Source organism: Vibrio sp. D420a (assembly GCF_030248625.1).
Classification (GTDB): domain Bacteria; phylum Pseudomonadota; class Gammaproteobacteria; order Enterobacterales; family Vibrionaceae; genus Vibrio; species Vibrio fortis_A.
In genome coordinates, this window is the sequence record NZ_JAHGAN010000032.1 from 1 (window position 1) to 57,671 (window position 57,671).

Sequence of the window (57,671 nt, forward strand, 5' to 3'; positions counted from 1 at the left end):
TCTGTTGAGCGCTGTTTGCATTGTTTAGGTAACGTTGCGCAGTCATTGCTGAAACGTTGGTATTTACATTCACTGCCATGGTGATTTCTCCAATTGATTTTCCGGTGTTGCGGTTTCCGACGTCTCGGAAAACCAAGTAGTTCTCTCAAAGTTACTTTTAATAACGGCGCGAATTTGTATAGCTTTAGAAAAAACTTCAAAAAAAACCAAATAATTTAATAAACCCAATAAAAACAAATGGATAAACAAGATCTCTTTATTCTACAAAGATCTAAAGTTCGCGTTTGAAAATTAGAAGAGTTCAACTATTGGGCACTTCAAAGGTGGATTTTGGGCAAATTTAAGAAAAGAGACGTTTAATGATCGTGCAATTTTTAACCAGAGAAATTTTGACAGGGTCAGGATTCAGAAAGAAAATGAGTGGAGTATGTTAAAAATCAGGAAAGCTAAAAGGGGAAAAACAGGAACGCTAGAAAGGAAAAAGCCCCTTTTCCTTTGAGAGAACTGGGGCTAGGTGGTGGCCAGAGCCTGTGTGGAGATCATCGAGAAATGAACACATTCTGACTTACCGTTGCATCCTTACCGTAAAAATGTGAAGCAGGTGAGAGATGAGAGAGCTAAACACTCAATAGTAAGTATGCTTGCCAGTTTTCCTTGCTGTATGGCCCACGTCTGGACACGAACAGCAAGGTCAACCAATAACTATTGCAATAGTGACATTGCAGAGTTAGGCAACTGTTTTGCTTGAGCAAGTATTGAAGTACCTGCTTGTTGCAGAATTTGAGATTTCGTCATTTGCGTTGTCTCTTTCGCAAAATCGGTATCTTTGATGCGGCTGTTAGACGCATCTACGTTTTCTTGTACGTTCGCCAAGTTGTTAATACTGTGGCTTAGACGGTTTTGCTTCGCACCCAGATCAGAACGCTGTGAATCAACGTAAGTCAGAGCTGAATCGATGATGCTGATTGCATTCTGTGAGCCAGCAACCGTCATTAGGTCAATGTCTTGTACCGTCGTTTGACGACCTTCACTCTTAAGACCTAGCTCAGAAGCCAAGCCACCAGAGATAGACATAGAACCTTGTTGTAGATCCGGTTCAGCAACAAACACTTGTAGACGACCGTCATCAGTTACCGACGCATTGATCAAGTCAGACTGACCATTGATGTATGTCGCTAGCTCTTCGATGTCATCACCTGATTTGGTCATCAGCTCAAGCTTCACTTCTTCACCAGACTTGGTTACGAATTCAAGCTTAAGGTCACGAGCATCTGCTGGTACTTCCCAGTTCTTGTCTTTGCCGTTCTCTGAGTCAAACGTCGTACCACCCATGCGGAAGTCATCAGCACGGATGCTGGTCAACGCCATGATCATCGCTTCACCAGAGTTAGAACCGATCTGGAAAGACGCCTCACCGAACGAACCGTTTAGTAGTCGACGACCACCAAATGAAGTTGTTTCAGCAATACGGTTAAGCTCATCTTGAAGAGCCATAGACTCTTCATTCAGTGCTGTACGTTCAGCAGCCGTGTTAGTACCGTTTGAAGATTGGATTGCCAAGTCACGCATACGTTGTAGAACGTTAGTAGACTCATTCATTGCACCTTCAGCCGTTTGAGCAATCGAGATACCGTCATTAGCATTTCGCATTGCCACATCAAGACCACGCGACTGTGCCGTTAGGCGGTTAGAGATCTGCAGACCTGCCGCATCATCTTTTGCGCTGTTGATCTTATGGCCTGATGACAAACGCTCCATTGAAGTTGCGAGGTCATTAGACGCTTTATTCAAATAACGCTGCGCTGTCATTGCGGAAACGTTAGTACTTACATTAACTGCCATTTTGCTCTCCTTATGAGTTCGCAAGCTTTCTGCGAAGCGGCCAGCTTTACTCTCATATGGATAAGCACTGACCGTATATTACTTGCTAAACCCTAAGTTAGGGTTTAAGACCTGTATAAATCATTTCTGACTTACATAGATACAAGTTGTGTGCCAATTTTTAAATTGACGAAAAATAAATTTATTTCATTCAAAAACAATCACTTAAAAATAACCTAATCGTCTACTTAACCTATAGATTATTGTTATGTAATCTCTCTAACCTGTGTGTTGCCGCTTTTTGCCGCTTACATTGCTTACATTTCAAAACGAGTAAGAAAGCGGCAATTTTTAGAACCCTCTCGCACTTACGGCATTGCACATAAGGCATAAAGCAGGGCTCAATTCATACGAACAAACGTTAGATGTAATTAAACAGGGTCAAATCTTTCGTTTTACCAAAGGCTTGCTGAGAAGCCTGCAGTGCACGAGAGTTCTCATTGAACTCAATAATTGCCTTTGAATAGTCCAAATCTTCAAAGTTACTTTTGGCTTTCGCCAGTGACAACTTGAAGTCCTCATGTTGCTGCTCTTGAATATCCAGTGTATTCAAACGCGCACCAACATCTGTGCGAGCCTTAGTTAAATGGATAAAAGCAGCGTGAAACTCTTCTGTTGCCTGATGCAGCTGTGCAGTCGCAGATGAGTCAGAAACCGACGACTCTGCTAATGCTGCAGCATCACGAAAGGTATCAAATATCGAAAAGCTCTCTCTTGGCTCAAGCACAATCGAATCACCCTTAGTGATTTGACCGCGCAACTCAATGTGTAGGCCTTCGTATTTAATCCCTTCGGTTGGATCAAAATCTTTTGCCGCAACAACACTGCCATCTTTCTCTAGTTGATAAGCGTACTTGCCGTTCTGCATATCAACGAAAGTGACTTTGTAGGTCGCAGGATCCTGGAACTCACTATTTGTCGCACGCTCTAGAAGCAGTTCAGATGCTGACTGCAACTCATACGTCGGTTTGTAGTCACCAAATGGGTTGTCGATCTCCATGAACAGCTTGCTGCCCGGATCGTTCATTGGCATTTCAAAACTACTGGCCACGCGCATCTTGCGTTGATAGTCATCACCGCCGTAAATCACGTTACCTTCATTGTCACGAAAGAAAGGCTGATTCTTAAGCTTAGTTCCAGCAAAGGTGTAGTTACCCGACTCATCTTGCGAGTTCGCCATGTATAAAAAGTTGTTGGCAATCTCTTGCAGCTCACGCTGTTTTGCCAAGCGGTCTTCTGGAGACAACGCACCGTTGATCATCTCCATCACTGTACGTTTCGCTTCATCAGCAAAGCCTTCAGAGTTAGAGATCAGCACTTCGTGGTGCTCCAAGCGGTTTCTCACCAAAGTAATGGCATCTACATACTGCTTAAGCTGTTCAGACTGTTGCCCGATATTCTGCAAGTAGTGAGTCGCAAGTGGATCATCACTAGGTGACTGCAATTTTTTACCCGACGCCAATTGTGCTTGGTTATGATGCACCTTGTTCTCTTGACGACGCAGGTCATTCTGAACCGATTGGTAATTATGGAAACTGGAGATACGAGTTAACATGGTTCCCTCCTATTACCTTAGGGCCAAGATGGTATCGAAGGTTTCATTTGCCGCCTGCATAATGCGCGACGATGCCATGTAGGCTTGTTGAAACTTCATCATGTTTGCCGCTTCTTCATCTAGATTCACTCCAGATATAGAAGCAATTCGTTCTTGTGCTGACTGCTTTTCTAACGTCGCAATCTCACTAAGACGATTAGCGGTCGACGCCTTCAAACCTGTATTGGTATTCAGGTTGTGATAGGTATCAAGCAGAGTCGACTCACCTTCATCCAACGACTTGTTAGTCTGAATGTCCTGCATTTTCCGCAGGTTGCCGTTATCACCTTCTGAGGGAACAAGGTTAGCGGTAAACTTATCGTTGGCGATGGCACCAGGTGTCAGTTCAAAAGTCGTCCCCATTACGGTCACTGGACCAGATGGTGGATACGGCTGTGGCTGCATCAATACATTGCCTTTGGTGTCCGTCACCGCAAATTGTTCACCACGTGGCGAGACAATCACCTCAAATTCACGTAGTTGTCCTGCGGCAAGGATCTTAAATTCCGCATCACCTTGGGCAAAAGTTGTCGAGGCTTCATAGCTCTGTGCGGCAATATCTTTAGGATCATTGCTTTCAATTTGCATCTGTGCAGCAAAACTGCGCGTTGGTCGCAGTAGAACCTTTTCACCTAATTCAGGTGGATTGCGGATCTCAACACGCATACCATCTAGGTAGAAAGCACTGCCACTCGAGTCAGTGGTAACTTTAACGGTTTCACCGCTCGGCTTGGTGACCACATAATCACTGCCGTCGTACTTTAATCCGTACTCACCACCTTTAAGCGCATTGGTGTTATCAATGAACACCGCCACATCGGCTTGCGAATTGCCGCTCGTCACTACGCGCGATTTCGCCACCAGCTCTGAGTTCACATCAGTAAATAAATTGCGACCAACATTACCGTTAAGGTCTAGACCTTGGCTTTGTAGTTCGTTGACATGATAAGAGAGCGCTGTAGCCATACGGCCTAACTCGTCCATCACCTCTGGAATGTGTTCGTCACGCATATCCAGCATCGAACCAATTTTGCCGTCGATATCTGCGCTAGTAATCGGCTTTATCGCCTTGCCTTCAACAATCGCCAAGCGTCGTTGATGGGCATCAGGCAGACCATCAACCAACTTCAACTGGCTCGCCTCACTACCTGAAACTAAGGTATGACCGTTACCAATATGCACGTTGAAACCTTCTGCATTTGAGCGTGGTGTTACCGTTACTTTGGTGTATCCAGATAGCTCATTGATCAGCTTTTCATGCTGGTCGCGCAGGTCATTATGTGGACCTGGAGTACGCATCATCAGACGCTGAACATCACGAATTTCGATTGCAAGTTGGTTAACACGTTCGATACCCATGTCCAATTTTTTGTTGGCAACATCCGACTGCTGACGAATCGTTTCATGGAATTCATTAAGGGTCTGAGAAATGATCCCCGCCTTCTCGAGTACTACTTTACGAGCACCTATATCATTCGGTGTATCAGACAGGGTTTTGATCGAGTCGAACCACTCGTTCATATTCTCTGGAATTTTTTTAGAGGCTGTAGACGACAACATACCCGAGAGCATGTCGATGTTACTTTGGGTGTCATTCTTATTAGCGGCATTAGTTGTCGACAGGTTTAACTCATTAACGGCAAACTGATCCCAAGAGCGGCGAACATTTTCCACATGCACGCCCATGCCATAGGTTTGGCCACCGTATTGGCGCGGATCATTAACACCTTGAATCACAGATTGTCGGCTATAACCCTCTGTATTCGCGTTAGAAATGTTATGACCTGTGGTGTTTAACTGTCTTTGAGCGGTAAGCACACTTTGTGTACCTACATTCAACAGATCTGACGCCATAATGCCCCCAAAAAACCTAATAAAATCAGCAAAAACTGATTAACCTTACGTCTAAAAAGCAATTTACGTGCCAAGCTAATTATCAAGAGCTAAAAGAAGGGAATCGATGATAGAGAGGTGAGTCATAGATAGGAAAATAGAAACACATAAAAGAAGAGCCCGCCAATTGGCGAGCTCTTTGTGAATCTAGTTCATCTGGTCGATCTTAGCTTTAACTCTCAACACTTTGTCGGCGTAGTTAGGGTCAGTTGCGTATCCTGCGCTATGAATGCCTTTGATAAAGTTTTCTGAGCTGCCTTGATGCTGAAGTGCTGTTTGGTAACGTGGGTTCTCATTTAGGAATTTCACGTAGTCGTTAAAGCTCTCTTCAAAGTTAGCGTATGAACGGAATGAAGCTTGCTCTTTCACCGCTGTTTTTCCGTGGAACTCTAGGGTTTGAGTCGCTACCTTATCGCCTTTCCAGCTTCTGTCAGCCTTGATGTTAAATAGGTTGTTACTGTTACCCAAAGAGTTTTTCACCATCTTAGAGCCCCAACCTGTTTCTAGAGCGGCTTGAGCAAGAAGCAGTGAAGAGTCGACACCCAGAGCACGCGCTGCTTTTTCAGCATACGGACTCATTGAAGTGACGAAAGATTCTGGCGAGTCGAACGAAACAGGTTGTGCCGCCACTTTTGCCACACTCTCTGGACGTTCTGTTCTATCAACTTTCTTAGAGTACTTAGGACGCTCAAGCTCTGGGTCAAACCCTTCTTGGCGCACTTTCGATTCCTGTTGGTCTGTACCTTGTCCTGCACTAAGCTGAGCGACAATCATATCCGCCAAACCTAGCGAACCCGATGCACTTAACTCACTCGACATCTGGTCATCAAGCATCTGACGATAAAATTGTTCATTCTGGCTGTTGAGCATGTCTGACTTGAAACTAGAGTTGGCATCACGCATCGACTTAAACAGCATAGAGGTAAAAATAGATTCAAACTGTTTTGCTGCTGCTTTAAGTGCTTCTTGCTCACTGCCCTCTTCACCATTGACCGCTTGCTGACGAAGTCGATCAAGACTGCCGATGTCGTGAATAAAACCGATGTCGTTGTTGTTCTTAATCATGACCCACTCCTTAGATAATGATCAACTGACCTTCAATCGCACCCGCTTGTTTCAGTGCTTGAAGGATTGCCATTAAATCAGAAGGAGCCGCACCCACTTCGTTGACCGCTCTTACAAGGTCGTCCAGAGTCAGGCCAGGTTCAAACTTAAACATCTTGCCGTCACCTTCCGTGACTTCGATGTCTGAGTCTGGAACAACAACGGTTTGTCCGCCAGAGAATCCATTTGGCTGACTAACGTTTAAATTCTCTTTAATCGCTACCGTCATACCACCGTGAGTTACAGCCGCAGAGCGCAGGCGCACGTGCTTACCAACAACAATGGTACCTGTACGAGAGTTAACGATGATCTTTGCTGAACCTTCTGCTGGGTCGAACTCAACATTTTCAATCGCAGATAGGAAAGCAACACGTTGGCTAATCTCACGCGGTGCACGAACTCGCACTGAAGTCGCGTCTACAGCGGATGCCATCTGTGGCCCAAGGAAGTTGTTTACCGCATCAGCCATGCGCTGTGCAGTAGTGAAATCAGATTCAATTAGGTTAAAGGTAATGTAGTCGCCACGACCAAACGGAGTTGGGATTTCTTGTTCAACTGTCGCACCACTTGAAATGATACCGACGTTCGGGTTGTTACCGACAATCTTAGAACCATCGTTACCTTGAGCACTGAAACCGCTCACGACTAGGTTACCTTGTGCGACGGCATACACTTGCCCATCAAGACCTTTCAGGAAAGTTTGCAGTAGCGTACCTCCACGTAGGCTTTTTGCTGAGCCGATAGAAGAAACAGTAACGTCAACGGTTTGACCTTGCTTAGAGAAAGCAGGAAGCTCGGCAGTAACGATTACCGCTGCCACATTTTTCGTTTTTGGCTTAGTGCCGGGTGGCAATTGGATGCCAAAGTTTTGCAGCATCGCGTTAAATGTTTGATCTGTAAAGGGTGTTGTTTCGCCAGTACCCGGCAAACCCGTTACCAAACCATAGCCAACCAACTGGTTACTACGAACACCTGCAACTTTTGCCACGTCTTTGATACGAGCGGCATGAGCAGTGGTGGCAAGAAATAACATGCCGAAAAGTACAAGTGCTAGCTTTTTCATGGGAGTAACCTGTCTCTATTGCTCTGATTTATATTAAGTTTCTTCTAAATCCAATGCCGCTCGTTAATGGTCAAACAATCGGCACTGTGATTATCGCTATAGAGCTACATTAAAAAATCGTGCCAAGAATCCAGGCTCTTGCATATCTTGTTGTACGCCAGTACCAGAATATTGAATTCGAGCATTGGAAACACGGTTCGAAGCGATGGTGTTATCAAAGCCAATATCGTCCGGGCGGATAGTGCCGCTTAGGCGGATGTATTCATCACCAGTGTTCAGCGTCATCCATTTCTCACCACGCACCACTAGGTTACCGTTAGCCAACACTTCAATCACTTCCACCGTAATGTAGCCGCTGATGCTGTTACTTTGGTTAGCCGATGCATCACCAGCAAAGGTGTTGGTGTTGCTTAAATCGTAAGAGAAGTTGTATTTATCAATAGTCAGCTCTTGTCCACCTACAGCCAATGGCTCCATTGAAGAGTCATTCGACTTAGACATGTCTGCGTTGGCTTTTTTGGTCGCACGCGTGTTCTCATCAAGTGCCACTGTAATGATATCGCCGATACCGCGTGGCTTAGAGTCATCGTACATGCTGCCGATATGGTTCACGTTAAATAGAGAACCGGTCGCTGCTGCGTAATGTTCTGGTTTTTGCTTAGGGTGAATTGGAGCCCAAGCAGGATCGCCCGCGACTGGGTCGGTGCGACCACGTAGTGTATCCACGATACCAGAGCTCTCATCACTCGACTTATCACCCTCTACCGCATCGACCACGGTCGTGGCATTTTCTTGTTCTGGCGTTTCGATAGGATCCAACATGGTACAACCGGTCATCGAAGCTAACAGGGCTAAACAAAAAATACGTTTCATGGTGATACTCTCTTAGTCAGCAGTAGGGACAATTACACGTTACTTAATCTAACGATTAAAGTTGTTGGTTAACAAAGCTCATCATCTTGTCTACTGACGAGATAACTTTTGAGTTCATTTCGTATACACGCTGAGCTTCAATCATGTTTACCAGCTCTTCGGTTACGTTTACGTTAGAGGTTTCCAACATTGATTGACGAATGTTACCTAGGCCGTCAAAACCCGGTACCCCCTCTTGTGGGTCACCACTTGCGCCCGTTGGTAGGTAAAGGTTTTGACCAACTGGCTCAAGACCACCAGGGTTTACAAAGTCAGTGATCGTAATCTGACCAACGACAACGTTGTTCTGCTCACCACGAATACGTACTGAAACTTCACCATCGTTACCGACAGTAATCGAAATTGCATCTTCAGGAATAACAATTTCAGGTTGTAGCGGGTAACCCTGACCCGAAGTTACGATTGCGCCGTCACCATTCAATGTAAACTGACCATTACGGCTATAACCTGTCTCACCATCTGGCATTTCAACTTGGAAGAAACCATCACCTTCAATCATCATGTCTAGGCTGTTGGTTGTCGTTTGTGCGTTACCGTGAGTGTGCACTTTTTGCGTTGCTACCACTTTGGAACCCGCACCCAACATCAAGCCACTTGGCAATTCAGTGTTTTGAGACGATTGACCACCCGGTTGATTAATATTTTGATAGAACAAATCTTCAAATACAGCACGGCTCTTTTTGAAGCCAACCGTTGATGCGTTGGCAAGGTTGTTCGAAATTGTTGAGATATTGGTTTGTTGGGCGTCTAAACCAGTTTTACTTACCCATAATGCTGGATGCATAGTAATTTCCTTTAAATTCTATTAGCTCATACGAAGCAGTGAATCAGACGACTTGTCCATCTCTTCTGCTGTGCTCATCATCTTGACTTGCATTTCAAATTGACGCTGTAGGTCAATCAAGCTTGTCATCTCACCGACGGCATTCACGTTACTGCCTTCGATGGCACCAGTCAGCAGCGTAACGGCTGCATCAGCTTCGTATGCCTGATCTGGGTTTTTCGAACGGAAAAGACCATTCGTATCTTTAAATAGAGTTTGATTATCTGGGCGAACCAATTTAATACGATCAACAACGGCAAGTTCTTCAGCTGGAGCGCCTTGAGGAATCACCGAAATCGTACCGTCTGTACCAATTTCTACTTTGCTTAATGGAATTGGTAGGGTAATAGGTGCGTCGTTTTCACCAAGAACGAGATGACCACTGCCGTTAGTCAGTAGACCGTTTTGGTCGATCTTGAGATTACCGTTACGGGTTAGACCTTCACGACCTGAATTATCCATCACTGAAATCCAGCCATCACCTTGAATGGTTACGTCTAAATCACGGCCGGTCGTCACAACGCTGCCTTGTTCAAAATTATGACCAGGGCGCTCTGTCATGCTGAAGACACGTGTTGGCATACCTTCACCGTACGCTTGCATTGAACGAGCTTGTGCTAGGTCAGCACGAAAGCCTGTTGTACTTACGTTAGCGAGGTTGTTGGCACGTAGCTGCAAAGCTTGCATATTTTGCTTTGCGCCACTCATGGCTAAAAACAGTGCGCGATCCATAATTTTGCTCCAAAAAATCATTATCTAGAGCCAATAAAGCAATCACTGTGCCAACTATGAAATGATGTTTATAATCAATGTTTTAAGTCGATAAAAAGGAATTACAGAGATCAAAGTGATCCTTTCTGCCAGGGGGTGGCAAGAACAAACGTTACCGCGCGGCAATTGAGGCGGCAAATAGATAGGCAAGCAACAATACCCAATTCAAACGGATTGAATTGGGTATTCGCAGATGATTCAGACCAAGAAGGTATTAACGAATCTGAAGAATATTTTGCTGTAGTTGGTTGTGAACTTCTAGAGAACGCGAGTTCGCTTGGAAGTTACGTTGAGCAGAAATCAGATCCACTAGCTCTTGAGTCATATCGATGTTCGATTGCTCTAGTGAACCGTTGTTGATGCCACCAAATGAACCCTTGTTCGATTCACCCCAGATTTTATCACCTGAGTAGTTAGTAGAATCCCACTGAGTGCCACCCTTTTTATCTAGGCCTTGCTCGTTAGGAACACGCACTAGACCAACACGACCTAGCATTACGTTTTCGCCGTTTGAGTATGTACCTAGAACACTACCGTACTCATCGAAGTCGACCTTAGTTAGGAAGCCTGTTGTCGCGCCGTCTTCATCGAATTTCGTCAATTCAAACGGTGCCGCAAACTGCGTCGAAGAGTCTAGACCAAAGTTCAGTGTTTGAGTAACGTCCGCGCCGTTTAGGTTCATCGGTACAGCACCCGCACCTAACGCTTCCGACACAATTGGTTGACCGTTGTTTAGGCTCGCAAGAGTACCGTCGTTGTTAAAGCGCATAGTGTGACCAACATGGCCTGTCGCGTTTGTCGCATCACCACCAGCAATGTTCAATGGCTTCTCGCCTTCACTATCAGTCATAGTGTAGTAAGTCTGCCATGTGTTCGGCTGGGTTTGGTCTTTTAAGTAGTAAGTGGTTAGCTTGTAAGACTGACCCATAGAGTCGTAGACCGTTGAAGAGGTCGCACGGTTGTAGGTATCTGCATCATTGAAGTTAAATGCAGCTGGGTCTTTAAGATCACCGTTTGCAGGCAGGTTTACACCTACTTCAATGTTTTCAGTCTGTTTTGGCTTACCAAATTCAGCTGGAATAGACAGTGGCTTCGGTGCGTAAGAAAGAACTTCACCCGAGTTTGGATCAACATCGTAACCTAGAAGAAACTCATCGTTAGAAGTAACCATGTAGTTATCTTTGTTTAGGTGAAATGCGCCATTTCGTGTTAGTTCGTTAATCTCAGGTACCATGCGGTCTTTTGCCACAGCGAAGAAGCCTGTGCCACTTACACGTAAATCCATTGGGTTGTTCGTATAAATACTTGAACCTTCATGGAACTGCTGCGCCACTTTATTTGCTTGAGCACCGCCACCTGGAGTGGTTTTGCCGTTCGTAAATAGAGAGCTTGAGTAAACATCACCAAACTCCGCACGCGACTCTTTAAAGCCAAATGTGTTTGCGTTCGCAATGTTGTTACTTGTTGTGTTCAGATCTAATTGAGCTGCGGATAGACCGCTTAAAGCTACATATGACATTCCAATATTCTCCTAATCTATCTAGCTAGCATATTCACTCTATCTAGAGCTACGCTTTGCCAACTTCTAGTACTTCAGCAAGTCGTACTGGCGATGTGAAACCAGCCAGATTGAGTAGTACGTTGCCATCACCTTTGCCAAGAAGCACACTGTTCACATTCGCATATGTTGATACTTGGAACTCTGCGCTCTCGCCATCCAGTAAACCAGCCGCTTTCACGTTGTATTTACCAGCAGGCAATGGGTTGCCGTCTTCGTCTTTTCCGTCCCATTCAACACGTGTGTCACCTGCAGGCTTAGAGCCGACATCAAAGGTACGGACCAATTGGCCCACTTCGTTCTCAACACGGATCATTAAGTTATCCATAGCTTGAGGAAGTTTTACCATTGCCGCCATGCCGCCATCGCCGGGTTTCACACCTGCCGCGCCAGGAACTAACACATCACGCCCTACTAAAGATGAGGCCTGAAGTGCTTGGTTAGATGTCATTGATGAATTCAAGCTTTCAAACTGAGTATTCATCTTGCCAATGCCATCTACGGTCGCAAATGAAGCCATTTGCGCAATCATCTGGTCATTGCTGACCGGCTTAAAAGGGTCTTGCTGAGCAAGCTGCTTGGTCAATAACGATAAGAAGTCTTCTTGTTTAAGATCTTGCTTACCTGTTGTTTCATCAGGCTTTTTGCTGTCTTGAAGATTTTTAAGCTGATCAACATAGGACAAGCCGCTTTGACCAACATTATTGATTCCGGCCATATGCTACCTCCTTATCCTTATTGACCCATCTGCAGCGTACGCAGCAGCATTTGTTTACTCGAGTCAGCAACCTGTACGTTTGTTTGGTACGCACGTGAAGCTGAAATCATGTTTGCCATCTCTTCCATAACATTAACGTTTGGCTTGTAGATGTAGCCTTCGTCGTTTGCTAATGGGTGATCTGGGTTGTACTCCGCGCTAAGCGGCTTATCGCTTTCTACGATACCTAATACTTTCACCGGCACGGTATGACCGCTATTGCGTGCCTTACTCAACTCAGCGCCGAACACAGCATGACGTGCCTTGTAAGTCTCATCAGCTGAGCTACTTACACTGTCCGCGTTAGCTAGGTTACTTGAGGTCGTGTTTAGACGAACAGATTCAGCACTCATCGCAGAACCAGTCACATTGAATACATTAAATAAGCTCATCTAATTATTCCCCTTTAATCGCTTTAGTTAAGTTCTTGAATTTACTTCCTAAGAAGTCTAGAGAGGCTTGATGCCTGATTTGGTTTTGCATGAACAAGTTTCGTTCTAAATCCAAATCCACCGTGTTGCCATCTCCTGTATCAGGTTGAGTAGGAATACGATACTTAGTTTCCCCATTCACCGTCGTTGAGGCAGAAATATGCCGACCGTCCGTGCGGCTAAGACCAATGCTTGCCCCAGAACTTGCCGCCTGCAGTGATTTTTTAAAGTCTAATCCTTTTGCTTTATAGCCAGGCGTGTTTGCTTGCGCGATATTGGTGGAAAGCACCTCAGCGTTGCGCTCACGTACACCAACTGTGTGCTGGTGAATGCCTAATGCGTTGTCAAAAGAAATAGCCATGTAAACCTCAACTCAAGAACTGACTGTTATGAAATAACCAAAGCAATATGTATACCAACTTTTAAAGCCAATAGAACAATGAATGCTTTTTATCGGTCACTCGCTGTTAAACTTGCAATATACAAGCCAAGAATAGAGTAAATTGGAATGTCACTCTGATCTAAAGATATACCGAGCGAGACAAAAAAGAAAACCCAGCACGATGGCTGGGTTTGATAAGAAAAACTGGAATGTCTTTACTGTTGTTACGACTTGAGCTTATAGATGATGCCGGGGTTACAGCGAACCATCTCAAAACGGTCTGTCAGACCAGTCAAAGACTCAGACGCACCCAACAGTAAGTAGCCACCAGGGTTAAGGCTGTTAGCCATCTGGTTTAACACTTTAGACTTCATGTCTGGCGAGAAATAAATCAGTACGTTACGACAGAAGATAATGTCGAATTTACCTAACAGCGCGTAGCTGTCCATTAGGTTTTGCGGACGGAAGTTAACCATACGCTTCACATTATCTTTTACCTTCATACGACCATCGCCCGCGTCTTCAAAGAAGGTACGGCGACGTTCAGGCGACAGACCACGGCCTAACGCAAGATTGTCATAGATACCAGCACGACACATATCGAGCATGCTCGCAGAGATGTCTGTTGCTGTGATCGAAACATTTGGCAGCATACCCGGCTTACGTGCTTGAGTCTCAAGCACTGTCATTGCCATTGAGTACGGTTCTTGACCAGAAGAGCTTGCCGCAGACCAAATCTTAATTGGACGCTTATTTGCCGCTATTTCCGGAAGGAGTTTATCCGCAAGCACGGCAAACGGGTAAGTATCTCGGAACCAAAGTGTCTCGTTGGTCGTCATGGCATCTACAGCCGCCACGCGCAACTCGCGGTTTCTACCCGTTACTACATCTCTCAATAGATCTGACAGAGACGCCAGTTTAAACTTTGCAACTAAAGGACTAAGGCGACTGCGTACAAGATATTGCTTGCTATCACCGAGTACAATGCCACATTGAGATTCTAAAAAGCGGCTAAAATCACGATACTCTTGATCACTAATTGTTATAGCAGTCATTAATGTCTCTTTTCTATTTAGTTAATGCGGACTTCACCGCTGAACCAAGCTCATCTGGGTTAAATTTCGCGATGAATGAGTTTGCACCCACACGCTCAACCATGGCCTGGTTAAATACGCCACTCAACGAAGAGTGTAAAATTACATACAAGTCTTTTAGTTCTGCATGGCGGCGAATTTCTGCAGTCAGTGTATAGCCGTCCATCTCTGGCATCTCGATATCCGAAATAACGAGAGAGATCTGGTCGTAAATACTGCCTTCAGCCGACATCTGCATCAGCTTCTCGTACGCTTCTTTACCATCTTTAACGGCAATAACTTCGAAGCCGATAGACTCGATTGCGCGCTGTACCTGCTTACGAGCAACGGTAGAGTCATCCGCAATGAGAATGCGTCGAACAAGTGGTTTCTCTTGCTCAACTTCTGCAATCTCTTCAGCAATTTTGCTGTCCATTGTTTCATCAACAGGAGAGATCTCTGCAAGAATTTTCTCGACATCGAGAATTTCAACCAGTTCATTATCGATGTTCGTTACCGCAGTCAGGTAGTTCGCTTTACCTGCGCCATCAGGTGGCGGCAAGATAGATTCCCAGTGCATGTTGATAATACGCTCAACAGAGCTCACCAAGAAACCTTGAATAGTACGGTTAAACTCAGAAATTACAACAAAACACTTTTCTACGTCTGTTGTTGGGCGACCGCCAATAGCTAAGCTTAAGTCAATAACTGAGATGGTTTGACCACGAATGTGCGCAACACCCTTAACCAGCGGGTTTAAGTTTGGCATTGAAGTCAGCTTAGGACACTGTAGTACTTCTTTAACCTTAAATACGTTAATACCATAGCGCTGACGCCCCATTAGGCGAAAGGTTAGTAATTCTAATCGGTTTTGACCGACGAGTTGCGTACGCTGATTCACTGAATCCAGAATACCCGTCATGAGCGCATCTCCATATCAAACTTTTTTGATTAAAAAGTGTTAATCTACTACAGGCTACGAACCATCAGAGAAACAGAATGACGTATCATAACTCAAATCTGCAACCATTTTCCATAACAACATGTAGAGCTTTTTTTAAAATTGTCGCTAAGTTTATCGGCATTATATCAATATTGTTTAGTTTTTTTGCACAAGGTGCGACATCAGAACAAATTGAGGCGATTCAAACCGCAGCTGAGCAACATATTCTCGACACGGTTGAGCAGCCAATGGGCGGTGAACTCTTGGTTCAATCTGCCAATGTAGACTCAAGGATCAAGGCTACAGATTGCCCTATTCCCTTAGAAACCAGTGCTTCTACCGCCACCAATACTCGCAGTAGCATTACCGTTCTTGTGCAATGTATTCCTGATGAATGGCGAGTATACGTTCCGGTTCGACTCTCTATATCTGCACCACTAGTCACTGCAACAAGAACCATCGCGCGAGGCGAGATAATCGGTCAATATGATGTCACAACCGCCATGATTTCACTTAACAAATTTCGCCGACAAGGTTACACCCTACCTGAACAAGTCATCGGAGCTAAAGTAAAAAAGAACCTGCGCCCTGGTGATGTTATTGAGAGAGGTGATATTTGCGTCGTTTGTCGTAATGAGAAGGTTATCATACAAGCTGTCAAAGGTGGCATGACCATTACCACAAAAGGCACTGCATTAACGGATGGTTCAATGGGAGACCAAGTAAGAGTGAAAAATGATAAATCACAACGTATAATTGAAGGGATTGTTACCGATATGTCGGAAGTAACCGTTCATTTCTAATAAATGAGTTGCAAGTCCTCTCTAATAAGTTAGAGGAAACCCGTTTCGACATGAGAGATTTGTTTCTTTGTTAACACGTTATCCTGCCAAAGTGGTACTCTGTTAGCGATTTCAACAATCGAGTTAAAAATCTCTAAAGTAATCGAACCAGCGGTCGATAGTGACAGTACAGGTTCCCATATTCGTAGATAAAGGCTCAACTATGGCAGGCATTGATAACATTCGTTCAGGCCAAACCCTAACGACAACTAACCGCTCTACAGCGCGTACTGATACTAGCAGTTCGCAAGCGTCGAGCTCTGAAGTATCGGCAAAACCCGCAAGTAAAGATGCGGTGTCACTAAGCCAACAAAGCAAAGCAATTGGTCAAATGCACCAAGACATGGCTGCACAACCAAGCTTTGACCAAGTAAAAGTCGCAGCGATTAAAGAAGCGATCGCGAACGGCTCATACACTGTTGACCCAGAAAAACTGGCGGACAACATGATCAAATTCGAAAACGAGCTTAAAGGCCTATAAGTTCGTTTTTCGTTCAACTGACTATAAGCTCGATTAGGTTTTTGTATGGCGGCACTCGCAGATTTAGTTAATTTTCAACTTCAAAGCGCCCAAGCTCTCTCTGAACTGCTTAGTTCGGAAAAGAGTGCCATTACCAGTAGAAAGTCGAGCGAGATTGAACGTATTGCTAAAGAAAAAGTCGTGCTGGTTGAGCAACTGAGAAGTACAGACCAGAGAATAGCAGCGCACACTAACGTGGCCGAGTTGAACGAAAAGCCAGAGCTTATCGAACTCGTCGCCAAAATTCGCTCTATCATTCACGATTGCCAACAAGCAAACCTTGTTAATGGTGAAGCACTTAACCGCGCACACTTGAGCTTCAACAAACTCAGCAACATGATGCAACAAAGCCATGGAAAAATAGGCATGACATACAATGCCGGTGGGCAAACGCATACCATATCTACGTTAGGAACCAACGTAAAAGCGTAGCTCTATTCTTCCCTTTGAGTAACAAGCTCCGGTCTCAGCAATCAAAAATAGCGTAAACCATCGAAAATAAAAAAGCGGCAAGTATCCAATACTTGCCGCTTTTTGCATCAAACCTAGTCATTGTGTCTGCCACTTGCCATCTGGAAAGCCAGCAGCAGAATACAGTATCAACCGAGTGATATTAGAAAAGTGTTTGTTGTCTCTTTTCTGGTACGGCTTGAACTTCACCGTAGTCACGCAGTTTGTCCATTTTCTTAATATCAAGTTGCAGTTCAGTCACGTAACTGTCACCCACAGGGTAGCTACGTACCACTTCTGCACCTCGAATAACGCCATCAACCGCACCGGAAGTCAGCTCAGTACCTAGACGTTGGTCTTCAAGCTCAGCACGGCCACTAACACGCATACCATATACTTGCTCGGCTAGTTCTCGGTACGCATCAATCTTTGAAGCTCGCATTGCTCGAATACGTTTCTCTTCGTCGTTACGCCCTTTTTGTTCGCTAATACTTGCGTAGCCAACCGCCACCAAGAAGTCGTCTGGTCGCATGGTTTGCAGTGGCTGACAGCCAACAAGTAACAATGCTGCGATTAAAAATATCACCTTCTTCATGACAGGCTCCTATGGACGAAGAATAACCGTATATGGTTGCTTAATAGTTGGGTCTGAACGAATGATCACGCCATCTTGAGTGCGGATGCTGTTCAATGTGTCTAGGTCACGACCAATGCGGTCTGCAGGTAAGAAGCCCTGCGCCGTTGCAACAACGATACGCGTTTGCATACCTACGACACGAGCATTAACTAACACACCACCCTCTTGGCGTAGCATAGTACCAGTCAATACATACTGAACATCCTGCTCTTGTGCCAGATCTTTCCAGTCTCGGCTCAACGCGAAGTCACCTTGTTGAGTCACCTGAATCGAACCGGTTGTCTTAAAGTCTACCACTTTAAAGCCTCGACGCTGAAACTGATGGATAAAGCCTTCAGAGACTGAGTTGCCTAGCCAGTTGGTCGAATCCATATGTTGCAGGTCAACAAACGAGGTGACGGCGATAGGCGTACGCGCCGACACGCTGGTGTTAGACATAATCAAGTCTTCAGTCATACTCTCGACGAAGAAGTCCATAGTATGACGTGGGCTATCCATTAACATAAACTGACTACCAGCGTACTCAGACTTACCGTTATAAATAGGCGAATAAGCACATGATGTAATTAGCATTACACTGATTACTACAAGCCATTTTTTCATTGTGTTATCTCCAGATGTTTTAGTACCAGACTGTGCAACCTATTCTCACCACTCTTTCCTTTAATGGATTACAATGTTGGAACAGTCTTTGCTTTTGATTAATCGTTCACATTAATAAAAGCGGCACTCAAATCAGCAATTCGCTTCTGATAATTTGTTAAGCAATATTTATACCCAACTGGTAACGAATAGATGAAAAAAATATTTTCCACACTATTTTCAATAGTTTCACTGCTCACTATGACCTTCAATGCTCATGCATCATGGTTTGAAGTTACCGGTACAGCGGCGATCGTTGCGTCTGAAGATGCGGCAAGAGTTCATGCACTTGAAGATGCCATTTACAAAGCAATGCAGTTCTCAGGGGGAGATATTGGCAGTATCGCGAACCTAACACCTTATCTGCAAGCAGGACAAAAAGAGTATCAATTCACTAACCATGAAGTGAGATACATCCTTGTCGATAAAGAGAGAAAGCGCAGCGGCAACATCATGATCACTGCTCGCATCGATATTTATCCTTCGGCAAATGGTTGCCATGAAAGCCAGTACAAGAAGACGTTTTTAGTCGGCAACGTTGACCTTGCCTCTCCACAACAGGCGGTAATGGGGCGTGTCTACAACATTGGTGATGACTTCAGCCATGTGATAAACCGTCAGCTGTCTCAAGAGTCGCGCAGTTTTGTTTCTGTTGGTACCACTGATTACGAGATAGACCGACGCCAGCCAGAAACACTGAAAATGATCGCGCAAGACCATGGAGCGCAATACGTGATTGGCGGCACCATTACCGATTTAACGGCAACTATCGAGTCTAAACTCCTGCAAGACGATATAATTAACCGTCAATTCGCTTTAGAGATGCAAGTGTATGACGGCAAAACTGGCCATCAAGTTTACAACCGCAGTTACCGCGAGGTAGCAAAATGGCCATTTCCGAAAACCAGTGAAGTGGATACCAAGAGTGCGCGTTTTTGGGCATCAACCTATGGCAGCATGATGTTGCGAGTAAGCCGAAATATCATGCTCGACTTGGAGTCGGAAGTGTCTTGTAAAATCACCCTACCAGAAGTGGCTGCGGTCTTTGGTAATACAGTGACGATGGATCTAGGTCGTTTACACGGCGTTCAACAGGGCGACAAGCTACAGCTGTGGCACACAGGCTCATTTATCGATCAAAATGGTTTGCCGCGTAACAAGGTATCTAAGAGTGACATCACCCTTACCGTGACTCGAGTTTATGAGAACGAAGCAGAGTTGACCATTGAGCAGCCTAACTTAGCAGGCAGCATTCAAATTGGCGATGTAATGCAGAAGATCATGTAAGCCATTAAGATATATAGCAAAGCCCTGAAGTAAAATTCAGGGCTTTATTTTTTCCGCTCAATTGGTTTCTGTTTTTCTGATATTTGGCGTAATCTTACTAATAACATAACCATCAATTAGTAAGCTATGAGTGAGAATAACCTGATTGGAGCCACCGGTTACCGCTTCATTTCAAAAGGCAAAACTGCATATAAGATCCATATTCACACACCTGACGATACGGTTCTGCATCGGTCGGTGGGGTTCGTGCGTCTTGGAGAAGAGAAAGCGCTCAAAAAAACCATAAAGCTACGCGATGAACTTGGCAAACAGCTATGGGGAAAATTCTGGGGCAAGGTGCTCAAAGACCCATACCTAATGACGCGGCTACCACACAGCCTAGAGCCTAAAATTGTCTTCAAGCCTAATCCCACTCAGAGCGATCCTGAACATCGCGACGAATGCTATATCGCCAAGTGGCGAGTGTTTGCCGAGAACGGTGAATATAAGTATCGAACTAAGGTCTGCTCAATCAGAAAACATGGCAGACTTGCCGCATACAGCCAAACCAAGCGTGCTCTATTAGAGGCACATAAAGATGTGATTGACCTGCTTGTGTTTATGGGACGCCTAAACAGTATTGATCTCAAATAGTCACGCCTCTCTTTAGATAGCTATGCGTCTACGAAGCCGTTGTATTCTCTACCCGCAATAAAAAACAGCGACCGAAGTCGCTGTTTTTTCATATCGATGTTAAGTAACTAAGACTCTTGGCACAATTCCGCCAAAGCAGACAAGCGTCGCTGAGACTCTTTCACATACGGATTCGACTCATCCCACGCGTAACCAGCCAAAATAGAACAGACCATCTGCTTAATCTTTGGATTAGGTTTCTCATAGAAAATTACATCCTGCAGCGAACCCGAATACCAACCTTCTACATAGGTACGGAATGTATCCACCCCTTTCATCAGAGGCTGCGCATACTCTTTATCCCAATCCACTTCTTCGCCGTTCACATGTCTTGCGACGCAATCTACTGCGTACTCGGCAGACTTCATTGCAATAGTCACACCTGAAGAGAACACTGGGTCGAGGAACTCGCCAGCATTACCCAGCAGAGCGTATCTGTCCGTCGCTAGGTGCTTCACATTTGCTGAATAGCCGCCAATCTCGCCAGCAGGATTAGAGTACTCCGCTTGGCTTAGAACATTGGCCAAACCCGGCTCTTCACTGGCTACCTGCTTGAGTAAGGCAATCTTATCTTCAGGGTAGTTTTCAAAGAAACTTGGTTCACCCACTACACCAAATGAAGAGACACCATTACTGAATGGAATTAGCCAATACCAAACGTCAGGGTTGGTTGGATGGACAGAAATAAGGATCTTGTTTCTATCGTACTCTAATCCATGTTCCGCCAAATCAATATTATCTTTGATATGGGTAAACACTGCCTTACGAGGAGGTAAACTAGATGGCTCTTCTAGGTTTAACATCTTAGGCAGCACACGACCAAAGCCACTGCCGTCTAATACATAATCAGCCTCGATTTGGTACGCGTCTTCCCCTTCAGGTTGAACATCCAAAATGGCGTGCTGGTCAGTAAAACGAATATCGATAAGCTCGTGCTGGTAATCGATAGCCACACCCTGATTTTGTGCCTCATCGGCAAGTACTTTATCAAAAGTGCCTCGCTGAACTTGAAACGTAGTACCAGGCCCCTTGGAGAACTTGTCTTGGAAATCGAAAGCGGTATATACCCCACGCTTTCGAAACGCAGCCCCATCTTTGTATTGGAACTGAGCAGATTTCACAACATCAGTCATTCCTGCTTGTTCAACGACTTCCATGCAAGCTGGCAATAGACTTTCACCAATGGAAAAGCGAGGGAAAACGCTCTTCTCAATCACACGAACCTCCACCCCTTTTTTATGGAGCAGAGCCGCGGCAATCGAGCCCGAAGGCCCTGCACCGATAACCACAACTTGAGTCTTTATTTTTCTCATTACTGTCATCACCAAAATTAAGCGTTGAGCGTTAAGCGCCTTTAAGTTCAAGGAGTGTATGTCCTAGCCCGATATCATCGGTACGAGTCACCACTTCAAATCCTGCTTCAGCAACGATCTCTAAGAAATCTTCGCTGCGATAGAAACGGCTATTGCCGTTGGCTAAACAGGTAAAATACAGCGATGTTGCATTCAAGCTATAAGAGGCTGCATCGTATTTTTGCGCATCCCAGAATAGTTCCAGAATATAAACGGTCGCCTGCTCTGACATATGTGAACGTACACGCTTAAGAATGCTTAAGATCTCCATCGGAGAGAAACAATCTAAGAACTGACTCATCCACCATACATCTGCGCCAGTCGGCAAGGCTTGCTGTTTATCCAGCATATTCGCGGGATAAGGTGTGATGCGATCTTCAAAGCCTTGTTCTTTGGCATTAGCCATTGCCATCTCTAATTGCTGCGGCAAATCAACTATCGTGATTTCAACATCCGAGTCATGCCCACAACACTGCAGTGCCCACTTCCCCGTGTTACCACCAATATCCACCAGCGATTTAGGCTGCTTTTCGAAGACTTTTTCCAGCAAAATCGGAAACGAGCGATCGGAATAGAAATGATCAAACTTAAACCAGCTCTCTTTCGCCTGTTGAGGCAATTGAGATAAACCTTGATAGATAGTCTCCCACTCGCCTAATTCTTTCAGCCCCGCAGGCGTGCCCTTTTGAATGGCTTCGGTTAGGTGCATCATTGCGGCGTAACAAACATCCGCCGTAAAATCCATATTCGCTTCAGTCATGCCGTCATGCAGCAGATAAAAACCAAGATTTGCCAATCGATAATTTGGCTTTTCCCACAACACAATGTGCGCACTTAATGCCATATCGAGTAGTACTTTAACACCGTATTCGGATACGCCAGTTTTAGCTGAAATATCGCTAGCGTCTAAACCTTGTTCACCCGCCTCATCGAGGGCTTTTAATATCCCTAAGTCACGCAATGTGCGTGCAGTGTGGAACACTATCGGCGCAAAAGAGAGCTTTTGAGCCTCTGTTTTAGCCTGAAGTGCATTGAATGGATCTAAATTATAATTGGACACAAAAAACCTAACTTATTTGTTCTAAAACTATTCAGCCGCCATTTGCGCTAGCTTTCGTTTAATATCAACGTTCAGGTTGTTTACCCAACGGTTGTAGTTGCGATGAATCTCGCCGTCGTCATATTTTAGGTTCTCTGACTCTACATACAGAATCGAGTAGAACTTATCGCTGTAAGGAATTTCAACCACCGCGTGGTGAGAGCGAACATATAGCTCTGCACGAATAAGACCAGGCTTCACTTCAGAAACTAGCCAGCCACGATCAATCGCCGACTCATAAATCGCTGATTTTACCTGTTTACTTTGAAGATTATGTGCAACTGGAGTATCCTCAACGTTCATAACTGGCTGTACACGACCACAACCTGCGAGAACCAAAACGAATAACATCGAAGCTGCAATTTTGAATAATTTCATTGTATTTCCTTACCTATATTTGTCTTTATCTCGCATAGTATTTAATTAGACCCAATTCAAATCAATACTCTATGTCAAATCAATCTCATTTAATGTCGTTCAATATTGAAAAGTGGTGTGCGAATTCGCCGGGGCTCATGACTCAATCGGATTGGCAGACATGGAGTACGACAACGCAGTGGCCTGAAGACATAGCCACTAACTTCAAAGCAATCCCTCCGATGATGCGCCGCCGCATGAGTCTGCAAAGTAAGCTTGCGGTGCAAACCGCATTAACATTGCTTGAAGACAACGAGATCCACTTCTTAGTCTTTGCCAGCCGTCATGGTGAACTACACCGAACCGCAACATTGATTCAATCCATTCTCGAAGGTGAAGATGCCTCTCCAATGGCCTTTTCCCAATCAGTGCACAACACAGCAGCTGGGTTGACGACGATTGCCGCTAAGGCCCCGATTCCTCTAAGTTCAATCGCTTCTGGCGTCGACACATTTCATAGTGCATTGATTGAAGCCTATCTCTATTTAAGCCAGTACCCTGAGCATAAAGTCATGGTCATCGATTTCGACCAGCCCCTGCCTGAGCTTTACAAAGAGTATGAAACCCAAGTGTATTCAGATTACGCGCTAGGGTTGGTGCTAAGCCAAGGGAGTGCGTATTCTCTCAACAGAGAAACCTCAAATATTGAGTCACAGGAAACTCCTCTTCCTCAAGGTTTGCTATTCCTCCAGCACTACCTAAACAATCAATCAAGCTGGCAAATCTCTGGCAAACGTCAAACTTGGTCGTGGGTTAAGCATTGTGAATAAGCTGAATCAATATTGGCGAGTATTCGCCACGGGACTGTGCTTTTCGATTTTTGGCCTAGGTGGTTTAGTTCTGAGTTTTATCATCCTGCCTCTGTTTGCTATCACCACACCCAATACCATTCAACGTGAGCTCAAAGCGCAACGTTTAATCCGTTTTACGTTTAATGCATTCTGCCGAATCATGAAATTCACCGGTGCCATTGATTACCGCATTGATGGTATCGAGACTCTACAGAAAGATCGCAACTGCATCATTGTTGCCAATCACCCAAGTCTCATTGATTACGTTCTTATTGCATCTCAACTGCCTCAGTGCGATTGCCTAGTTAAGGCCGCGATTTGGGAAAACCCGTTTATGAAGCGTATTGTAAAAGCTGCGGGATATATCCCTAATCAAGCGCCCGATGATTTACTTGAACGTTGCGAAGAGCGATTTTCTCGTGGCAACGTGTTACTGGTTTTTCCTGAGGGAACACGAACAACTCCCGGCATCACACCATCTTTACAGCGCGGTGCAGCGCAAATTGCTACTCGAACTGAGACCGATTTACGTGTCATTCACATCACGGTAACTCCTTCATTTCTCACTAAAGAGAAGAAGTGGTACCAAGTTCCTTCGACGAAACCCTTTTTTCATGTCTCAGTCAAAGGTAAAATAGAAGTGACACCCTTTATTGAGAGCTCAAATAATTTAACTTCTGCGGCAAGGCGCTTAAATCGGCACCTTGCGGAAAACATTTTTCCAGAGCAAGAATAATAAGCCTCTCAACACACTTTTGATTTGGGTAAATGTGATTCTATTCGTTCGCATTTACTCGCATTTAATATAGACAAGTAGGCCAAAGTGGAAACATTACATAACGAACTAAAACAGCTGATCATTGATGCTCTGAACCTTGAAGATATGAGCATTGATGAAATTGAAACTGAAGCTCCACTGTTTGGTGATGGTTTGGGTCTAGACTCGATTGACGCGCTTGAGCTTGGCCTAGCAATTAAGAAGAAATACAACATCGTGATTGACGCTGATGATTCAAACACACGTCAGCACTTCGCTTCTGTTGCTAATCTAGCAAACTACATCACATCTCAAACGAACAACTAGAAAGATTTCCTTATGACACAAGCAAACCAACAAGAAGTATTTAATCAGGTTAAAGATGCGCTTATCGAGCTATTCGAGCTAGATGCTGAAGAAATCACACCAGAAGCACACCTTTATCAAGATCTTGACCTTGATAGCATTGATGCTGTGGATCTGGTTGTTCACTTGCAAAATGTAACAGGCAAAAAGATCAAACCTGAAGAGTTCAAAACAGTACGCACCGTGAATGACGTGGTTGAATCTGTCGTTGAACTTCTCAAGGACGCATAGTGCGCCCCCTGCTGACCTTACTGTCGGCACTGATCATCTTCTCCTACCCAATAGCCATTTACTTTGGGCTCAATAAATTTGGCCTACAAGCGGTAGGAGGCGTATTGGCCACCGTGTTTCTGGTAAGAATCATGACCGGTGGTCAAGCTAAGATCAAAGAACTTAAACACCTTGCTTGGGTGAGTGGTGGCGCCGGTTTAACGTTACTGCTGCTAGGCATGGTCTTTAAACAGCACGGTTGGCTGACCTACTATCCGGTTATCGTCAATCTGTGTATGTTCACTGTGTTTGCCCTGAGCCTCACTCAACCTCAAACGATTATTGAGCGCCTTGCTCGATTACAAGAGCCTGAACTACCACAAAGCGGCATCGACTACACAAGAAAGGTGACCAAGGTGTGGTGTGCCTTCTTTGTGCTCAATGGTGCCATCGCACTCTATACTTGTTTCCAATCTCTTGAGTTGTGGACACTTTACAACGGCCTAATCAGTTACCTACTAGCTGGTGCTTTGTTTGCCGTCGAGTGGATAGTCCGACAACGCGTACGCCAAAGCTAAAATTATGAACCAAAGTCCCCGCTATACTTCTCTCGCTCAGCTGTTCCAAGCGGACAGATCTCTAGATTCCGTTATCTGCTTTGATGATAAGTCACAGATCAGCTGGCAAGAGTTTCACAATGATGTAGCGAAACTTTGTTATCTGTTATCCAATTCACCTGCACAACGTACCGCTATTTGTACTCAAGATAGCTACCTATTCACTGTCGCATTTATGGCTTGTGCTTTATCCAGCAAACAGATTGTGCTGCCGGGTAATTATCAGCCGGAAGCGCTATATGAGCTCAGTAGTGAATATGACCTGCTATTGGTTGATGAAAGTATTCAAGTGGTGAACAACACCAACGTACTGCTCCTATCTAACCAACTCTTTGATACTCAAACGAACGATACCATCAATGAGTCTATCGATCTTGGTGCTGTAAAACTGGTTCTATTCACTTCAGGCTCAAGCGGCACGCCGAAAGCGATACACAAAACACTGGAGCAACTTGATATTGAGATTGCAGAGCTCAGTAAAAACTGGCAATCGATGCTGACAGGCAGCCGTGTTCATAGCACGGTCTCGCACCAGCACATCTATGGTTTGTTGTTTCGTATATTGTGGCCACTCTGTTCATCCGTACCTTTTTCGCGCTTCAATTTAGAGTATCCAGAGCAAATTGTTTCGCATGCCGACTCACAAATGGTATTGGTCAGCAGCCCTGCGCTTTTGAAACGTCTTTCAGAAGAGCAAAGTGCGAAGCCTCTCGTGGGCGTTTTCTCGTCTGGTGGTCCACTTCCATTAGAAGCAGCCCAGCAAGCTCGCACTCTATTTGGTGAATTGCCCATCGAAGTTTTTGGAAGCACAGAAACAGGCGGAATCGCCTACCGCCAACAAGTTAATGCTCAAACCCCTTGGCAACTCTTTTCATGCATTAAAGCTGAGTTGAACCAAGAAAATTGCATCAAATTGCTGTCGCCTTATATTGACCGAGACAACTGGTACCAAACGGCTGATGAGTGTGAAATGGTGTCTAGCAACCAATTCATTCTTAAAGGACGTACCGACCGAATCATTAAAATTGAAGAAAAACGTATCTCTCTGGTCGAAGTAGAGAAGCGCCTTGAGCAGCTTTCGTGGATTAATGAGTGCGCCGTTATCCCATTTGAAGAGCCAAATCGTTTGATTCTCGCCTCTGTCATCGTACTTTCCGATGAGGGAAAACAAATGCTTAATAGTGTCGGCAAAGGCAAGTTTTGGTTACTATTACGCAATGAGCTTAGAAAGTGGCTTGAACCCATTGCGGTACCAAGGCGTTTTAGAGTAGTTGAAGAGATCCCGCTCAATAGCCAAGGAAAGCGACTCACTCCGCAGATAGAACAAATCATAAACGCGTAATAGCTCGCCTTTAGCGACGTCATTAAAACAATAAAGTAAAGCCAGTGTTATGGACAAAAGAAAGCCAACCATCTTACAGATTGAGACCCAAACAACGGAGTCGACACTCACCTTTAAAGTGGACGCCGATTTAACCGACTTTAAAGGCCACTTTAAGGGCTTTCCTATCCTGCCCGGCGTCACTCAGATTGATTGGGCACTCGCCTATGCGATCCAGGAGCTGGCTGTTCCATCTCAATTTAAAGGCATGGAAGTGATCAAGTTCCAAGAGCCGATTTTACCCGATGCGATAGTTACATTGGCGCTAAAGTGGGACTCAGACAAACAGAAACTGGCGTTTAGCTACACGTCTGATAACGGCGACTGCACTCACTCATCTGGCAAAATGAAGCTAGGAGAAAAAGGTGAATAGCGTGGCGAGCATTGAAACCCAAACAAGCTACCAAGCCTGTTTTTTGATTCCCTGCTATAACCATGGCTCGACAGTGGCAGCGGTTATTGAATCCCTTAAAAACTATACACTACCCATTATTTTGGTCGATGACGGGAGCAATGCCGAAACCAAGCAGCACCTAAAACCATTGGCTGAGCTTGATGACGTAACTTTGGTGACTCTAATCGAAAACCAAGGCAAAGGCGGCGCAGTCAAAGCGGGAATTGAACGAGCTCAACAGCTGGGTTTCAGCCATGCCATTCAGATTGATGCTGACGGTCAACACGATCTAGAGGCTCTACCTAAACTTCTTGAAAAATCGCAAGCATCGCCAACCCACCTTATTTCTGGGCAGCCTGTCTATGATGACAGTGTGCCTAAATCACGTCTTTACGGACGTTACGCGACGCATATTTGGGTCTGGATTGAAACTCTCTCTTTCTCAATCAAAGACAGTATGTGCGGTTTTCGAGCATACCCAATAGCGATTACCCAAGCGGTACTCAATAAATACGATGTTGGCTCACGCATGGACTTCGATATCGAGGTTCTGGTGCGTCTCTATTGGGAAGGCTGTGATATTGATTTCATCGATACTCGCGTGATCTATCCAGAGGGTGGTATCTCGCACTTTGATGCCTTGTGGGACAACGTAAAAATTAGCTGGATGCACACGCGACTGTTTTTCGGCATGCTGCCACGCGCACCAAAACTGATTGCCCGACACTTCAACAAGCCCGCTTCAACACCAGCAGATACGAACAATCAGCCACACTGGTCACGTACACAAGAGCGCGGCACCGTACTCGGCATAAAACTACTGTTGATGATCTACACCCTGCTTGGACGCGGAGTGTTTAACCTGATTCTCAAAGGCGTGATGCGTTACTACCACCTAACCGGGAAACGCGCCCGCGAAGCATCTGAGCATTATCTACATACATTGAAAATCTATGCTGAGCAGCACAATATTGATCTGCCAAGTAACCTAACCAGCTACCATCATTTGCTTTCGTTTGGTCACACCATGCTGGATAAGCTTGCCGCTTGGAAGGGAGACTTCTCAGTTGAGAATCTAACAATTCACGGCCAAGACCAGTTTGAAAATATGGTCAACAATGAGCAAGGTGTTGTTATCCTAGGCTCTCACCTTGGTAATATCGAACTCTGTCGCGCACTCGGTCGCAGACACTCAAACATTAAGATCAACGCACTGGTCTTTACTGAGCACGCCGAGCGCTTTAATTCGGTAATGAAAGCGGTAAACCCAAACTCAGACTTAAACCTTATCCAAGTCAGCTCAATGGGACCTGATACCGCCATCTTGCTTCAACAGAAGCTTGAGCAAGGCGAGTGGATCGTGATTGTTGGCGATCGTACCTCCACCAGCAAAGAGAGTCGCTCAGTATGGGCGGAGTTTTTGGGACAAGAAGCGCCATTCCCACAAGGGCCATTTATGCTCGCTTCTGTTCTTAAAGCCCCCGTATTTCTACTCTTTGGGCTAAGAGACGATAGCAGTAAAAAACCGCACTTTAACGTCTACTTTGAACATTTTAGCGACAAAATAGTCTTACCAAGAAAGACACGTGAACAGACATTGCAAGAAGTGGTGCAGCAATACGCTGACCGACTTCAGCACTACACACTGAAGGTACCCCTTCAGTGGTATAACTTTTTTAATTTTTGGACATTGAGCAATCAGCACCATGACGAAAAAGAATCAAAATAGCATCACATTTGGTGCAGAACGCCTAACGATCGAAGACGTTGTTGCGATCTCTCAAGGTGCTTCAGCTAGCATGAACACCGACCCAGCCTTCACCTCTAAGATTGACCGAGGCGTGGCATTTCTTGAGCGCCTTCTTAAAGAAGAAGGGGTAATTTACGGTGTAACAACTGGCTATGGTGATTCGTGTACCGTTGCTATCCCACCTAACTTGGTGGATGAGCTGCCTCTACACCTGACTCGCTTCCACGGCTGTGGCTTAGGTGAAACGCTGACTCATGATCAGGCTCGTGCGGTATTGGCGACTCGCCTTTGTTCACTTTCTCAAGGTGTTTCTGGAGTTAGCCACGATCTGCTCAACCAAATCGTAACTTTGATCAACAATGACATTGCACCGCGCATTCCTCAGGAAGGCTCTGTAGGCGCAAGCGGCGACTTAACACCACTCTCCTACCTCGCGGCTGCGCTCATTGGCGAACGCGATGTGTTGTACAAGGGTGAAGTGCGACCAACGAGCGATGTATACAACGAACTAGGCATTACACCGATTAAGCTGAAGCCAAAAGAGGGCTTAGCGCTGATGAACGGGACATCGGTAATGACAGCGCTTGCATGTATCGCCTACAAGCGTGCTGAATACCTATCTCAGCTATCGACCAAAATCACCGCCATGGTATCAGTAGGTATGCACGGTAATGACTTCCACTTCGACGAAGCGCTGTTTGCTGTGAAGCCTCATCCAGGCCAGCAACAGGTTGCCGCTTGGTTACGTGATGACTTGCAAGCTGATCGTCCGCCGCGCAATAGCGACCGTCTGCAAGACCGTTATTCACTGCGCTGCGCACCGCACGTTATTGGTGTAGTGGAAGATTCACTGCCGTGGTTGCGTCAAATGATTGAGAACGAACTCAACAGCGCTAACGACAATCCAATCATTGATGGCGATAACGAGCGTGTATTGCATGGCGGTCACTTCTACGGTGGTCACATCGCAATGGCTATGGATACATTAAAAACTGCAATCGCTAACCTTGCTGATCTGCTTGACCGTCAAATGGCGCAGTTGATGGATTACAAATTCAACAATGGCCTGCCGTTTAACCTAACTGGTGCTCAAGGTGAGCGTAAGCCAATCAACCACGGCTTTAAAGCAGTTCAGATTGGTATCTCAGCTTGGACGGCAGAAGCACTAAAACACACTATGCCAGCAAGCGTGTTCTCTCGCTCAACTGAGTGTCATAACCAAGACAAAGTCAGCATGGGCACGATCGCCGCTCGTGATTGCTTGCGAGTACTAGAGCTGACTGAGCAAGTTACTGCAGCTTCACTCTTAGCTGCAACACAAGCGCTAGAGCTACGTAAGCGAGCCAATGAGCTCGACGAACACCACATGAGTGACAACTTGAAGCAGATCCGTGACCAAGTGATGCAAGAGTTTGAGTTTGTTGTTGAAGATCGCCCACTAGAAAGCGATCTGCGCTTGTTCATCCAGCGTATCCAACAGCAGCACTGGACACTGTACTAAGCCGCCTAACTGTATTGACAAAAGAGCCAACTATGTCTGACATCCTTCATCCACTTTCAGCTGAGGTTACCATTGTGACCTCATTTCAAGACGCCGACCCAATGGGCGTTATCTATCATGGCAATTACTTCCGGTTTTTTGAGGAAGCAAGGCGCATCATGATGAACAAGCTAAAGTATAACTACCATGAGATGAAGGACTCAGGTTACATGTGGCCGATCATTGATACTCGTGTGAAGTATGTTAAGGCGATCCCATTCAACCATGAGATTACAGTGACTGCACGCCTCACTGAATGGGAAAACCGACTGCGTGTCGACTACGAGATTCATGATGCAAAGACAGGCCAAAGAATGACTCGTGCTCACACTATGCAAGTTGCTGTCGCAATTGAGACAGAAGAGATGTGTTTTGCATCTCCGAGTACTCTCACCGACAAGGTAGAACACTGGCATCAATACGGTTGCTTGAGTGAAGACCACTCCTTTACCGCCACTAAAGAGAAATCTTGCCATGAATCTGCTTAGCTTTCGTTCGTTGACTTCATTAACAACCTATACCCGAGCGTTGTTGTGCTGTTTTTTGAGCTTGTTCGTTGCTGCTAATGTATGGGCTGAATCAGAAAAAGTTGAAGTAAAGACACTTGCTGATTTACAGACAACATTGAGTCACCAATCCATCATTCGTGGCGACTTCACTCAAACTCGCACGATGGAGATGTTCGATCAGCCGCTGTTATCACAGGGTTCCTTTCTGCTTGATAAAGCAAACGGTCTATTGTGGAACCAAGCCACACCATTCCCTGTGCATTTGGTTCTGACTGACAATAAGCTTAGCCAACGCTTTGGTGAGCAACCTGCGCAGGTGATCACCGATAAAGAGAACCCGATGGCATTTTACTTCAGCCACATATTTCTTTCGGTGTTTCATGGCGATACTCAAAAACTGACAGAGCAATTTGCGTTGGATTTTTCACCAAGCGACGCAAATACAAGTTGGACTCTCTCATTAACGCCAAAGCATGCACCAATGAATGCCGTTTTTGAGCGCATTATTTTGCAAGGGAAGAGCGACATTGAACGCATCGAACTCAAGGAGATTCGAGGCGATAGCACGCTAATCGAATTCTCTAACTTCAACCACCAACCACAAAGACTCACGGATGACGAAGCACAGCAGTTCCAACTCTAAATTTGCCTTAACCTGGCTTATCCTCGTCATTTTTTTTAGCGGATTGTTAATCAAACAATTCGCTTTTTCTTCTGCAGTACCGATTGAAACCAATATTCTGAAGTTACTTCCAAAGAATCAGCAAGATCCTTTGGCAGAGCAGGCTTTCCAGCAACTTTCAAACTCAATGAGCGAGCAGGTGCTGTTTTTAGTCTCTTCCGAATCGGCCAAGCAAGCGATCGCTGCTGCTGCAAGTTTTGAAAGTGGTTTAAATCATGACATGTTTGCCAACGAGTCCCCGCTGTTTTCTAAAGTTCAGGGGAAAGTCAGTGCCAATACGCAAAGCCAATGGAGTGATTTCTATTTTCAGCATAGAGCCCAGCTCCTCACAGAACAGCAGAAGCAGACCTTAGAGCACGCGCCAGAGAACCAAGTTCAATACGTGATCCAATCTCTGTACAACCCGTTTTCAGGAGTGACCGCAACAGAGTTATCACTGGACCCATTTTTGCTGTTCCGTGATTACATCGGTGAAGTCGGCAAGACCACCAGTAACTTTACCCTTCAAGAGCACTACCTAACAACGCAGTCCGCAGGGCAAACTCATGTATTGATAACCGCCACTTTGGCTGAGTCTCCATATAGCCTGAGTACGCAAGAGAAACTGCCACTAATAGAGTCGATTGAGCAAAATATCGAGAAAGAGTTCGGTGTTGAAATTTCGCATACTGGCGTAGTGTTTTATGCCGACTATGGGACCAAGAGTGCAAAATCTGAAATCAATACCATTGGTCTTGGCTCCTTAGCCGGGATCATAATTCTGATTTGGGTGACATTCCGCAGCGCCCTTCCCCTAGCCTTGTCATTAATCTCTATCGGCACTGGATTGTTGGTTGCGCTGGCTAGTACGGTCGCTATTTTTGGCCAAGTGCATTTATTCAGTTTGGTTTTTGGCGCGAGCTTAATCGGTGTCTCTATTGATTACTCTTTCCACTACCTTACCGACCGGCTAGTTGCAGGGTCTCGCTGGCAGAGTGATAAGGGGTTACAACATATTTTAATGGCGATAAGTCTTGGCTTAGTGACTAGCTTAATCGGCTACTTAGGATTACTGATTGCCCCGTTCCCCGGTCTACAACAATTGGCGATGTTCTCGTCTATTGGCCTATTTGCTGCCTACGCGACTGTGGTTTGTTGGTATCCGCTGTTAGCTAAACGACCAAGCAAAGACCGACCGCTACCTTTGGCTTTTCTACTGAATTCATGGCTTCAGCTTTGGAACAAACCAGCCCTGCGCTACGCATTGCCAACACTCATTGCCGCGGCCAGCATCGTCGCATTGACCCAGATTCAATACGATGATGACATTCGTCAGTTGCAGGCAATGCCCGAGACACTAAAGGCGCAAGAGCAAACCATCACATCAGTATCGGGGATTGGCAGCAGTCAATCGATGCTATTGGTGACCGCTGGTAACAATCAAGCGCTGCTTAAATCACTGCAGCGCCTTGGAGGTAAGCTGGATCAACTGGTCAGCAATGGGACTCTTTCTGGTTATCGAAGTATCCACCAGCTCCTGCCGACGACTCATGAACAGAAGCTCAACTATCAACTGGTCAGTGAGTTGTATCGAAATCAAAGCCAATCTCTGCAAAGCGGATTGGGCTGGGCAAGCTTTCCTGAACTCCCTGCGTATCAAGAGATCACGGTGACCAACTTCTTACGTTCACCAGTGTCAGAACCCATGCGTTCATTGTGGCTTGAGCCAATCAATGGTCAACAAGCCGCAATCGTGCTGCTCCAAGACATTCATGACGCGCAGCGTTTTGACGCGTGGTTAAACAGTAAAGAAACTCAGCTTTTAGGCATTAAGTACCTCAACAAAGCAGATGAAATCTCTTCACTATTTTCTGAGTATCGAGTCAAAGTACTGGAGCTATTGCTGGTAGCACTGGCTGGTATTGGGCTAGTTCTAGGTTGGCGCTATGGTCCTAAAAGAGCCATCATCATGCTGCTACCATCTATCATTGCCGGATCTGCAGGGCTTGGCGTTACTGCTGCTGTCGGCTCAAGCATCAATCTCTTCAATCTACTCGGCCTAATTCTGATCTTAGGTATAGGTATCGATTACACCCTATTCTTTGCAGAGCAGAAGAGATCGCTTGGCACCCTACTCGCGATATCGCTCTCTGGGATTACCACTCTCCTCTCTTTTGGATTGTTATCCCTAAGCCAGACTCACGCTATTCATAGTTTTGGTGTCACGGTGCTCACGGGCATATTTGTGGCTTGGTTACTGTCTCCAATGGCGATAGGAACTGAAGGTAATCTAGCGAAAAGAAGGGCAAAATAATGGTTCTACCGCATCTTAAAACGTGGCGATATACGATGAAGATCTGTGCAGCCTTTGCACTGGCTATCACTTTAAGTGCTTGTTCTCTTGGCCCACAGAATACTCGCCAAGCCATGGTCACCATTGACGAAAGCACACAAGTTGCGCTCCCTAAGCCCATACAGCTCGGCTATGAATTGACGGCGAGCCAACTGATTGCGGCGAGCTGGGGTGAAACACAACAACAGCTACCGGTACAACTGCAAGTTAATCAAAACAAGGTAGTACTCGCAGGGTTCTCCTCTTGGGGCACCCGAATTTTATCTCTTCAGTATCAAGATGATACAATCGAGACGCAGGTATTAACCGGGCTAGATGACACCCTGCCAGCACCAGAACAAGTACTGTTCAATCTCATGCTAACGCTATGGCCAATCGAGGCATGGCAAAATTCGATGAGCGACATAGGTTGGCACATTGTTGAAACAGCCAACCAGCGTGTCGTCTACGATGAGAACAACACACCGTTCATCGAAATCCGCTACTTTGCGACAGATGAACAACAGAAAGTAGAGGGAGACATTGTGTTTGAACATCTCACACAGGGTTATCGCATCAATATCCAAACCCTAAGCTCAAACCTAACCACTCCAGCAACGAAGAACGAAACACTATGACGATTTACATTCATGCTTGTGGTTTTCACTCCGCTTTGGGAGCCAACCACGACGAGATTCATCAGCGCTTACAAAGCGGTGCAGGCTCTAATATGGTGGAAGCACTCGACGTGTTAAATGATGGGCAGCCAACTATCGTCGGGCGAGTTGAAGGTGAGCTTCCAAGCATCCGCGCACCTTTTGAGGCTTACAACTCGCGTAACAATCGTCTTGCCTTATCTGCGTTATCGCAAATAGAGTCAGAGATCGAGCAAGCTAAAGCCAAATATGGCCATGAGCGAATTGCCGTTGTCATAGGGACAAGTACATCCGGCATTTCAGATGGCGAACTCGCTTTCACTGAGAGGTTAGAAAATGAACAATTTCCTCAGTCATTCCACTATTCCAAGCAAGAGCTCGGCAATATCAGCGAGTTCGTAAGCCACTATTACGACCTGCAAGGTCCAAACTACGCTATCTCTACCGCCTGCTCTTCAAGTGGTCGCGTATTCTTGAGTGCCAAACGACTGCTCAACTCAGGCATAGTCGATGCTGTCATTGCTGGTGGTGTTGACACCCTATGCAGACTAACCTTAAACGGCTTTCATGGCTTAGAAGCCTTATCTACAGAGCATTGTCAGCCGTTCAGTGCTCAGCGTAAAGGTATCAATATAGGTGAGGCAGCGGCCTTCATGTTACTGAGCAAAGAGACACCGAAACAGCCATCCATCGCGCTGCTCGGTTGCGGCGATAGCTCCGACGCTCACCATATTTCAGCACCACACCCGGAGGGTAATGGTGCAGAGCAAGCAATGCTAAAAGCACTCAGTGATGCCGAGCTAAAGCCAGAACAGATTGGCTATGTCAATGCCCATGGCACAGCAACGCCACTCAATGACTCAATGGAAAGTAAAGCTATCTCACGTGTCTTTCCAAACAAGGTACCAGTTAGTTCAACCAAGCCACTGACAGGTCACACCCTAGGGGCGGCCAGTGCGGTCGAGGCAGCCATCGCATGGCATATCCTTAATTTCGATTTATCGCTTCCCTTACAAAAATGTCAGGATAAAGCTGAAGATATCGATATTGATTTGGTAGACTGTTGCCAAAAGCTCAAATCAAAAAACATCTTAAGCAACTCGTTTGCCTTTGGTGGAAACAACATTAGCCTGATTTTTGGTGTAGTAAATGACTAATATACCTTCGGTAGACCAACTTCTTCCCCATGATGATCCGATGATTCTTATCGACAGAGCGATCAAGATTGAAGAACAAGCGATTCACTGCCAGGTGGATATTGGTGAACACCATCTATTCTACGATTCAGAATCTCAAACTATGCCTGCTTATGTGGGCATTGAGTTTATGGCTCAGTCTGTCGCTGCATGGTCTGGGTATCATGCATTGAATCAAGGCGAGCAGCCTCCCATCGGTTTTCTTTTAGGTTCGCGTCGATACAAATCGCTTTGCGACCATTTTACTAAGGGTCAAACCTTAGACATCTATGCAGAACAATTGATGGAAGATAGTGGCATGGCGGTGTTCACAGCAAGAGTGGAGCACCAAGGTGAGTTGGTGGCTCAATGCCAACTTAATGTTTACGTGCCAACAGAACAAAAATTACAAGAAATGAAAACGAGGAGCCAGTCATGACTCGCCAAGTATTAGTCACCGGTGCCAGCAAAGGTATTGGTAAAGCGATCGCTATTCAACTTGCCAAAGATGGCTTTAACATTGCCGTTCACTATATGGGTGACAAACAGGGTGCTCAAGAGACTCTAGACCAAATTGAATCAGAAGGAGGCTCAGGCCGTCTGATTCAGTTTGATATCAGTAACCGTGAACAGTGCCGAGAGACACTTGAAACAGATATTGCGGAGCACGGTGCTTACTACGGCGTGGTAAACAATGCGGGAATTACTCGTGACACGGCTTTTCCAGCTATGACAGAAGAAGAGTGGGATGGCGTTATCCATACCAACCTAGATAGCTTCTACAACGTACTTCACCCTTGTGTGATGCCGATGGTTCAAAAGCGCAAAGGTGGTCGAATTGTCACTCTAGCATCTGTATCGGGCATCATGGGTAACCGCGGTCAAACTAACTACAGTGCAGCGAAAGCGGGTGTTATTGGTGCAACCAAATCGCTAGCGCTAGAACTGGCAAAACGCAAAATTACCGTTAACTGTGTCGCACCGGGTCTGATTGATACAGGTATGGTTGATGAACATGTGAAAGAGCACGCGCTACCACAAGTTCCACTACGCCGCATGGGCGAGCCGGAAGAAGTCGCAGGTTTAGTGAGCTACCTAATGTCTGATATTGCCGCTTATGTCACTCGTCAGGTGATCTCGGTAAATGGAGGTTTAGTATGACCCGCCGTGTAGTAGTAACGGGGATGTCAGGTGTTACAGCCTTTGGCAACAACTGGCAAGAAATTGAACCAAAACTAAAAGCGTGCGAGAACGCGACTCAATACATGCCAAGCTTTGAGCAGTATGATGGTCTCAATACCAAACTCGCTGCCCCGATTGACGATTTCCAACTGCCTAAGCACTACAAGCGCAAGCAAGTTCGTGGCATGGGTCGTGTATCCCGCCTAGCAACGGTAGCGACCGAGAACGCTCTTGAGCAAGCAGGCTTAATTGGCCATGACGTATTAACCAACGGTGAAACTGGCATTGCTTACGGCTCTTCAACTGGCAGTACTGATGCGGTTGGTGCTTTTGGTGTCATGCTCAACGAGAAATCGACACGAGCAATTACAGCAACCACATACGTACAGATGATGCCACACACTGCTGCGGTGAACGTGGGTCTGTTCTTTGGTCTACGAGGCCGCGTGATTCCTACCAGCAGCGCATGTACGTCCGGAAGCCAAGCCATCGGTTACGCTTATGAAGCGATCAAACATGGCTACCAAACTGTGATGGTCGCTGGTGGTGGTGAAGAGCTTTGCCCAACAGAATCTGCGGTGTTCGATACCCTTTTTGCAACCAGTTTGAAAAACGACACACCAAAGAAATCACCAAGTCCATACGACAGTGAGCGCGATGGCCTGGTAATTGGTGAAGGTGCAGGTACTCTGATCCTTGAAGAGTACGAGCATGCGGTAGCACGTGGCGCTAAGATTTATGCTGAAATCATCGGCTTTGCGAGCAACTGTGATGCCGCCCACGTGACCCAGCCTCAAATGGAAACCATGCAGATCTGTATGGAAAAAGCCCTCAAAGATGCAGATCTTGCTGCAGACAAAATTGATTATGTTTCAGCACACGGCACCGCGACAGAGAAAGGTGACATTGCCGAGAGTAACGCGACCGCGAACATCTTTGGTGAAGTGCCTATCAGTTCGCTCAAGAGTTACTTTGGTCATACGCTAGGCGCGTGTGGCGCAATTGAAGCATGGCTCAGCTTAGAGATGATGCACAGTGGTTGGTTCAGTCCAACGCTTAACCTTGAAAATGTAGATGAACAGTGCGGTAAGCTTGATTACATCACGGGGCAAGGTCGCGAGTTAGATGTTGATTACCTGATGAGCAACAACTTTGCCTTCGGTGGTATCAACACCTCTATCATCTTTAAGAAAATCTAGGTTCGATAATGAAGAATGCATTAATCCTATTCGCTGTAGCGCTACTGGCTGGTTGTAGCGCACCTAAATACTCTGGCAACGCCCTACCAGAAGCAAATAACATTGAAAACATCACCATTGTAGAAGATACCAAGACGCGCACGGTATTTCTTGATTCCATGCTCGACTGGTGTTTGAACAATCAAGTGAAATGTAAGGTTGTCGCAGACGGCTCTGAACACAAACCAGAAGAAGTCACACTAGACTATGTCTCTCGCTGGAGCTGGGACTTTAGAACCTTCGTTGCAGACGCAAAGATCTCAGCTTACCAAGGCCAAGAGCGCGTGGGTAACGTTGAGTTTAAAGCACCAAATAGTGCCAACTTATCTAAGTTCGGCGACGATATGGAACGCATAAAAGCGATGATGGACATCTTATTTGATAAGAAGACGGCTCAAGAAGCGACTCAAATGATTGCCGATGAGAAGCTTTAATTTTAAAAGTTTCAGTTAAATAAAAAGGGTCAGTAACTAAGTTACTGACCCTTTTTTGAATCTAACAATTGCTCAATTAAGCGTTAGCTTCACGCTCTGCGATAAACTCAAGAGCCATCTTGATGCGAGCGATAACGCGCTCTTTACCAACAAGTTCCATCACTGCATCAACAGAAGGAGACTGACCGCCACCTGTTACTGCTACGCGAAGTGGCATACCGATTTTACCCATGCCGATCTCTAGCTCTTCACATACTGCAGCAATCACACCGTCTTTGATGTTTGCTGTTGTGAACTCTTCAAGCGCTTCAACTTTAGCAAGAGCAAGCTCTAGTGGGCCTTTAGCAACACCACGTAGGTGCTTCTTAGCCGCGCCAGCTTCAAACTCAGAGAAATCTTCGTAGAAGTAACGAGACTGCTCAGCAAGTTCGATAAGCGTGTTACAACGCTCGCCCACTAGCTTGATCACTTCAGTAATAGCTGGGCCGTTTGTTGTATCGATCTTCTGTGCGTCTAGGTGCCATTGTAGGTACTTTGCAACGTACTCAGGCTCAGAAGTCTTGATGTAGTGGTTGTTCAACCAAAGTAGCTTTTCAGTGTTGAATGCTGACGCAGACTTGCTGATTGCATCTAGGCTGAATAGGTTAATCATCTCTTCTTGAGAGAAGATCTCTTGGTCACCGTGAGACCAACCTAAACGTACTAGGTAGTTGTTTAGTGCGTTTGGCAGGTAACCTTCATCGCGGTATTGCATTACTGATACAGCGCCGTGACGCTTAGACAGTTTCGCGCCGTCATCACCTAGGATCATTGCACAGTGAGCGAACGTTGGAACTGGCGCGCCTAGTGCTTCATAGATGTTGATTTGACGAGGTGTGTTGTTGATGTGGTCTTCACCACGAACAACGTGTGTGATACCCATGTCCCAGTCATCCACTACTACTACGAAATTGTAAGTAGGAGCGCCGTCTGTACGACGAATGATTAGGTCATCAAGTTGGCTGTTAGCGATTTCGATGCGACCACGGATTTGGTCATCAAATACTACGCTGCCCTCTTTCGGGTTGCGGAAACGGATAACGCAAGCATCACCTTCTTTTGCTGCTGCGTTCGCTGCAACAACTTTAGGGTGGTTTGCATCGTAGCGAGCCATCTCTTTGTTTGCTTCTTGCTCTGCACGAATTTCATCAAGCAGCTCTTTAGACGCGTAACATTTGTATGCTTTGTCTTCAGCAAGCAGCTTATCAACCATTTCGTTGTAACGATCAAAACGCTTAGATTGGAAGTAAGGGCCTTCGTCCCACTCCATACCCATCCATTGCATGCCCTCTAGAATTGCATCTACCGCTTCTTGAGAGTTACGCTCCAAGTCTGTGTCTTCGATACGTAGAACGAATTCACCGCCTTGGTTTTTAGCGAATAGCCAAGAGTAAAGTGCAGTACGTGCACCACCAACGTGAAGATAGCCAGTTGGGCTAGGAGCAAAACGAGTTTTAACCGTCATTTAAATACCTTGATTGTGTAGGTGATCAGTTCAGTGTCTGGTGGATAGAGCGCTACTCACCAGTCCTAAAATTTGGGCGCTATTTTATCACTCCCATCCAATTCTACAATCGGTAGTGAGCGATAAATACTCGGTTCTTAATAGAAACCTTGCCTCCAAGTTGAGTCATTATAGCAACAGACGCCCACTTCCACGTTTCAGTTAGCTCTTCTCAACAACATTTTAAGAAATAATGTTGACCTTACCCTTACGGTAAGGTTTATGTTTAGCCATAGATGAGAATTGGAGTATCACTATGAACCATTACATGACCCCACTGAGCGGCTTAAACTGCATGGGTTGCGCGAAAAAAGTGCGTAATCTACTCGGTGACGTTGAAAATACCAACATCAACGACCTGTCTCCTACTTATATTGATGTGGTTACACCTTTAAGCTACCGCGAGATTTCAGAGCAAATCGGTACGCTAGGTTACTCAATTGGTCATCAGTGGCACCTATCTCTGTCTGGCTTGAGCTGTGGCAAATGCGTCAACAAGCTCACAATAGCTCTGCAAGAACGCCCGCAGATTAGCTCATTCAATGTTTCTAAAACAGAACTGACACTCACCACCCTGCTTTCTGAGGATGAGGTTATCGAGTGTGTAGAGTCAGTTGGTTATCAAGCAAGCCCATATTCAGAAGATGCGGAAAGCGTTGAAGATAGAAAAGAAGCCAACTCAGAGAATATTCCGGTTCTGGATGCAACAGAGCAAGCACACTCTTATCATCTAGTTTTGCAGGGGATGACCTGCGCTAGCTGCGTCTCTTCAGTCGAAAAAGCGCTTAAGTCCGTCGCTCATATCGAACGAGTCCAAGTAAACCTCGCCGAGCAAACCGCGCTCGTCTTTAGTTCGAGCAGCCGTGATCAGATAGAACAACCTCTTCTGCAAGCCGTAAAAGATGCAGGCTATCAAGCGGACTTTGTAGAAGATGCGCAAACTCAGCAAGAACAGCAGCAGCGTCAGCATGCAAAACTGCAGCGATCGTTTCTGATCAACTCGATCTCAGCACTAGCTCTGGGTGTGCCTATGATGGCATGGGGTGTATTCGGCGGTAGCATGATGATCAAAAGCACCAATGACCAGATCGGTTGGGGCTTGATGGGTTTCATCTGCTTGGTACTGCTTGCGACCTCGGGTCGACAGTTCTTTATCAATGCGTGGCAATCTTTGCAGCATAAACGAGCAACAATGGACACCTTGGTCGCGCTTGGCACTGGTGCTGCATGGTTGTATTCAATGTTGGTCGTCATCGCACCGAGCTGGTTCCCTCAAGCATCGCGCCATGTCTATTTTGAAGCGAGCGCAATGATCATCGGTCTTATCTCTTTAGGTCACTATATTGAGGCCAAAGCTAAGGCTCGCACAACTCAATCGTTGCAGGCGCTGATCAACCTGCAGCCTCAACAAGCGACCGTGATTATTGATGGCAAAGAGCAGCCTATTGCCGTAGAAGCTATTGAAGTCGGTATGCAGATCCGCGTTAAACCCGGTGAAAAAATGCCGATTGATGGTGTAGTTATCTCAGGCGAATCTTATGTCGATGAGTCGATGCTTACTGGCGAACCTCTACCGAACATTAAGAAAGTTGCCGATAAGGTATCAGCGGGCACCATTAATGGTGATGGCACCCTTGTAATAGAAACGACGGGTACGGGTTCGAGCACCATGCTTGCTCGTATTATTCAGATGGTTCGCCAAGCACAGAGCACCAAACCAGCGATTGCCAAACTGGCCGACTCTATTTCCGCGGTATTTGTACCTGTTGTTGTCGCTATTGCCGCCATTGCAGCCGGTATTTGGTTTATTTTCGGTCCTGAGCCAAGCGCAAGCTATATGTTGGTTGTCTCAACCACAGTTCTTATCATTGCTTGCCCATGTGCGCTTGGGTTAGCGACGCCTCTGTCAGTTACCGTAGGCGTAGGTAAAGCCGCTGAGCTTGGCATACTGATTAAAGATGCCGATGTACTGCAATCTGCAAGCAAGGTCGATGCGGTAGTTTTCGATAAAACCGGCACATTGACTGAAGGTAAACCTCAAGTACAACAAGTGTTTAGTTACGACATCAGTGCAGCAGACCTAATGACTCTCGCCTACTCCCTAGAAGTTGCTTCTGAGCACCCACTTGCTAAAGCGATCTGTCAGCACGCGCAGTCTTTAAATCTTAATATCCAGCCAACGTCAGAGTTTGAAAACCTACGCGGCCAAGGCATAAAAGCCAAGATTGATGACCAATTGGTACAAGTAGGATCGCTAAGCTTTATGAAGAACCTCGGTATTCAACTTGATATCGCTATGAGTGCCATTGAAGCGTGCAACAAAGCAGCGTGGACCCCTATTTTTGTCTCGCAAAACAATCAACTCAAAGGCATTATCGGCGTGTCTGACACGTTGAAAAGCGACAGCAAATTAGCGATTCAACAATTACAAAATCGTGGCGTTCATACTGTGCTGCTCACTGGTGACAACCAATCGGTCGCTCAAGCGATTGGCGCTCAATTAGGAATTGATGATGTCATCTCCGACGTATTACCAGACCAAAAAGCGGAACATATCGTGAAGCTGCAACAGCGCTATAATCAAGTTGCTATGGTTGGCGATGGTATCAATGACGCCCCTGCACTTGCTCAAGCCGATGTTGGTATCGCAATGGGCAGCGGCAGTGACGTAGCCATCGAAAGTGCTCAAATGACACTGCTTAATTCGTCACCGGTTTCAGTCAGCAACGCTATTGAGTTGTCGCAAGCCACAGTGAAGAACATGAAACAAAACCTATTTGGGGCATTTGTTTACAACTCGCTAGGCATTCCAATTGCTGCGGGTGCGCTTTATCCATTTTTCGGGTTCTTATTGAGCCCAGTGGTAGCGGGAGCTGCGATGGCTCTCTCTTCCATAACCGTTGTAAGTAACGCAAACCGCTTACGACTATTTAAAACCACAGATAATAAAAACCAATAAGATTATCTTCATGAGGTACACCATGATTCGTAAAGTTCTGACTATCACAGCGCTTACTTTTATGTCTGGCCAAGTATTGGCTGCCAACGTGCTTAACCACAAGTCTCCATACTGTGGCTGCTGTACAGATTGGACCGTTCACATGCAAGAAGCTGGATTTACGGTGACAGAAAAGCTCCATGACAACATGAACGCTGTTAAACAAAAACTAGGCGTAACACCAGAGCTCGCCTCTTGTCATACAGCAGAGATCGATGGCTATGTATTTGAAGGGCATATCCCAGCAGATGACATCAAAGCTTTCTTAGAAAACCCACCACGCAACGCAGTTGGTCTTGCCGTTCCGGGCATGCCAATGGGTTCGCCGGGTATGGAATATGGCGATCAGAAAGATGAGTATTCGGTATACGCTTTCAACGAGAAAGGTCAGGTATTTGAGTACCGTCATTACAAAGGAAACTAACCTTTCCTTGCGCTAAGGCAGATCAAGCGAGAAGTCTCAGCACCTAAAACGAAAAATAGAGCCTAGTAACTGCAAACCCAAGACTTGGTATGCAAACTAGGCTCTTTGCTTTGGACAGTAAAGCAAATTTTTATAGCATCAACCGGGCTGTTGATACCAGATTTCCCTTCTACTTTCGGCTATGCAGAAGAGACGGCAAGACCATCACCTTGCCGCTCAAGCTCAATTAGAAGCCGTAAGAAGCACCGAATACGAATGCGTTGTTCGTTTTAGAGTCGCCATTTGCGAAATCTACACCGTTCGCTTGGCTACGGAACTCAAAGTAAGGCTGAACACCTTGACGAGTCCAAGTTGCACGTAGCTCGTGATCCATCGCTTCCGACTCAATCATGTAAACGTTGTTGTAGCTAACTGATAAGTCTTCGTTCACTGTATAACCGATACGGTTATCCATGCGGTAGTCTGTTTTGTCATCGTTAGAAGTCGCATCAATGTGAGCACGTGTACGGTTGCTAATCGAGATACCGTTATCGAAGTTGTAGCCGATCTTTACAAGTGGACGGTATTGAATGCTATCACCTGCAGAGTAAAGATGTTGGTAACCCGCAGCTACCCATAGGTTGTCAGTGATGTTGAATGACTGCTCACCACCTACAGTAATGAATGCGTTAGCTTGGCCTGTAGTCGCTGTAGTACCGCTCTCTTCAGCAGTTAGACCTTCAAGCTCACCCAGTTGGATACCATCAAACTCAGTGTAAACTGTTAAGCCACCCAGAGAATTGTCAAACGTATGACCAGCTTCTAGCGTAGAAGTCATTTTTGAACCGTGAATGCGACCGTCATCATGTAGCTGAACATTACCTGTCACGTAAGAAGAACCAGCAAAAGCGCTAGAAGCGAAAGCAAGAGATAGAGCACTTAGAGCGATAATTTTTTTCATAGTAAACTGCCTTAGTTTGATTTTTTCAGCGGCATATCTTCGGTACATCATTCACCTTCACCGCTTGAGTAATGGGTTGCCTCCCTGGCATGAAATCTATGTTGCTCGAATTAATTTGCGTTTCAAAATAAAAGAATCACCCCAGTGATCTTCCTCACCGTCAAAAAACAATAAGTTATTTTTAACTTTAATTTCAATTAGTTATAAAAAGTAAAAATAGATAAAAACCATGCACACAATGTAAAAACCGTTTTAGATCACATAAATACGAAATCTTCAGGCGGTTTTGAATCGCTCTATCACACTGATTTGAGACTTTTTTATAGCAGACTTATTTTTTATCGAAAATAATGAGATCTCCATCACCATGATTATGGATCAGACCAAAAACATAATGTTCAAGGAATAATCGAACCTCACAGCCCAGCTTTAAGCTTCCGGTTCAACCAGCAACAAAAAAAGCTCCCTATAAGAAGGGAGCTTTGTTATTAAACTGAATTATGTGGTTACTTTACCGTGGTCACTCGACTTGCTCGCTCACCACTTTCCGAGATAGAGCGGATGTAAACTTCACCTTCAACACTTGGTCTCTGGTTATCGTCGTACGTTAGCCAGGTTTCACCGTCTGCAGAGTATTGCAGTTCTACACCTGGAAACTGAACGTTCATCGCCAGTTTACCTGACTCGATTTTTGCACCCGGAACTGGTAGGCGGTAATCAATGCCCGCTTTTTCTAACTTAGCCAGTTCACGTTGGCCAAGTACGTTCGCAAAGCGGTTGTAGTCTTGGTTTAGCGCAGCTTTGTCTACTAGGTTAGAGCTTTGCGAGTATTCAACACCCACTTTGTAGTCGTTTTCCCAATCAGCACGGTGCCATGCACGCTCAGCGGCTGCTAGTACGCGTGGGAATACCATGTACTCATATTGCTCATCGTTACGTACTGTCTCAGACCAAAGCTGTGCTGATAGGCCATAGAATGGTTTCGCTTCGATTTCACCTTTACCAGTAAAGCCGTTACCGTCTCGGTCTACAGAGGTCTCTGCGTTCTGAGGCATGTTCTCTGGCGCAAAACCGAACATCTTACGCGTATCTGTTGCACGCGTTGCCCAGTAATAACCACGCTCTTTTGCATCGACTTCGTATGGCATGTCCATGTAGACGTAATCTGGGTTCGAAACGATCACGTCATAACCTTTCTTAGACCACTCGTATACAGATGATGTACCGCCCCAATATAGAACGTCCCAGAAGTTCACGCGGGTGTTTTCGGTAGCAAACGCCTTTTCACCTTCGCTGTATTTCAAGCCATCTTGCCAAGCTTGGAAATTTGGAATGCCCTTCTCCGCAACAATCTTCGACACTTCTTCAGCGAAGTGGCTTGGTAAGTGACCAAAGTCGCTCACTGTACCGTCCGCAATCAGAGTCTGACATTGCGGAGACTGTGCGAATGGCTTGTCCTGTTTAGACAAATCGATGTTACCCTTCCAACTCACTTTATCTTCTGCGTTGATATCTTGCAGACCTGCACCAAGCTTAATGTTCTTGGCTTCATCACCACCGAAGTGCCATGTGGTTAACGGTGTGCCAGCTTCTTGGTGCATTGCTGCAACTTCTGAAATCACCTTATCAACAAAACGAGTTGACGATTCCATACATGGGTTGATGAAGCTTTGCTTATTGTAAAACTGAACCGTCGTTACATTCGATGTGTCTTGAGGGTCCATCAAACGGTATTCGTTCGCTTCTGCTTCTTTACCTTCTTCCATCAAGCGGTCGTAACGCGCTTCCATTGATACCACTGCTGCACGAGCGTGTGCTGGCATATCGATTTCAGGAATCACTTCAATGTTACGAGCTTTCGCGTACTTCAAGATATCCACGTAGTCTGCTTTGCTGAAGAAGCCAGAGCCAAAGTTATCCGTGGTTGAACCAGAACCAAGCTGAGGCAGTAAACAGCTTTTCTCTTCAATATCGAAACAACGGTTAGCGCCCACTTCTGTCAGCTCAGGCAGACCCGGGATTTCCAAACGCCAGCCTTCATCATCGGTTAGGTGAAGGTGTAGTTTGTTCATCTTGTACGCCGCCATTTGATCTAGCGTAGCAAGAATTGCGTCTTTAGAGTGGAAGTTACGAGCCACATCCACCATCACACCACGGTAATCAAAGCGCGGTGCATCTTGAATAGAAAGCAGTGGTAAAGATTCAACGTTCTGGCTGTCTATTAGGCCAAAAATAGACTGAACCGCGTAGAAAGCACCCGTTTTGTCGAATGCTGTAATCGCAATTCCCTCTTTCGAGATGCTCAAGTCATAAGCACCAGACTTCGCTAAATCACCCTTAAATTGAGTAGGAACAACAGCAACACTTACAGGAAGGTCGCCACTCACATCTAGGTTTACCACATCTGCACGAGCTTCTAATGCCGCAAATTGTTCAGCATCAAAAGCGTCTTTTGGTAGAGCAATGCCACCAGCAATGTCGACCTTACCTTCTACAACCTTTACAGACATCGGTGTAGGCAATAGCGTCGTTGAAACATCTTGAGCGACAAGATCTGCGTTCTTTTCAAAGCGCGTCACCGCAGTCGCCATTACATTGTTGTCATCGGGAGTACGTTTTAGGTTATTGCCTTCAAGGCCAGTCACGAAAGACGCAACATCTTCAGTGTTAAGAGAAGCGATCATTTTTGGTTCGGCGTTTGGCGCGGTTACAAAAGCACCTGGCATAAAGTCAGTTTCAAATAGCTGCCAGTATTCGCCAACCAGTGGAAGGACAACTTCTTCACCCGCTGCAAAGCCATCAAACTGATCTGTAGGTTCTAGTTTATGTAGGTCACCCGTTACACGAGTAATTTTGAACTGCTCATTATCAACATCTAGGATTAAACGAATGCTGTGGAAGTAGATAGCCCAGTCTTTAGAGTCAACCGCTTCACCTTGGTTAACCAGCGTCATGTTTACCTTATTACAAGATGCCCATTCAGCGCCTAAATCTTGACATGCAAGGCCTTCATTCGCGCCATGATTTGTCAGCACCTCATATTGAACATCAAGATTGTCTGCCAACGTATTTACGACTTGTTGCTCTGTCGATTGTGTAGCAGCACACCCTGATAGACCGGCCAAAACTGCGACTGATAGTAAGTTTCTCTTCAACATCGTATTCACCCATAAGTTAAAATTGAGTGGAAGCAAATAAGTGCGCCTCCAAAAGATGAATTCACTATATGACGTTATTTTTCGCCGTGAATTAAATCAGAGCAAGAAAGTGATCGACTTCAAACACGGGCAAAGGATAAAAAATATAAAAACTTTAAAATCATAAACTTACAAAAATCGAACAATCCGTCATTTTTGTTTTGACGTAAATATTGGGAGTCACTTCACAGATTCTAGGTCAAAATTGATAGATTACTCACCGCATTTCACTGTGGTATTTTTAAAGTCAAATCAATGAGCGAATTTTTTATCGCTATAACGTGATTAATCTCTAATAAAATTACGTTAAAAACCAACGTCAAAATGGATTTTAACGAGCGACTACAATGAATTAAGGAGCCAATGTGCGCCAAATACTCAGCTTTATTGTTCTATTCTGTACAGCGTGCTCAACAGCCATGGCTGAGCCTCTGTTTTGGCAGGCGAAAAAAGGTCAACTTGAATTCATCATCTTTGGCTCTGTGCATGCTGGAGATAAATCTATGTATCCACTTCCTGAGTCAATCAATGATGCGCTTAAGCGTAGTGATGGGCTTATCTTGGAGGCTGACCTCAAACAATCCGGAGGCTTAAAGTACCCTTCAACGACAATAACAACCGCTGACGTGCTCGATCACAGTCAAGAGGCACAGTTTAAACAGATCGCCAAGTCCCTCAACTTGCCTCATCAACAGTTATTACTCTCACCACCTTGGGCTTCAGCGCTAACAGTGCAAATGAAGCAGTTTGAACAGTTAGGTTATCTACCGCAGTTTGGTGTCGACGCTCATATTGCAGCTCTTGCAGAGAAGCTTGATAAACCACTCATTACCCTAGAGTCGCTGCAATTTCAGATTGATTTGATTACTCAAGGTAAAGAAGGCGGCAAAGACCTATTACTAAGCTCTATTGAGGAATTCGATGAAACAGGCAAAGCAACCCGCTGCTTAATCGATAGCTGGAAAGCTGGAGACAAGAAAAACCTAGAGCACATTGCCGAACTGGCCGCTATGTCACCGGAGTTAACCGCAGCGTTTCTTACCGATCGCAATCATGACTGGGCTGATAAGTTGAGCAGTAGCAATTGGAAGCTAAAACAAGAGGCAACGTATTTAGTTGTGGTTGGTGCAATGCACCTCATCGGTGAACAGAGCCTTATTGATTTATTAAAGACACGCGGTTTTGACATTGTTCAATTGTCGAAGAGCGAACAAGCGCCATGCAGTGTGGAATAAGGGCTCCCGTAATCATTCACTTAGTGATGACCTTTTCATTATAAAAACATTACCTGATTGACCTAATCCTCACAATGAATAGCGCCGTCGTGGTGCTATTATATTGCGCTCGATTTAGACAAGGCATAACGTCAATGAAATCCATTTTCCTAAAAACTACATTGAGTCTTTTTATTTTTCTACCGGCCATCGTCTCCGCCAAAGAGACTTGTCATATTGAACAGTTTCAACCTGTAGACATTCAACCGGAGATCAGTGGTGGTGTATTAGATAAAGAGAGTGGCCAGTTTCTTATCACTCAAAAACCACCGATGCGCTGCGCCACTGTGACCTTCTCTACATCAACAACGCGAAATCGCATTGCCGATCAAATGAGCAACCATTTTGAAGCCACCTACTTCGACAACCAAATGAGTAACTCTCACTCTATTACGTTCGACGAAGATGCGGTTAAAGCGGGTTATATTCGTGTTGGTCCGAATAACCCAGTCGATGCTTATGTCTGCTTTGAGACATCAGAAACGCCGATTAAAGACATCACATGCGATGTAAAATAGTGCGCATGATTAGAAAAGAATTATGTGAAGGGTTGGCCTGCTAGGTCAGCCCTTTTCTTTATGCAATGGAAGGAGATTCCCTACTCGCTCCTTCGTCACTCTAGGGAATGACGTATAACTAGAAAGTTATAAGATTTCAAATGCAAAAAAGCCGTAGCCCCTATCTATTATAAAGAGGGCTACGGCTTTCTTTCATGTAATCAGTGAAGAGCTTATTTTGAACATCAGGCGAACCCACTTGGGCTCTAATCCTATTTCCTACATCCCGAAACGGCGAAAGCCTGCTCATTGAGCAGGCTTTCTTTAATGTGGTCGGTGAAGAGGGATTCGAACCCCCGACCCTCTGGTCCCAAACCAGATGCGCTACCAAGCTGCGCTATTCACCGAGACATCTAACTGGCTCATTGCCTGTCGATGGAGCGTATAATACGGAATCTGAGTTTATCCGCAAGCGCTTTTTTCATTATTTCCTTCAATATTATACCGTTCGAACAAAAGACAACCAAGCACGATGAGAATGTGACCAAATACACACACTCGCCAACAAAGATTTAACTTATGCAACAGGATTGATCCAGATCAGTAAACCGATAGGTTCAGTTAATAGAATTATACGTGTCACATAACTTTGAGGTATACACATGGACTTTTGGCTAGATCTCCTATTTGGTAATGCAGTGGGACTATCTTCAATGATAGTAATCTTCGGGGCTCTTGGTCTCATGATGTTTTATGGAGGCTTCTTCATTTACAAGGTTATGACCGACAAATCTCCTCACTAGAGTCGCCAAGCCTTAATCACCAACCTGTTTAAGTTGGGACTTAAAGATGCTTTGCACCGGAGCTGACTAATATTGTCTGCTCCGGTTTTTTCGTTTTTGAACCACCCCATAACTTAGGTATACTTTCTTTATCCCTCTCCAACTTGAGATAACCACTATGTCTCATGATGACGACCTAGATCTATTCCAACAAATGATGGGCGACGTTAAGCGTATTGACCAAGATACCGCGGAGCATCAAAAAGTTCACCGAGTCACCGAATCTCACCTTGCTAAGCGCGAAGCGGCAATGTGGCTCTCTGACGATGAAAAAGATTACCTATCTTTAGACTACTCTCCGATGTTGAAACCTGAAGATATCGTGGAGTACAAAAAAGATGGTGTGCAAGATGGCGTATACAAAAAGCTGCGCTTAGGAAAGTACCCAATTCAAGCCAAACTAGACCTGCACCGAAAAACGCTTAAAGATGCACGTAACGAGATCCTCTCTTTCTTGCGTCAATGTCTACGTATGGATATTCGTACTGTGATTATTGTTCATGGTAAGGGTGAACGCTCTAACCCACCAGCAATGATGAAAAGCTACGTCGCAAACTGGCTTTCGCAGATTAATGACGTGCAATGTGTTCACTCTGCGCAGCAGTTCCATGGCGGCACGGGCGCGGTGTATGTGATGCTAAGAAAAAGTGACGATAAAAAGTTAGAAAACCGAGAAAGACATCAAAAGCGCATGAGTTAGCTCAGAAAATTTAATTCGTGCTCAAGCTCACACTAGATGCTAAAATTATGCGCAGTTAAAGATACATACTCAGAAAGCAACTACTCGGTAGTTGCTTTTTGTTTACCTATATTCCGTTGTGAAACGCTAAGAGAAAATCATGTCACAAGAATCCCAAGCGAAACGTCTCAATAAATACATCAGTGAAACTGGCTTTTGCTCACGCCGTGAAGCCGACAAGCTGATTGATGCCGGCCGTGTCACCATCAATGGTAAAACACCAGAAATGGGCACAAAAGTCCTACCCGGAGATGACGTAGAGATTGATGGCAAACCTGTTCGCTCGAAAGAGAAGCCCATCTATATCGCTCTAAACAAGCCAACCGGTATCACTTGTACTACCGAACGTGATATCCCAGGGAACATTGTCGACTTTGTTGGCCACCATAAACGTATTTTCCCAATTGGTCGTCTTGATAAACCTTCAGACGGTTTGATTTTCCTGACCAACGACGGCGATATCGTCAATAAGATCCTTCGTGCAGGCAACAACCACGAGAAAGAGTACGTAGTCCGTGTTGATAAGCCAATCACAGGCGAGTTCTTGAAGAAAATGGCGTCAGGCGTACCAATCCTAGATACCGTTACCCTGCCATGTAAAGTGGAAAAAGAGACCAAATTCTCTTTCCGTATCACCCTAACGCAGGGCTTGAACCGTCAGATTCGTCGTATGTGTGAAGCCTTAGGTTACGAGGTATTCAAGCTACGTCGTGTGCGTATCATGAACATTTCACTTGATGGTATTCCTAATGGTAAATGGCGCTACCTAAGTGATGACGAGATCGCTGAAATCTTAGCAATGTGTGAAGGTTCAGTAAGCACAGAAGAAGCGTCGAAACTGAATGCTAAAGGTCAACGCATTCGCAAAGCAACCGATGCGAAACTGTTTGATAGCCGAGAAGAGAACCAAGGCTCTAGAGCGCGTCGCAATCAGAAAGAGAACCGCCCACGCACATTCAAAGGTAATAATGCCGATGAATTCCGTCATGCGCCAAACTCTAAGCGTGGTAAACGTCCATCTAACGGTGACGACCAGCAACGTGGTGAGCGTCAACGTACGAATCGCCAAGACCAAGAGCGCAATAATAGCCGTGGTAAAGCGCCTTCTCGCCCTCATAGCAAGCCGACAAACGCTCGCAGACAAGAGACAAACCAAGCGCCGAAGAAACGCGTTGGCGGCACACTAAGCCTCAAGAAGTAGCAAGCTGAATAATAAAAATGCCCACTAACTCTAGTGGGCATTTTTGTATTCGAAGAGAGTATGTTGAATCGCCTACAGACACAAATCAACAAACTGAGCTCGAGTCAGTTTGGCAAGGTCGCTTGGCGCCAACTCAATCTCTAAACCTCGTTTCCCCGCACTGACACAGATAGTTTCTTGAGGCTCTGCACTGGAATGGATGAAGGTTGGTAGCGCCTTCTTTTGACCAAGAGGGCTAATTCCACCAACAACATAGCCTGTTGTCTTCTGCGCAATCTCTGGATTGGCCATCTCGGCTTTTTTACCTTTGGCCGCTTTTGCAGCCAATTTCAGGTTCAGCTTCTGGTCGACAGGAATCACGGCTACCGCGAGATCTTTGGCAACACCATTCAAGCAGAAAAGCAGTGTTTTAAAGACTTTCTTTGGGTCTTGCCCCAACGCTTCCACCGCCTCTAGCCCATAGCTGTCATGACTTGGGTCATGGTCATACTGGTGGATGGCATGAGTAACTTTTTTCTTCTTTGCAAGATTGATGGCCGGTGTCATGGTTTTTCCAAATATCAGATAAACAAAAAGCGATGCCGAAGCATCGCTTTAGTTAAAATTATCAGGCGCTGAGAGTCAATCTAAACTCTCGATTTACCTAATTATTTGTAAACCATTTCACCAGATGGTGCGTACGCGTTTACGTCTACTGGGCTGTTTGCTTCTAGGTACTCTTTCAGTACTTCAGCGTCAACAAAACCAGTGTTTACGTAACCTGGGTGACCCGTTAGTTTAGGGTAACCGTCACCGCCCGCAGCGTTGAAGCTTGGTACAGTGAAGCGGTACGTTTCGTCTAGACGAAGTTGCTTACCACCGATGAATACGTTAGAAACCTTGCCGTTTTCTACTGTCATTGAGATACCAGCGAACTGAGCGTAAGCACCAGAATCGATTGGTTTCGTTGCAACAACATTCAGGTAATCCAGAACTTCAGCACCAGTCATGTCAGTGTAAGTTAGGATGTTTGCAAATGGTTGAACCGTTAGTACGTCTTTGTACGTTACTTCACCCGCTTCGATAGAATCACGAACACCACCAGAGTTCATCACAGCGAAGTCAGCTTTAGCACGCTCCATGTGAGATGTTGCGATCAAACGACCAAGGTTTGTTTGTTGGAAACGAACAACGTTACGGTCACCTTCAAGCTTGCCATTTGTTTCAGCAATCTTAACTTCAAGCTGTGCTTGGCCTTGCTCTTGGAACGGACGTAGGAACTCTAGTAGTTCTGGATCTTGCGCAATCTCATCTTGGATAAGAACACGTTGTTTCTTACCGTCGATCTTAACCTTCTTCTTCAGGTTAACTGGGATTAGGTCGTAGCTTACCATCTCTAGTTCGCCATTACGGAATTCGTAATCAGCACGGCCTACGTATTTACCCCACTCGTGAGCTTGAACGATGTAAGTACCGTTTTGTACGTCTGGCTTACACTCGTCACCTGGCTTGAAGTTTTTCTTCGCCACGTTCGGGCCTTCCATACATACAGGCTCTTGAGAGTGACCACCAACGATCATGTCTAGGTCACCTTCGTTTAGGTAGCGAGCTAGAGCAACGTCACCCGGTGCGTTAACACCACGTTGACCGTTTTCGTAGTGACCCATGTGAGTTACTGCGAAGATAAGATCCGGCTTTTCTGTCTCTTTAAGCTCAGCAATCAGCTCTTTCGCTTCTTCTTTCGGGTCACGGAAGTCGATGCCAGCGATGAACTCAGGGTTACCGATCTTAGCTGTATCTTCTGTCGTTAGACCAATAACAGCGATCTTAATACCTTGCTTCTCAAACATTTCGTAAGCTTGGAACTTGCGCTCACCTGTCGCTTTATCGTAGATGTTTGCAGATAGCATTGGGAAGTTTGCCCAATCGATCTGTTTAGCTAGCACGTCTAGAGAGTTATCAAACTCGTGGTTACCCAATGCCATTGCATCGTAACCGATCTTGTTCATGCCTTTGAAATCTGGTTCAGCATCTTGTAGGTCTGACTCTGGAACACCAGTGTTGATGTCACCACCAGATAGAAGCAGCACGCTACCACCTTCTGCACGAATCTCTTCACGAAGCTCGTCGATTAGAGTCTTACGAGCGGCCATGCCGTACTCACCGTATTTATTCTGCCAGAAGCGACCGTGGTGGTCGTTAGTGTGCAGAACTGTTAGCTTGTAAGTTTTATCGTTTTCCCACTCTTGAGCTGGTTGAGATGCACAACCTGCAAGAGTTGCTAGGATCGCAGCACTGAGTGCTGTCTTTAGAATAAGGCGTTGCTTCATTGTCATACCTTTGAACTTTTTAGGGGAATCCACTGCTTTAAAATCATCCAGATTAAACGGACGCTTGTTTGGCAAACGTCGTTAAAGGATAGTAAAACTTGAAGTAGTTTAAATTAAGAAGGTAAACCTAACAGAGTGATTTCATATTTATGTAGGATAGATCACCTTAATCAGCTTTCGATTGTGTAACAAACAAACAAAGTTGCATTTCAGTCAATAAGTGATCACAGGCAAACGTTTTCATGCATTTTCGAGCCATTTGTGATATTGATTAACCAATCAACAAGTTAAGGTAACTTAAGTTTAATTTATAATTATTATCAAACACTTAATGTTACGATATAACATATCAACCTTAATCATTTCAGCGTGAATGTCGAAAGTTTCTCTATACAATCACACAAACCTTAGATACAAAAAAAGCCGGCTCAATGCCGGCTTTTTGTTCTTTAATTACGACTATTTAATGTCGATATGATCGAAACCTTTGATCAAATCATCAAGTGCTTTCATTTGTGCTAAGAACGGCTCTAGCTTATCCAATGGAAGTGCCGAAGGACCATCACAACGTGCTTGATCTGGGTTCGGGTGCGCTTCAATAAATAGACCAGCGATACCTGTCGCTAAACCTGCTTTTGCAAGTTCAACCGTCTGCTCACGACGACCGCCTGATGCCGCACCTGAAGGGTCACGCATCTGCAGTGAGTGAGTCACGTCAAAGATGATTGGGCTACCGTTTGATGCTTTTTTCATTACACCAAAGCCAAGCATATCGACAACCAAGTTGTCGTAACCCATGCACGAGCCACGCTCACAAAGGATGATGTTTTCGTTACCACACTCAGCAAATTTATCAACGATGTTACCAACTTGACCAGGGCTCATGAACTGAGGTTTCTTCACGTTGATTACAGCGCCTGTCTTAGCCATCGCTTCAACTAGGTCAGTTTGACGAGCTAGGAACGCAGGAAGCTGAATCACATCAACGACGTCTGCTACTGGCTGTGCTTGAGCTTCAGTATGAACATCCGTGATGATTTTCACGCCAAACGTATCTTTCAGCTCTTGGAAAATCTTAAGACCTTCTTCCATGCCTGGACCACGGTATGAGTGTACAGAGCTGCGGTTCGCTTTATCAAAAGACGCCTTAAATACGTAAGGGATACCAAGCTTCTCAGTCACTTTTACGTAGTGTTCACAGATCTGCATCGCTAGATCGCGAGACTCAAGAACATTCATACCTGCAAATAGCGTAAATGGCTTGTCGTTTGCAATTGGCATATCGCCAATGTGAACTGTTTTCTGTTCCATCATATTCTCTCTAGATAATTATTAATTAGTGAACCACAACGACTTTTTCGTTCATCGCGTTCACTTGAGATTTAAGTAACTCAGATGCAGGGTCATCTGGGCATTGGTCAATAAAATACTGATAGTCAGTCGCTGCGATTTGGTGACAATCAAGTTGCTGATAGATAAAACCACGATCGCGAATTTCATACGGATCATCTGGCACAAAAGTCAGAGCCAAATCGGTACACTTCAGTGCAAGAGTATAGCGCTCTTCTCGCAGCAACGCGCTTTTCAAAAGCGCTAACCACTTACCGATAATGGTTGGGTGATCAGCAACTTCAAGATGTTCGCTCTTCACTTCAGCCAGCGGGCCATCATGACCAATCAGCCAAGCACGCAGAGTTTGCTGCCCAACATACTCACCATTGTAGGGGTTGATGTAGACAGGGGCTTGATCGTACCAAGTGACCTTGAGTAGGAACTGCGTTGGAAAAGAGACACCATCAACAGGGAAACCCAACTTACGTCCTAGGTACAAAAAGATAGCACCTAAACTCACAGGCACGCCCTTCTTGCGCTCTAACACCTTATCAATAAACGCATTATCTGAAGAGAAATACGCCTCTTTATCTCCAGCAAACCCCCACTCATAAAAGAAAAGGCGAATAAAAGATTCAAACTTTTGCTGTTCGTCTGTCTCATGCACCAATGCTTGTTCAGCATCACTCAGCAGTCGAGCCAGTTCTAGCTCTGCCCACTTGTCTTGAGTCTCAGGGTTTACCGCTTTATTTAAGATCAAAGCACCTTCCACCAGTTCTAACTGGTCAAAGTCTTCGTCAAAAAATTCGTACATAGATAATTAACCGAAATACTAAGATAACTAACCTAAACAGGGAGATAATTAGCCGAAGAATGTTGGAACTTTAGTCACAGCAATCTTACCTGCCATCGCCAACCAGCCTAATGCGCCGAAAAACGAAAAGGTTCTAAGCAACTTGTTTTTACCGAACTTAAGCGCAAAGAAGCCCAGTGCGATGTATGCCATAACGCAAGTCAGTTTCTCTGTTAGCCATGGCGCTGCTGGGGTAAACGGAATAAAACCAGTAATAAAGATCAGACCAATACCAGACAACAGCAGTAGTGAGTCGTTAATATGTGGGAAGCGCTGCAAGAATGGATGCTTAAGCATTGGAGAATTTGCCATCATAAGCGCGTAGCGAACTGACAGTAGTAGAGCGCTAAGCCCAACCGTCAATAAGTGAAAATGTTTTAAACCTTCGTACATGATATCCCTTTA

At 45.4% G+C, this 57,671-nt stretch carries 56 protein-coding genes, 1 tRNA gene and 2 pseudogenes; 30 read left to right on the forward strand and 29 right to left on the reverse strand.

Annotated features, from left to right (window positions below):
- The 15 genes and pseudogenes from KI743_RS19890 to KI743_RS19960 form a co-directional block, all read right to left on the reverse strand.
- Nucleotides 1–136: pseudogene (locus tag KI743_RS19890) on the reverse strand (flagellin); the annotation flags it as partial.
- Between the two features lie 566 nt (nt 137–702).
- Nucleotides 703–1,842, reverse strand: a complete 1,140-nt coding sequence (locus KI743_RS19895) for a flagellin (RefSeq protein WP_032550133.1) — start codon at nt 1,840–1,842, stop codon at nt 703–705.
- Between the two features lie 400 nt (nt 1,843–2,242).
- Nucleotides 2,243–3,436 carry a flagellar hook-associated protein FlgL gene (gene flgL / locus KI743_RS19900; protein WP_032550132.1) on the reverse strand — a complete coding sequence of 398 codons (1,194 nt, stop codon included), beginning with the start codon at nt 3,434–3,436 and terminating at the stop codon, nt 2,243–2,245.
- A gap of 12 nt (nt 3,437–3,448) precedes the next feature.
- On the reverse strand, nt 3,449–5,329 hold the full coding sequence (flgK, locus tag KI743_RS19905; RefSeq protein ID WP_032550131.1) for a flagellar hook-associated protein FlgK: 1,881 nt from the start codon (nt 5,327–5,329) through the stop codon (nt 3,449–3,451).
- 186 nt (nt 5,330–5,515) lie between these two features.
- Entirely contained in the window at nt 5,516–6,433 is a 918-nt protein-coding gene (gene flgJ, locus KI743_RS19910; RefSeq protein ID WP_285467884.1) for a flagellar assembly peptidoglycan hydrolase FlgJ, read from the reverse strand.
- Between the two features lie 10 nt (nt 6,434–6,443).
- Nucleotides 6,444–7,535 carry a flagellar basal body P-ring protein FlgI gene (locus tag KI743_RS19915; RefSeq protein ID WP_032550129.1) on the reverse strand — a complete coding sequence of 364 codons (1,092 nt, stop codon included), beginning with the start codon at nt 7,533–7,535 and terminating at the stop codon, nt 6,444–6,446.
- A 96-nt stretch (nt 7,536–7,631) separates the two neighbouring features.
- Nucleotides 7,632–8,408, reverse strand: coding sequence for a flagellar basal body L-ring protein FlgH (gene flgH / locus KI743_RS19920; RefSeq protein WP_150871414.1), 777 nt, complete (start codon nt 8,406–8,408; stop codon nt 7,632–7,634).
- Nucleotides 8,409–8,463: 55 nt separating this feature from the next.
- Complete coding sequence (gene flgG / locus KI743_RS19925; RefSeq protein ID WP_032550127.1) at nt 8,464–9,252, reverse strand: flagellar basal-body rod protein FlgG; 789 nt, start codon at nt 9,250–9,252, stop codon at nt 8,464–8,466.
- 21 nt (nt 9,253–9,273) lie between these two features.
- Nucleotides 9,274–10,023, reverse strand: a complete 750-nt coding sequence (locus tag KI743_RS19930; RefSeq protein ID WP_150871411.1) for a flagellar basal body rod protein FlgF — start codon at nt 10,021–10,023, stop codon at nt 9,274–9,276.
- Nucleotides 10,024–10,276: 253 nt separating this feature from the next.
- Complete coding sequence (gene flgE / locus KI743_RS19935; protein ID WP_032550125.1) at nt 10,277–11,581, reverse strand: flagellar hook protein FlgE; 1,305 nt, start codon at nt 11,579–11,581, stop codon at nt 10,277–10,279.
- A 49-nt stretch (nt 11,582–11,630) separates the two neighbouring features.
- Entirely contained in the window at nt 11,631–12,338 is a 708-nt protein-coding gene (gene flgD, locus KI743_RS19940; protein ID WP_150895522.1) for a flagellar hook assembly protein FlgD, read from the reverse strand.
- Between the two features lie 17 nt (nt 12,339–12,355).
- On the reverse strand, nt 12,356–12,769 hold the full coding sequence (gene flgC, locus KI743_RS19945; RefSeq protein ID WP_032550123.1) for a flagellar basal body rod protein FlgC: 414 nt from the start codon (nt 12,767–12,769) through the stop codon (nt 12,356–12,358).
- Between the two features lie 4 nt (nt 12,770–12,773).
- Nucleotides 12,774–13,169 carry a flagellar basal body rod protein FlgB gene (gene flgB, locus KI743_RS19950; protein WP_004736175.1) on the reverse strand — a complete coding sequence of 132 codons (396 nt, stop codon included), beginning with the start codon at nt 13,167–13,169 and terminating at the stop codon, nt 12,774–12,776.
- A gap of 245 nt (nt 13,170–13,414) precedes the next feature.
- Nucleotides 13,415–14,245, reverse strand: a complete 831-nt coding sequence (locus tag KI743_RS19955) for a protein-glutamate O-methyltransferase (protein WP_032550122.1) — start codon at nt 14,243–14,245, stop codon at nt 13,415–13,417.
- 13 nt (nt 14,246–14,258) lie between these two features.
- Nucleotides 14,259–15,185, reverse strand: coding sequence for a chemotaxis protein CheV (locus KI743_RS19960; protein WP_150895526.1), 927 nt, complete (start codon nt 15,183–15,185; stop codon nt 14,259–14,261).
- A 77-nt stretch (nt 15,186–15,262) separates the two neighbouring features.
- On the opposite strand from KI743_RS19960, the gene flgA reads away from it, so the two are divergent.
- The 3 genes from flgA (at nt 15,263) to KI743_RS19975 (ending at nt 17,000) form a co-directional block, all read left to right on the forward strand.
- Nucleotides 15,263–16,009, forward strand: a complete 747-nt coding sequence (gene flgA, locus KI743_RS19965; RefSeq protein WP_285467885.1) for a flagellar basal body P-ring formation chaperone FlgA — start codon at nt 15,263–15,265, stop codon at nt 16,007–16,009.
- 202 nt (nt 16,010–16,211) lie between these two features.
- Nucleotides 16,212–16,529 (forward strand): flagellar biosynthesis anti-sigma factor FlgM, encoded by a 318-nt coding sequence (gene flgM, locus KI743_RS19970; RefSeq protein ID WP_032550119.1) that lies wholly within the window; start codon nt 16,212–16,214, stop codon nt 16,527–16,529.
- A gap of 45 nt (nt 16,530–16,574) precedes the next feature.
- A complete protein-coding gene (locus tag KI743_RS19975) occupies nt 16,575–17,000 on the forward strand; it encodes a flagella synthesis protein FlgN (protein ID WP_032550118.1) in 426 nt (141 codons plus the stop codon).
- Nucleotides 17,001–17,181: 181 nt separating this feature from the next.
- Here KI743_RS19975 and flgP read toward each other — a convergent pair whose 3' ends face one another.
- Together flgP and KI743_RS19985 are read right to left on the reverse strand one after the other, a co-directional pair.
- Nucleotides 17,182–17,613, reverse strand: a complete 432-nt coding sequence (gene flgP, locus KI743_RS19980; RefSeq protein ID WP_032550116.1) for a flagellar assembly lipoprotein FlgP — start codon at nt 17,611–17,613, stop codon at nt 17,182–17,184.
- A 9-nt stretch (nt 17,614–17,622) separates the two neighbouring features.
- Complete coding sequence (locus tag KI743_RS19985; RefSeq protein WP_032550114.1) at nt 17,623–18,258, reverse strand: FlgO family outer membrane protein; 636 nt, start codon at nt 18,256–18,258, stop codon at nt 17,623–17,625.
- Between the two features lie 192 nt (nt 18,259–18,450).
- Between KI743_RS19985 and KI743_RS19990 the strand changes: the two genes are divergently transcribed.
- Together KI743_RS19990 and KI743_RS19995 are read left to right on the forward strand one after the other, a co-directional pair.
- Nucleotides 18,451–19,584 (forward strand): flagellar assembly protein FlgT, encoded by a 1,134-nt coding sequence (locus KI743_RS19990; RefSeq protein ID WP_285467887.1) that lies wholly within the window; start codon nt 18,451–18,453, stop codon nt 19,582–19,584.
- A gap of 126 nt (nt 19,585–19,710) precedes the next feature.
- Nucleotides 19,711–20,217, forward strand: a complete 507-nt coding sequence (locus tag KI743_RS19995) for a hypothetical protein (protein ID WP_032550110.1) — start codon at nt 19,711–19,713, stop codon at nt 20,215–20,217.
- Between the two features lie 107 nt (nt 20,218–20,324).
- On the opposite strand, the gene KI743_RS20000 is transcribed toward KI743_RS19995, so the two are convergent.
- The 3 genes from KI743_RS20000 to KI743_RS20010 are packed head-to-tail and all read right to left on the reverse strand — an operon-like array spanning nt 20,325 to nt 23,085.
- Entirely contained in the window at nt 20,325–21,569 is a 1,245-nt protein-coding gene (locus tag KI743_RS20000) for an NAD(P)/FAD-dependent oxidoreductase (RefSeq protein ID WP_285467889.1), read from the reverse strand.
- A 31-nt stretch (nt 21,570–21,600) separates the two neighbouring features.
- Complete coding sequence (locus KI743_RS20005; protein WP_285467890.1) at nt 21,601–22,668, reverse strand: methyltransferase; 1,068 nt, start codon at nt 22,666–22,668, stop codon at nt 21,601–21,603.
- Nucleotides 22,669–22,695: 27 nt separating this feature from the next.
- The gene (locus KI743_RS20010; protein WP_032550104.1) at nt 22,696–23,085 is read right to left on the reverse strand and encodes a hypothetical protein; all 390 of its coding nucleotides are present in this window, start codon (nt 23,083–23,085) and stop codon (nt 22,696–22,698) included.
- A 71-nt stretch (nt 23,086–23,156) separates the two neighbouring features.
- Between KI743_RS20010 and KI743_RS20015 the strand changes: the two genes are divergently transcribed.
- The 18 genes from KI743_RS20015 (at nt 23,157) to KI743_RS20100 (ending at nt 39,117) form a co-directional block, all read left to right on the forward strand.
- Nucleotides 23,157–23,894 carry a beta-ketoacyl synthase chain length factor gene (locus KI743_RS20015; RefSeq protein WP_285467892.1) on the forward strand — a complete coding sequence of 246 codons (738 nt, stop codon included), beginning with the start codon at nt 23,157–23,159 and terminating at the stop codon, nt 23,892–23,894.
- Nucleotides 23,887–24,651 carry a lysophospholipid acyltransferase family protein gene (locus tag KI743_RS20020; protein ID WP_285467893.1) on the forward strand — a complete coding sequence of 255 codons (765 nt, stop codon included), beginning with the start codon at nt 23,887–23,889 and terminating at the stop codon, nt 24,649–24,651. The genes KI743_RS20015 and KI743_RS20020 overlap by 8 nt, the downstream gene beginning before the upstream one ends.
- An 87-nt stretch (nt 24,652–24,738) precedes the next feature.
- Complete coding sequence (locus tag KI743_RS20025) at nt 24,739–24,999, forward strand: phosphopantetheine-binding protein (protein WP_032550101.1); 261 nt, start codon at nt 24,739–24,741, stop codon at nt 24,997–24,999.
- 12 nt (nt 25,000–25,011) lie between these two features.
- On the forward strand, nt 25,012–25,269 hold the full coding sequence (locus KI743_RS20030) for an acyl carrier protein (RefSeq protein WP_032550100.1): 258 nt from the start codon (nt 25,012–25,014) through the stop codon (nt 25,267–25,269).
- Entirely contained in the window at nt 25,269–25,826 is a 558-nt protein-coding gene (locus KI743_RS20035) for a hypothetical protein (RefSeq protein ID WP_285467894.1), read from the forward strand. The genes KI743_RS20030 and KI743_RS20035 overlap by 1 nt, the downstream gene beginning before the upstream one ends.
- Before the next feature lie 4 nt (nt 25,827–25,830).
- Entirely contained in the window at nt 25,831–27,207 is a 1,377-nt protein-coding gene (locus KI743_RS20040) for an AMP-binding protein (protein WP_285467895.1), read from the forward strand.
- A 49-nt stretch (nt 27,208–27,256) separates the two neighbouring features.
- Nucleotides 27,257–27,619, forward strand: coding sequence for a 3-hydroxyacyl-ACP dehydratase (locus KI743_RS20045; protein WP_285467896.1), 363 nt, complete (start codon nt 27,257–27,259; stop codon nt 27,617–27,619).
- Nucleotide 27,620: 1 nt separating this feature from the next.
- Complete coding sequence (locus KI743_RS20050; RefSeq protein WP_285467897.1) at nt 27,621–29,369, forward strand: glycosyltransferase family 2 protein; 1,749 nt, start codon at nt 27,621–27,623, stop codon at nt 29,367–29,369.
- Entirely contained in the window at nt 29,347–30,891 is a 1,545-nt protein-coding gene (gene hutH / locus KI743_RS20055) for a histidine ammonia-lyase (protein ID WP_285467899.1), read from the forward strand. The genes KI743_RS20050 and hutH overlap by 23 nt, the downstream gene beginning before the upstream one ends.
- A gap of 32 nt (nt 30,892–30,923) precedes the next feature.
- Nucleotides 30,924–31,418 carry a thioesterase family protein gene (locus KI743_RS20060; protein ID WP_285467900.1) on the forward strand — a complete coding sequence of 165 codons (495 nt, stop codon included), beginning with the start codon at nt 30,924–30,926 and terminating at the stop codon, nt 31,416–31,418.
- Complete coding sequence (locus KI743_RS20065) at nt 31,405–32,082, forward strand: outer membrane lipoprotein carrier protein LolA (protein ID WP_285467902.1); 678 nt, start codon at nt 31,405–31,407, stop codon at nt 32,080–32,082. The genes KI743_RS20060 and KI743_RS20065 overlap by 14 nt, the downstream gene beginning before the upstream one ends.
- Nucleotides 32,054–34,414, forward strand: a complete 2,361-nt coding sequence (locus KI743_RS20070; protein WP_285467903.1) for an MMPL family transporter — start codon at nt 32,054–32,056, stop codon at nt 34,412–34,414. The genes KI743_RS20065 and KI743_RS20070 overlap by 29 nt, the downstream gene beginning before the upstream one ends.
- A complete protein-coding gene (locus KI743_RS20075) occupies nt 34,414–35,070 on the forward strand; it encodes a DUF3261 domain-containing protein (protein ID WP_285467904.1) in 657 nt (218 codons plus the stop codon). Before KI743_RS20070 ends, KI743_RS20075 begins: the two co-directional genes overlap by 1 nt.
- On the forward strand, nt 35,067–36,245 hold the full coding sequence (locus tag KI743_RS20080) for a beta-ketoacyl-[acyl-carrier-protein] synthase family protein (RefSeq protein WP_285467906.1): 1,179 nt from the start codon (nt 35,067–35,069) through the stop codon (nt 36,243–36,245). Before KI743_RS20075 ends, KI743_RS20080 begins: the two co-directional genes overlap by 4 nt.
- Complete coding sequence (locus tag KI743_RS20085) at nt 36,238–36,702, forward strand: hotdog family protein (protein ID WP_285467907.1); 465 nt, start codon at nt 36,238–36,240, stop codon at nt 36,700–36,702. Before KI743_RS20080 ends, KI743_RS20085 begins: the two co-directional genes overlap by 8 nt.
- A complete protein-coding gene (locus tag KI743_RS20090; RefSeq protein WP_285467909.1) occupies nt 36,699–37,424 on the forward strand; it encodes a 3-ketoacyl-ACP reductase FabG2 in 726 nt (241 codons plus the stop codon). Before KI743_RS20085 ends, KI743_RS20090 begins: the two co-directional genes overlap by 4 nt.
- Complete coding sequence (locus KI743_RS20095) at nt 37,421–38,644, forward strand: beta-ketoacyl-ACP synthase (RefSeq protein ID WP_285467911.1); 1,224 nt, start codon at nt 37,421–37,423, stop codon at nt 38,642–38,644. Before KI743_RS20090 ends, KI743_RS20095 begins: the two co-directional genes overlap by 4 nt.
- Nucleotides 38,645–38,652: 8 nt before the next feature.
- The gene (locus tag KI743_RS20100; protein ID WP_152468306.1) at nt 38,653–39,117 is read left to right on the forward strand and encodes an Sbal_3080 family lipoprotein; all 465 of its coding nucleotides are present in this window, start codon (nt 38,653–38,655) and stop codon (nt 39,115–39,117) included.
- 76 nt (nt 39,118–39,193) lie between these two features.
- Here KI743_RS20100 and gltX read toward each other — a convergent pair whose 3' ends face one another.
- A complete protein-coding gene (gene gltX, locus KI743_RS20105; protein WP_285467912.1) occupies nt 39,194–40,621 on the reverse strand; it encodes a glutamate--tRNA ligase in 1,428 nt (475 codons plus the stop codon).
- A gap of 295 nt (nt 40,622–40,916) precedes the next feature.
- Between gltX and KI743_RS20110 the strand changes: the two genes are divergently transcribed.
- Both KI743_RS20110 and KI743_RS20115 read left to right on the forward strand, forming a co-directional pair.
- A complete protein-coding gene (locus KI743_RS20110; RefSeq protein WP_285467914.1) occupies nt 40,917–43,619 on the forward strand; it encodes a heavy metal translocating P-type ATPase in 2,703 nt (900 codons plus the stop codon).
- A gap of 22 nt (nt 43,620–43,641) precedes the next feature.
- Entirely contained in the window at nt 43,642–44,082 is a 441-nt protein-coding gene (locus tag KI743_RS20115; RefSeq protein WP_285467916.1) for a DUF411 domain-containing protein, read from the forward strand.
- A 226-nt stretch (nt 44,083–44,308) separates the two neighbouring features.
- Here KI743_RS20115 and KI743_RS20120 read toward each other — a convergent pair whose 3' ends face one another.
- Both KI743_RS20120 and KI743_RS20125 read right to left on the reverse strand, forming a co-directional pair.
- Nucleotides 44,309–45,022 carry an oligogalacturonate-specific porin KdgM family protein gene (locus KI743_RS20120; RefSeq protein ID WP_285467917.1) on the reverse strand — a complete coding sequence of 238 codons (714 nt, stop codon included), beginning with the start codon at nt 45,020–45,022 and terminating at the stop codon, nt 44,309–44,311.
- 506 nt (nt 45,023–45,528) lie between these two features.
- Nucleotides 45,529–48,180 (reverse strand): beta-N-acetylhexosaminidase, encoded by a 2,652-nt coding sequence (locus tag KI743_RS20125; RefSeq protein ID WP_285467919.1) that lies wholly within the window; start codon nt 48,178–48,180, stop codon nt 45,529–45,531.
- A gap of 404 nt (nt 48,181–48,584) precedes the next feature.
- Here KI743_RS20125 and KI743_RS20130 point away from each other — a divergent pair, with 404 nt between their 5' ends.
- Both KI743_RS20130 and KI743_RS20135 read left to right on the forward strand, forming a co-directional pair.
- The gene (locus tag KI743_RS20130; RefSeq protein ID WP_285467920.1) at nt 48,585–49,454 is read left to right on the forward strand and encodes a TraB/GumN family protein; all 870 of its coding nucleotides are present in this window, start codon (nt 48,585–48,587) and stop codon (nt 49,452–49,454) included.
- A 134-nt stretch (nt 49,455–49,588) separates the two neighbouring features.
- Nucleotides 49,589–50,011, forward strand: coding sequence for a hypothetical protein (locus KI743_RS20135; RefSeq protein WP_285467922.1), 423 nt, complete (start codon nt 49,589–49,591; stop codon nt 50,009–50,011).
- Between the two features lie 309 nt (nt 50,012–50,320).
- Here KI743_RS20135 and KI743_RS20140 read toward each other — a convergent pair.
- Nucleotides 50,321–50,397: transfer RNA gene (locus tag KI743_RS20140), tRNA-Pro, on the reverse strand.
- Nucleotides 50,398–50,652: 255 nt separating this feature from the next.
- Between KI743_RS20140 and KI743_RS20145 the strand changes: the two genes are divergently transcribed.
- From KI743_RS20145 to rluF, 3 genes and pseudogenes are all read left to right on the forward strand, one after another.
- Nucleotides 50,653–50,793, forward strand: coding sequence for a DUF3149 domain-containing protein (locus tag KI743_RS20145; protein WP_004739790.1), 141 nt, complete (start codon nt 50,653–50,655; stop codon nt 50,791–50,793).
- 157 nt (nt 50,794–50,950) lie between these two features.
- Nucleotides 50,951–51,532, forward strand: coding sequence for a DNA endonuclease SmrA (gene smrA, locus KI743_RS20150; RefSeq protein ID WP_032550078.1), 582 nt, complete (start codon nt 50,951–50,953; stop codon nt 51,530–51,532).
- Between the two features lie 139 nt (nt 51,533–51,671).
- Nucleotides 51,672–52,601 (forward strand): annotated as a pseudogene (gene rluF / locus KI743_RS20155) (23S rRNA pseudouridine(2604) synthase RluF); the annotation flags it as partial.
- 243 nt (nt 52,602–52,844) lie between these two features.
- On the opposite strand, the gene ybaK reads toward rluF, so the two are convergent.
- The 5 genes from ybaK to KI743_RS20180 form a co-directional block, all read right to left on the reverse strand.
- Nucleotides 52,845–53,318 (reverse strand): Cys-tRNA(Pro) deacylase, encoded by a 474-nt coding sequence (gene ybaK / locus KI743_RS20160; protein WP_032550076.1) that lies wholly within the window; start codon nt 53,316–53,318, stop codon nt 52,845–52,847.
- A gap of 101 nt (nt 53,319–53,419) precedes the next feature.
- Nucleotides 53,420–55,081, reverse strand: a complete 1,662-nt coding sequence (gene ushA, locus KI743_RS20165; RefSeq protein ID WP_032550075.1) for a bifunctional UDP-sugar hydrolase/5'-nucleotidase UshA — start codon at nt 55,079–55,081, stop codon at nt 53,420–53,422.
- A gap of 459 nt (nt 55,082–55,540) precedes the next feature.
- Nucleotides 55,541–56,392, reverse strand: coding sequence for a 3-deoxy-8-phosphooctulonate synthase (kdsA, locus tag KI743_RS20170; protein WP_032550074.1), 852 nt, complete (start codon nt 56,390–56,392; stop codon nt 55,541–55,543).
- A gap of 25 nt (nt 56,393–56,417) precedes the next feature.
- Entirely contained in the window at nt 56,418–57,227 is an 810-nt protein-coding gene (locus KI743_RS20175) for a SirB1 family protein (protein ID WP_032550073.1), read from the reverse strand.
- 48 nt (nt 57,228–57,275) lie between these two features.
- Nucleotides 57,276–57,659 (reverse strand): SirB2 family protein, encoded by a 384-nt coding sequence (locus KI743_RS20180; protein ID WP_032550072.1) that lies wholly within the window; start codon nt 57,657–57,659, stop codon nt 57,276–57,278.
- Between the last annotated feature and the right edge of the window lie 12 nt (nt 57,660–57,671).

What these genes read in the sequence shown, in the direction of transcription:
- smrA (WP_032550078.1), top strand. Translation starts at nt 50,951, where the DNA reads ATGTCTCATGATGACGACCTAGATCTATTCCAACAAATGATGGGCGAC.
- flgK (WP_032550131.1), bottom strand. Translation starts at nt 5,329, where the DNA reads ATGGCGTCAGATCTGTTGAATGTAGGTACACAAAGTGTGCTTACCGCT.
- KI743_RS20120 (WP_285467917.1), bottom strand. Translation starts at nt 45,022, where the DNA reads ATGAAAAAAATTATCGCTCTAAGTGCTCTATCTCTTGCTTTCGCTTCT.
- KI743_RS19930 (WP_150871411.1), bottom strand. Translation starts at nt 10,023, where the DNA reads ATGGATCGCGCACTGTTTTTAGCCATGAGTGGCGCAAAGCAAAATATG.
- kdsA (WP_032550074.1), bottom strand. Translation starts at nt 56,392, where the DNA reads ATGGAACAGAAAACAGTTCACATTGGCGATATGCCAATTGCAAACGAC.
- KI743_RS20040 (WP_285467895.1), top strand. Translation starts at nt 25,831, where the DNA reads ATGAACCAAAGTCCCCGCTATACTTCTCTCGCTCAGCTGTTCCAAGCG.
- KI743_RS20075 (WP_285467904.1), top strand. Translation starts at nt 34,414, where the DNA reads ATGGTTCTACCGCATCTTAAAACGTGGCGATATACGATGAAGATCTGT.
- flgG (WP_032550127.1), bottom strand. Translation starts at nt 9,252, where the DNA reads ATGCATCCAGCATTATGGGTAAGTAAAACTGGTTTAGACGCCCAACAA.
- flgH (WP_150871414.1), bottom strand. Translation starts at nt 8,408, where the DNA reads ATGAAACGTATTTTTTGTTTAGCCCTGTTAGCTTCGATGACCGGTTGT.
- KI743_RS20175 (WP_032550073.1), bottom strand. Translation starts at nt 57,227, where the DNA reads ATGTACGAATTTTTTGACGAAGACTTTGACCAGTTAGAACTGGTGGAA.
- KI743_RS20125 (WP_285467919.1), bottom strand. Translation starts at nt 48,180, where the DNA reads ATGTTGAAGAGAAACTTACTATCAGTCGCAGTTTTGGCCGGTCTATCA.
- ybaK (WP_032550076.1), bottom strand. Translation starts at nt 53,318, where the DNA reads ATGACACCGGCCATCAATCTTGCAAAGAAGAAAAAAGTTACTCATGCC.
- KI743_RS20065 (WP_285467902.1), top strand. Translation starts at nt 31,405, where the DNA reads ATGAATCTGCTTAGCTTTCGTTCGTTGACTTCATTAACAACCTATACC.
- KI743_RS20070 (WP_285467903.1), top strand. Translation starts at nt 32,054, where the DNA reads ATGACGAAGCACAGCAGTTCCAACTCTAAATTTGCCTTAACCTGGCTT.
- KI743_RS20000 (WP_285467889.1), bottom strand. Translation starts at nt 21,569, where the DNA reads ATGAGAAAAATAAAGACTCAAGTTGTGGTTATCGGTGCAGGGCCTTCG.
- KI743_RS20010 (WP_032550104.1), bottom strand. Translation starts at nt 23,085, where the DNA reads ATGAAATTATTCAAAATTGCAGCTTCGATGTTATTCGTTTTGGTTCTC.
- KI743_RS20110 (WP_285467914.1), top strand. Translation starts at nt 40,917, where the DNA reads ATGAACCATTACATGACCCCACTGAGCGGCTTAAACTGCATGGGTTGC.
- KI743_RS20015 (WP_285467892.1), top strand. Translation starts at nt 23,157, where the DNA reads ATGTCAAATCAATCTCATTTAATGTCGTTCAATATTGAAAAGTGGTGT.
- KI743_RS20030 (WP_032550100.1), top strand. Translation starts at nt 25,012, where the DNA reads ATGACACAAGCAAACCAACAAGAAGTATTTAATCAGGTTAAAGATGCG.
- KI743_RS19960 (WP_150895526.1), bottom strand. Translation starts at nt 15,185, where the DNA reads ATGACGGGTATTCTGGATTCAGTGAATCAGCGTACGCAACTCGTCGGT.
- KI743_RS20100 (WP_152468306.1), top strand. Translation starts at nt 38,653, where the DNA reads ATGAAGAATGCATTAATCCTATTCGCTGTAGCGCTACTGGCTGGTTGT.
- flgJ (WP_285467884.1), bottom strand. Translation starts at nt 6,433, where the DNA reads ATGATTAAGAACAACAACGACATCGGTTTTATTCACGACATCGGCAGT.
- ushA (WP_032550075.1), bottom strand. Translation starts at nt 55,081, where the DNA reads ATGAAGCAACGCCTTATTCTAAAGACAGCACTCAGTGCTGCGATCCTA.
- flgB (WP_004736175.1), bottom strand. Translation starts at nt 13,169, where the DNA reads ATGGCTATTTCTTTTGACAACGCATTAGGCATTCACCAGCACACAGTT.
- KI743_RS20115 (WP_285467916.1), top strand. Translation starts at nt 43,642, where the DNA reads ATGATTCGTAAAGTTCTGACTATCACAGCGCTTACTTTTATGTCTGGC.
- KI743_RS20060 (WP_285467900.1), top strand. Translation starts at nt 30,924, where the DNA reads ATGTCTGACATCCTTCATCCACTTTCAGCTGAGGTTACCATTGTGACC.
- flgL (WP_032550132.1), bottom strand. Translation starts at nt 3,436, where the DNA reads ATGTTAACTCGTATCTCCAGTTTCCATAATTACCAATCGGTTCAGAAT.
- hutH (WP_285467899.1), top strand. Translation starts at nt 29,347, where the DNA reads ATGACGAAAAAGAATCAAAATAGCATCACATTTGGTGCAGAACGCCTA.
- flgP (WP_032550116.1), bottom strand. Translation starts at nt 17,613, where the DNA reads ATGAAGAAGGTGATATTTTTAATCGCAGCATTGTTACTTGTTGGCTGT.
- flgC (WP_032550123.1), bottom strand. Translation starts at nt 12,769, where the DNA reads ATGAGCTTATTTAATGTATTCAATGTGACTGGTTCTGCGATGAGTGCT.
- flgE (WP_032550125.1), bottom strand. Translation starts at nt 11,581, where the DNA reads ATGTCATATGTAGCTTTAAGCGGTCTATCCGCAGCTCAATTAGATCTG.
- KI743_RS19995 (WP_032550110.1), top strand. Translation starts at nt 19,711, where the DNA reads ATGAGTGAGAATAACCTGATTGGAGCCACCGGTTACCGCTTCATTTCA.
- KI743_RS20080 (WP_285467906.1), top strand. Translation starts at nt 35,067, where the DNA reads ATGACGATTTACATTCATGCTTGTGGTTTTCACTCCGCTTTGGGAGCC.
- KI743_RS20135 (WP_285467922.1), top strand. Translation starts at nt 49,589, where the DNA reads ATGAAATCCATTTTCCTAAAAACTACATTGAGTCTTTTTATTTTTCTA.
- flgM (WP_032550119.1), top strand. Translation starts at nt 16,212, where the DNA reads ATGGCAGGCATTGATAACATTCGTTCAGGCCAAACCCTAACGACAACT.
- gltX (WP_285467912.1), bottom strand. Translation starts at nt 40,621, where the DNA reads ATGACGGTTAAAACTCGTTTTGCTCCTAGCCCAACTGGCTATCTTCAC.
- KI743_RS19955 (WP_032550122.1), bottom strand. Translation starts at nt 14,245, where the DNA reads ATGACTGCTATAACAATTAGTGATCAAGAGTATCGTGATTTTAGCCGC.
- KI743_RS19915 (WP_032550129.1), bottom strand. Translation starts at nt 7,535, where the DNA reads ATGAAAAAGCTAGCACTTGTACTTTTCGGCATGTTATTTCTTGCCACC.
- KI743_RS19985 (WP_032550114.1), bottom strand. Translation starts at nt 18,258, where the DNA reads ATGAAAAAATGGCTTGTAGTAATCAGTGTAATGCTAATTACATCATGT.
- KI743_RS20095 (WP_285467911.1), top strand. Translation starts at nt 37,421, where the DNA reads ATGACCCGCCGTGTAGTAGTAACGGGGATGTCAGGTGTTACAGCCTTT.
- KI743_RS19975 (WP_032550118.1), top strand. Translation starts at nt 16,575, where the DNA reads ATGGCGGCACTCGCAGATTTAGTTAATTTTCAACTTCAAAGCGCCCAA.
- KI743_RS20045 (WP_285467896.1), top strand. Translation starts at nt 27,257, where the DNA reads ATGGACAAAAGAAAGCCAACCATCTTACAGATTGAGACCCAAACAACG.
- KI743_RS19990 (WP_285467887.1), top strand. Translation starts at nt 18,451, where the DNA reads ATGAAAAAAATATTTTCCACACTATTTTCAATAGTTTCACTGCTCACT.
- flgA (WP_285467885.1), top strand. Translation starts at nt 15,263, where the DNA reads ATGACGTATCATAACTCAAATCTGCAACCATTTTCCATAACAACATGT.
- KI743_RS19895 (WP_032550133.1), bottom strand. Translation starts at nt 1,842, where the DNA reads ATGGCAGTTAATGTAAGTACTAACGTTTCCGCAATGACAGCGCAGCGT.
- flgD (WP_150895522.1), bottom strand. Translation starts at nt 12,338, where the DNA reads ATGGCCGGAATCAATAATGTTGGTCAAAGCGGCTTGTCCTATGTTGAT.
- KI743_RS20085 (WP_285467907.1), top strand. Translation starts at nt 36,238, where the DNA reads ATGACTAATATACCTTCGGTAGACCAACTTCTTCCCCATGATGATCCG.
- KI743_RS20090 (WP_285467909.1), top strand. Translation starts at nt 36,699, where the DNA reads ATGACTCGCCAAGTATTAGTCACCGGTGCCAGCAAAGGTATTGGTAAA.
- KI743_RS20180 (WP_032550072.1), bottom strand. Translation starts at nt 57,659, where the DNA reads ATGTACGAAGGTTTAAAACATTTTCACTTATTGACGGTTGGGCTTAGC.
- KI743_RS20145 (WP_004739790.1), top strand. Translation starts at nt 50,653, where the DNA reads ATGGACTTTTGGCTAGATCTCCTATTTGGTAATGCAGTGGGACTATCT.